This is a genomic window from Mucilaginibacter gilvus (assembly GCF_004054195.1).
GTDB lineage: Bacteria > Bacteroidota > Bacteroidia > Sphingobacteriales > Sphingobacteriaceae > Mucilaginibacter > Mucilaginibacter gilvus.
The window spans coordinates 634,229-691,899 of record NZ_SBIW01000001.1; the positions used below are offsets into that span (position 1 = coordinate 634,229).

The window sequence follows — 57,671 nt, forward strand, 5'->3', positions numbered from 1 at the left end:
TTTCCTCGTGCAACAGGCGACTGCCCAATTCATCAAGCTGCCGGTTTAAAAACCTGGAAGTACGCTGAATAATGGTGATGGTAATACCTATCTCGCGAAGCGACGCGGCCATTTCCAGCCCTAACAAGCCGCCGCCAACAATAACCACATGCCCGCCTTTGGGCACGTGTCTTTTAAAATTATCGGCATCGTTACGGTTACGCATGGTGAAGATGCCGGAAAGCGATGGGACATTTTTTGGGACAGATGCGCGGCTGCCGGTAGCCAGCAGCAATACATCGTAATAAGTTTTTACGCCACGGCTATCTATCACAAATTTGTTTACGCGGTCTATCTTTTCCACGCTCACACCGCGCAGCAAACGGATGTTGTAGCCGGGTTCTTCCTCATCGGTCATTTTAACCAACTGTTCCCAACGCTGCTCGCCGCTAATATAATCCGGCAGCATTACCCGGTTGTAGAACGGAAAATCCTCCTTACTAAAAATGGTGATCTCATCATCTTTATTCAGTTCCCGGTATGATTTAACGAAACCATAAGCCCCCGCCCCGGCCCCAACCACCACGATTCGCTGGAACGGCTTTTTATATTTTTGAACGCTTACCGCGCAATACTTAAAATCGGGTTCTTTTGAAATGGGGTCTACCGCATCGTTAGTTAAGTTGTTTACACGGTTAAGATCGTTGCCCAATATTTTGCCCCAATGCATCGGCATAAAAACTACGCCTTGTTTTATTTCTGCGGATAGCTTTGCCTTTACCCTTACCTCGCCCCTGCGGGATGTGATAACCGTTACTTCCCCCTCTTTGATGCCCAATTGCGCAGCATCCCTCGGGTGAATCTCTATAAAAGCCTGCTTAATATGCTGGTTCAGCTTATTAACCTTACCTGTTTTACTCATGGTGTGCCATTGGTCACGGATGCGGCCAGTGGTGAGGATAAAAGGATAAGAGTTGTCTGGCAGTTCGCTGGTCAGAGTATCGGGCACCGCGCTAATAACGGCGTTTTTATTTTCGGTAAAAAAGCGTTTATCGGTGAATAAACGCGGGGTGCCTGTTCCTTTTTTTGCTTTGTAGGGCCATTGTACAGTGCCTTGTTGTTTCAATATCTCATAACTCAATCCGCTGATATCAATGGTGGTTTTTGCGGTGAGTTTGGCATGTTCGGCATAAATTTCGGTAGCATTTTTAAAATCGAATCCTTTATACCCCATTTTTTGCGCAAAGCGACAAATGATCTCGCTATCGGGCAAAGCCTCGCCGGGTGCGTCTAAAATCTTTTCCAGGTAGCTAATGCGCCTTTCAGAATTGGTCATGGTGCCTTCCTTTTCGGCCCAGGCGGCGGCGGGAAGTATCACATCGGCGTAAGCCAAGCTTTCGGGTTTGTTGCTCACCTCCTGTACCACTACAAACTTCGCTTTTTTAAGGGCCTCTTCTGCCAAACGCACATTGGGCAAACTGGTGAGCGGGTTGGTACACATTATCCAGATGGCTTTTAAACGGCCATCGTTCAGCGCTTCAAACATCTCGGTAGCGGTAAGTCCCGGTTTGGCGGCTATTTCTGTTCCGCCCCAAAACTTTTGTACCTCCGCCCGGTGCAGCGGATTGGCCAGGTTGCGATGAGCGGGCAGCAGGTTGGCTAACCCGCCAACTTCGCGCCCGCCCATTGCATTTGGCTGCCCGGTTAATGATAGCGGGCCCGAGCCCGGCTTACCAATGTGCCCGGTTATTAAATTTAGGTTTATAAGGCTTAAATTTTTGTTTACCCCAATGCTGCTCTGGTTTAGCCCCATCGTCCACATAGAGATAAAGCCTTTGGCCTGCCCTATGTATTGGGCGGCAAGGCGAATATCGCGTTCGGATATGCCGCAGATCTGTGCTGCTTCGGCCACGCTGCGTTCAAATACCAAGCGACTGTATTGCTCAAAGCCATCGGCATGGTTGGTGATAAAATTCACATCGATATCGCCATTTTCTATCAGCACACGGCCAATAGCATGGTTAAGCGTAATATCAGTGCCGGGGTTTAGCTGCAGATGAAGGTCGGCAATGCCGCAGGTATCCGTAGTACGCGGGTCTACCACAATGATCTTTACGCCCGGGTTGGCTGCCTTATGTGCTTCCACCCTTCTCCATAAAATAGGGTGGCACCAGGCCGGGTTGGCACCTGTTACATAAAAGCAATCGGCAAGCTCAATATCATCATAGCAAACCGGTACGCTATCCTCACCCAAAGCTATTTTATAGGCGGCCACCGCGCTGCTCATACACAGGCGCGAATTGGTATCGATATTATTACTGCCGATGAAGCCCTTCATCAGTTTATTTACCACGTAATATTCCTCGGTAAGGCATTGCCCCGAGGCATAGAACGCTACCGATTCGGGTCCGTATTTTTGGATGAAAGTTTTAAAAACGGCTGCCGTACGCGCCAGGGCATCATCCCAGCTTACCCTTTGTATGGGCATACTTTTGCTGTAACGCATTTGCGGGTACAGCAGCCTGTCGGTTTTATCGTTAACGGTGTAGTGCAGGTTTAGCCCTTTGCTGCAAAGCATCCCCTTGTTTACCGGGTGGGTTTTATCACCTTCCAGCGTTATACTGCCGTTTTTTTGCTTATTGATAACAACGCCGCAACCCACCCCGCAATAGCAGCAGGTACTTTTTTGAGTATGAGCGGATAGTTTTGCTTTAGACATTGTTATCAAATAGTTTTTATTAAGCGATGCTCGCCTCTAAAACAGGCTCTTCGACTTGTTTTTGTAAGGGTTGTTTTTGAAAACGGGTGATGAGCACAATTACAGATACCGCTATAACCGCGTACCCGATATAGGTAAAAGCCTGCACGTAAGTAATAGATTCCGACTTGAATAAAAAGCCGAACATCATACCGCCAAGGTTCCCGCCGGCACCCACAATACCACTTACCAGTCCTACATTTTTAGCGTTTACAAAGGGCACAATGCCATAAGTGGCCCCATTAGACATTTTGAGGAACAGCGCGAACGTAAGCATCGTAACAATAGCCATCACCAGTGAACCAGAATGAGCGAACAATACCAGCCCGGCACCTTCCAGCAGCAACACACCGGCCAGTAACAAGCCCTTGCCGCGCATACCGAATTTGCCGCCTACTTTGTCTGATACGATACCGCCCAGCGCACGGGCAAAAATATTCATGAAACCAAAGATACCGGCCCAAAAACCAGCCGAACTTTGCGAGAGTTTAAAGGTATCTACAAAGTGCAGCGATGCTACATTATCAAAGGTGATCTCCATGCCAAAGCACATGGCGTAAGCCAGGGTAAGTGCCCAGATGCGCCAGTCGCCAAGGATAGACCAATCGGTTTTTGCGGAGTTTGCTTTGGTGTAGCCAATTTCATCGTAATTACCATTGGGGGTGTCCTTGGTGTATCTCCAATACAAAAAAGCCATCACCAGCATCATCACCCCGGGCACTATCATGGCGTAGCGCCAGGCTTCTGCTTTGGTATATCCAAACCCAACAATGGCGGCAAATATTACCGGCATCAGCATATTGGTTACGCCGCCGCCCAGGTTACCCCAGCCACCGGTTACCGCGTTTGCCGTGCCTTTTATGTTCGGCGCAAACATCATAGAGGTATGAAACTGCGTAATAACAAACGATGCCCCAATAACCCCAATAGCCAGCCTGAACAGCAGGAAAGAAGTATAATCGTGTGCCAGGCCTACTAAAAACACCGGCAGGCAGCCAACCAGTAAAAGCCTTACCGCTGTTTTGCGGGGGCCCCAGGTATCGCAAAGCTTGCCAATAATCAGGCGGGCGATAATGGTAGCAGCCACCGATGCGATAATAGTATTACCCACCTGCCCTTTTGTTAAATGTAGTTCGGCGCGGATGGTAGGCATCAGCGGTGCCAGGCCAAACCAGCCAAAAAAGCACACAAAGAACATGAGCCAGGTGGTGTGGAAGGTGCGCATCTGCACGCCTTTAAGCGAAAATATATTGAGTTTGGTAAGTTGTTTTTCCATGATCGTTTTTAATTTAAAAGCAGGTCATTTAATTTATGATATTCAGCGTTGAGCCTTAAGCACGCGGCGCTATTCTATTTATTCAAAAATTCGGGTTTGATATTCAATTGCAGGTAGGCCCAAACCGGGTGCAGTTTGCTGCTGCCGGGTGTTAATGCCTTCGCGTATTCCATGCTGCGGGTGGCTGCCATGTAGGATAAGCCCAGATCTACATTGGTGAATTTATTGAGCTTATACACCGTGGTGAGATCAAATTCGGTACCCAGGTATTTGTGAATTGCCTGCCCATCGGTACCTTTTTGATCATTAGCCAGCAGGAAACCATGCCCGGCCAGTTCTGTGCTGAAACGTTTGTTGTTGGATACGTATTTCAGCTTTAAATATGGATTGCTTAGGCCGCCAGTTGGCGAGCCGCTGCCTGCATAAAAATAATCCATATAGCCCCAAAACTTATGCGGCGTACCGTAAAGCGGATCGAACCGGTGGTTGGTTTTGGATGCCGAAAAAGCATCGTTGCCTGATAGGTAATCCAAACCCGCGGTATAACTTACATTACTGCCTTTATATAGCAGGGCTATAGTATAAGTGTAGGCATTAAGTGCCAGCCCGTCCTTGTCATGCCCGCCCTGGTAGTAAAAGCCGGCGTTGATACCCCATTTATCTTTTGCGCCAAATACAGGGTTTATTAATAACCCGGTTGTGTACCTGCCATTTACGCCCGCTTGGTTAAACCTTTTGCCGTAAACGTAACCTTCTTCGGTACCGCTAATATTTTTTACAGAATCGAGTTTGTATTTGCCAAACTGGTCGGCCAAAAACAATCCTGATACTTTTGTTTTATTGAATTTTCTGGAGAAATAAACATACTCCAGCGCTTTGTAATTTTGGTTGAGCGCGTTGGTTCCGGGCGGGTTTAAAAATGCCGGTGTACCTGTTTTTGAGCTCAACCCGGCGGCGTTTAACAGCGGAATAAAACCTGCAGGTGTATTGGCCATATTGCCATTACTATCCTTTACGGTAGCGGGTACATTGGCGGGGGTATAATAAGTACCGTTGTAATTAATGGCGTCGCTACTTTGGTTAAAGGCGCCGCCCAGATCTACCTGCCAACCTTTTTGGATCAGCTTTAACACTACCGCGTCGTGGCGGCGGGCCTGCTGTAGCCAGTCGGACCCGCCCATCAATCGCTCATCATCATACACCAGCTCTTGCCGGCCTATTTTAACCGCGAAGTAATCTACCGGAGATACTTTAAAAGCAGTTTCTTTTTTGTTGGATAATATCAGTTCTGCCCAGGCTTCGTGTAAACTTAAACGGCTGCCATCATTAATGGTAATAGTTGATGCATCCTGCCCCCAAAGCCTTACATCCTGAACAGATGTTTGAAAAATAAGCTTGCTGCTTTTATAGTTAAAGGTAAGCCTCGTTCGTTGCGACACTAAGGCGGCATTACTACTACCAATAGGCTTTAAAGTTCCGTAACCGTCTCGTAATTCACCTCTTGTTTTTAGCTGACCGGTTAAGGTTAACTGTGCCGAAGCTGTATAAGAAGCGAAACATGATACAATTAATAGAATTTTGCCTAAAGTGTATTGGTTTAATACATTTTTGTACATTTGGTTTGGTTTTTTATTTGTTAAAGCGATTAAAAACTGTTTAACCCTGTCTGGGAATGCGACCTCCCGGCAGGGCTTTTTTGTTACTTTTCTATTTTCATCATAGGCAGGGACTATTGCGTTTTTTAAGTGATTTATTATTATAAATATATCATAATTAATAAATAAAAGCAATTTTTATGGTTTTAAAATCAATTTTTATGATTAAAATCATACAATAAGTCATTTTTTATCAAAAACATAAATAACTATCAGTAAAAATTACTCAAAATATAGTTTTGATAATTTTAAAGTGATATAAAAATGTATTTTGGATTTAAATTTTATGATGTAATTAATATTTTACACGCATTTAACACTGAAAACACTAATAAAACACCTAATTTTTATAATTTAGCTCACAAAAAGCGCGAAAACAGCAAAACAAATGAAAAAAAACACCCAGTGCGATAATCAATCATGCTTTTTGTGCCGAAGCTGCGTAAAAGAGTGGCTGCCAGCGGTCGCCGCTAATAAAAAAAACTTTGTTGCTAAGAAAGGGCAGGTGATTTTCAGTGAGGGAGATCCGGTTACGGGGATTTATTTTGTTTACGAGGGCAATGTAAAAGTGCATAAAAAATGGGGCGCCGATAAAGAGCTTATAATTCGCTTTGCTAATAAGGGTGCCATCTTTGGGCACAGAATATTGGGTAAGCAAGCCAGCAATTACCCCATCTCGGCCACTGCTTTAGAAGAAAGCCTGATATGCTACGTGGATATGGAGTTTTTTGATGCCACCTTAAAAGTAAACCCAGGCTTTACTTATGATCTGATGCTGTTTTTTGCCGAGGAATTAAAAGAGGCGGAACGGAAAATGCGGAACCTGGCGCACATGCCGGTAAAAGGCCGGGTAGCCCAGGCGCTGATCTCCCTGAAAGAGCAATTTGGCACCAATGAGGAGGGGCACGTAAATATAGAACTTACCCGACAGGATTTGGCCTCATACGCAGGCGCTACCTACGAAACCGTTTTTAGGGTGGTAAATGAGATGATACAGGAAACTACCATTATTGCCAACGGTAAAAAAATAAGCATTACCAATACCGACAAGCTATTTGCCCTAACACAGGATACCAACCTATAATTAATCCACCCCGATAAACACCTTACCGTTCTCCACCTTTATCGGGTAGGTTTTAATAGCCATATCATCTTCGCCAAGGCATTCGCCCGTAAGCAATGAAAATGTCTTTTTGTGAAAGGGGCAAGCCACTTTGGGCTCGCAGCTGTCGCCGGCACTGCCAATCATCCCGCGCGAAAGCGCCATCTGCTGTTTATGCGGACAAAGATTTTGGGTGGCGTACCATTCGCCGCGGCGACTAAAATTAAAGATAGCAATTTGCTCATCGCCATGCTTAATGCACGATCCGCCATTATCCGGCACATCATCCACATAGCAGGCCAGTATCCAGTTGGTTGTTAATGTTGTATCCATGATTTTTTATATTTATCAGGCGTCAAAGTATGTTAACCCTTAATTATTAACTTATTGATTATCAAATATTTAAAAGTTAACACTTGAAATTGTGTTAACTTTTGTAAACTTTTTCACCTCGCCAATTACCTTTTTTTTGAATTTTCACTTTTGAGTTTTGACTTAAAACCCTACCACTCTTTGGCCCGCACCTGTTCGCGCATGGGTTCAAATTGGGCGTGCGGGTCTTTTTCGTCGGGAGCATTTATAAAATGTGAAAAGCGTTTGCGCGCAGTTGGGCTTTCTATCACTTCCTTCCATTCGCAATGGTAGGTGTTCACCAGCGCCTGCATTTCTTCTTCCAATTGCTCCGCCAAACCCAGGCTATCATTAATAACCACATTTTTAAGGTAACTCATCCCTCCATCCAGTTTATTTAACCAGGTTGCGGTGCGGGTAAGCTGGTCGGCGGTTTTGATATAGAACATCAAAAAGCGATCGAGGTATTTGATAACGGTTTGGTTATCTATATCGGTAGCCAGCAATTGTGCGTGCTGCGGTTTAGAGCCGCCGTTACCGCATACATATAAGTTCCAGCCTTTTTCGGTGGCGATGATGCCAAAATCTTTAGATTGCGCTTCGGCACATTCGCGTACGCAGCCGCTTACGCCGCCCTTTATTTTGTGCGGGGCACGGATGCCCTTGTACCTATCTTCAATTTCGATGGCGAAGGTTACGCTATCGTGTAGCCCAAAACGACACCAGGTACTGCCCACGCAACTTTTTACCGTACGCAAGGCCTTGCCATAGGCGTGACCACTTTCAAAACCGGCGTCAATGAGTTCTTCCCAAATTGCCGGCAGATCATTCAAATGCGCACCAAACATATCTATACGCTGGCCGCCGGTTATTTTGGTGTACAACCCATACTTTTTGGCCACCTGGCCAATCACTATCAGTTTATCGGGCGTTATCTCGCCGCCGGGGATACGCGGCACAACAGAGTACGTACCACCTTTTTGAATGTTGGCCAAAAAGCGGTCGTTACTATCCTGTATTACTTCCTGCTTTACAATTACATCGTTCCATAAGCTGGAGAGAATACTGGCAACAACAGGCTTACAAACTTCGCAGCCATCACCTTTGCCGTAATGATCCAGCACCAGGTCGTAATTCTTCAGTCCGTTTATTTTCACCAGGTCAAAAAGCTCCTGGCGCGAATAATCAAAATGCTCGCACACCACATTCTTAATGTATTGGCCATTGGCCTTCATGGTTCCTGCTATCAGGTCTTTCACCAGTGGCACGCAACCACCGCAACCTGTACCGGCTTTAGTGCATTTTTTTATGCCATCCATATTGGTAATGCCCTGCTCATTCACCGCGCCGCAAATTGCCGCTTTGGTAACCGCCTCGCATGAACAAATAAGCGCGTCATCCGGCAGATTCATTACACCCGCGCCATCGCTGGCCGCACCACCGCGCGAACCCAGGATCAAGTCCTCCGGATCGGGCGGCAACACAATTTTATTATTTACGGTTTGCAGCAGCATGTTGTAAGCTTCTGCTTCACCAATTAATATACCTCCCAAAAGTTGCTTACCATCGTTACTGATGTTAATGCGTTTGTAAATGCCTTTATGCGTATCCTCAAACAATATGGTACGGCAATCGGGCTCGGTGATAAAGGCATCGCCAAAGCTGGCCACATCAACACCTATCAGCTTTAGCTTGGTGCTCATATCGTACCCGTAAAAAGACTTATCGCCTTTGGTTAAATGCGCGGCAACAATGTCTGCCATTTCGTACCCAGGGGCAACCAGCCCGTATATCACACCTTCGTAAAGGGCGCATTCGCCAATGGCGTAAATATGCTCGTCGCTGGTTTGCATTTTTTCGTTCACTATAACACCACCACGGGTACCTACATGCAAGCCGGCAAGTTTTGCGAGCTCATCGCGCGGGCGGATCCCCGCCGAAATCACCAGCATATCTACCACCAGCAGACTATCATCGTTAAAACGCAGGGCATCTATCTTTTTATCACCCAATATAGCGGCGGTACTTTTATTTAAATGAATATGTAGGCCCAATTGGTTAAGTTTCAACTGCAGCATATTACTCCCTGCCGAATCTATCTGCCGCGGCATCAGCCTTGGCGCAAACTCAATTACGTGCGGCTCGGCTATACCCAGATCCATCAATGCCTTGGCAGCCTCCAGCCCAAGTAAACCGCCACCCATTACCGCGCCCGACTTTGCCGTAGCGGCGCAGGCTTTGATCAGTTCCAGGTCCTCTATAGTACGGTAAACAAATACACCTTCTTTTTCTATTCCCGGGATATCGGGCACAAATGCAGAGGAGCCGGTCGCTAAGATGAGGTAATCGTAATGCAGGGTTACGCCCTGTAAAGAATGAATGGTTTTTTGAGCGCGGTTAATTTCCTGGATAGGATCGCCAAGATGCAGTGTAATACCGTTATCGGCATACCAGGAGTGGGTGGAAAGCGAAAGATCGTCGGCGGTTTTACCGTTGAAGTATTCGCTGAGATGCACCCTATCATAAGCATGGCGGGGCTCTTCGCCAAAAACAATGATTTGGAACTGTAATGACCGGGCCAGAAGTTTTTCGCAAAACTTGTAGCCTACCATGCCGTTGCCTGCAACAATAATGGTTGGTTTTGACATTGTGATATTTTTTAAATGTTAAAGCAATTTTTTAGAACCAAATACATCAAACTGCGACCTTAAATGCATTTACATCACAATTATAATTTAAAAAAACATCAAAAAGAAATAAAAAATCGTTTTTTTATTAAATAAATCATATAAATTATCTTTTTTATTCATAGTTTAGAACAATTAATATAATATAAATCATTTTTAGTTGTCTTTTAATTACATTTTCACATAAAAAAGTCCGCTAAATGATAACTAGATTGATAAAATTCATTTTTTGACGCTAATTTTTTACGAAATGCAAAATAAATCAACAAAACCAGAATTATTTGTGATGGGAGCCGGCCCCGGCGATCCGGACCTGATAACCGTAAAAGGATATAAAATACTACAGCAAGCCAATGTAGTATTATATGATAACCTGGCCAATACCGAATTACTGGCCCTTTGCCGCGAAGATTGCGAAAAGGTATACGTTGGTAAACGCCCGTATGGCGATTACACCCCGCAGGAAAACATACACGAGCTGATACGCCACTACGCTTTCACCAAAGGCATGGTAGTAAGGCTTAAGGGCGGCGACCCCTTTATCTTCGGGCGTGGTTTCGAGGAGATCATCTATGCGAGACAGCATGGCATTAAAACACATTTTATCCCGGGTATTACCAGCATGCAGGCATGCGGTTTTGAGGATATCCCCCTCACCCACCGTTCGGTAAGCGAAAGCGTTTGGATGATAACCGGTACCAAAAAAGATGGCAGGCTGTCCGCCGATTTGAAACTGGCCATGCAAAGCAATGCTACAGTAGTGATATATATGGGTATGAAGAAACTGGCGGAGATATCTAAAAGCTATGTAGATGCAGGTTTCGGAAACACGCCGGCTGCTATTATTCAACATGCATCGTTACCAAGCCAGCGCAGCGCTGTTGGCATGGCCCGCAACCTGGAGTGGCTGGCAGAGCAACATCAACTAAGCTACCCCGCTATTATTATAATAGGCGATGTGGTAACCGTTCAATCACAAGAAATATTATGTTATGAAGATAAGGATAAAGGGCAATTCGCTGCGGTACCGGCTTACTAAAAGCGATGTGGCAACGCTTGCTACCAATGGCTTTATAGAAGAGACCACCCATTTTGGCACACAGGTGTTGAGGTATGCTTTGCGCCGTGGCATGGTCAGTTCTCTATCCGCCACTTTTGAGGATAACACGATAACCATCCACATGCCCGACCAAATGATAGAGGAATGGGTGCATACCGACCGCATTGGCTTTGAAAACAGCAACAGCGCCATGTATTTATTAGTGGAGAAAGATTTTGTTTGCCTGGATAACGTAGCGGAGGACCAAAGCGATAACTACCCAAACCCGTTACTTTGCTGAAAAGGTAATTGCCAGCGAGGTACTTGGCTACTATTTAGTAGCACCGGTTATTTTTGTTCGTTTTCTGCAGCTTTTTTAAACATGGATTTCCCTCGCAACAGCACTTTCATTCGCTGGCGCTTTAACGATATATGGGTCACTGCCGTTTCGTTGTCCTCAAAGTTTTGTTTGTAAGTGGATATAACATCGCGATAGTTTAAAACACCAATCAATTTATGGTTCTTTACAACCGGCAGTAGCTCAACTTCCTGTTGTGCCATTAATTCTACGGCGTTTCGCAGGCTTTCATTTGATTTGATAGCGGCGATACCAATTTTGGCAATCCGCTCAACCGCAGAAAGGTCATTATTTTTCACATCGTATATATCTGCCAGTTCTACAACGCCCTTAAATTCCGCCCGCTCACTTACAACCGCAAAGCAATTCTCTTTAGCCGGATTATTGGCTAAGCGATCCTTCACCTGCGCAATGCTCATGGCAGCATTTAATTTAATATTGTCTGCCCTCATTACCTGCCCCACGCTGATCTTTTGAAGCGCGTCCGGCTCATAAGAATCAGGTGTGACAACTCCCCGCCGCGCTATCTTTTCGGTCATGATGGTGTTCTCCATCAGGAAAAAGGAAACAATATAAGATGCTGTACAAGCACCCAACAAAGGCAACAGCGCGTGCGACTGCATAGTAGCCTCTAACGCGAAGGTGATACTTGTTAAATAAGCCCGGGACGCGCCCGCAAACATCGCCGACATGCCAATTAAAACCCCCATAGGTATGCTGATGCCGACGTTTGGAAATAGGCTTAATATAACCGAGCTGATAATGGCGCCCGCCGCCCCGCCGATAGTAAGCAATGGGGCAAGTGTACCACCGGATGTTCCACTACCCAGAGCGATAGCCCAGGACAAAAACTTAAACAGGCACAAACTTAAAATTAAGGCTAAAGGCACTTTACCGGAAAGCAAACTGGTAATATTATCGTAGCCTACACCTAAAGTATGCGGGTAAAAATAACCGATAAGCCCTACCACCAAACCGCCCATGGCCGGCCACCACATCCAGTGCACGGGTAATTTTTCAAAAAGGTCCTCAATCACATATACAGCCTTTGTGAGAAACAATGAAAGGAAGCCAATGAGTATCCCAATAAAACTGTAAACCGCCAATGCTAAATTGGACGGTGTTTCCAGATCGGGCATGGGGAATACGGGCCCTGCTTCAAACAATAAATGATGCCCTGCTGCACCGGTAATGCACGCTAAAGCAACCGGCAGGATAGCCTTGGGAGAAAATTCAAACAACAAAAGTTCGATAGCTAAAAAAACCGCCGCAATGGGTGTACCAAATATTGCCGACATACCCGCTGTAGCCCCCGCCGCCAATATTACCTTGCGCTCGCTCGATGTAATTTTTAATAATTGCCCCAGCGTTGAACCAAGCGCGCCACCGGTGGCTATAATTGGCCCTTCCGCACCGAACGGCCCGCCGGTACCAATGGCAATGGCCGATGATATGGGCTTTAAAAAAGTAATAGAGGGTTTAATTTTACTTTGATTAACTAAAATTTGTTCCATGGCTTCGGGTATGCCATGGCCTCTTATTGCTTTAGAGCCGTACAAGGCCATTAGCCCAACCAAAATACCACCAACGGCCGGTATAGCTATTACCCATGCGCCAAGGTGGTTGCCTGCCGGGCTTTGAAAGCCTAAATTAAACGAGCCGTAAAAAGAGATATTAGTTACCAGGTTGATAAGCAGCACCAGGAATTTGGCTATAAAACTAATGGCGACAGCTACCAGCACGGCGTAAATAGAAATTCTTATAAGGCGGCTTTTTTTGAAGCTTACATATTTTACGTCTTCCTCAAGTGATTTTAAGATGGGAGAAATAGGAATACTATCGTTCTTTTTATTTTTTTGCATCTTTATATATTGTATTAACAATATTAATTAATTAATTTTATAACAAAAATAGCTATTTAGTGTTGCATAAACAATAAAAATAACACAACCAGGCTTACAACCAATGGCCTGTACCTATTTTACAGCTTAACCATTGCCAATAAATATGAAAGCTATCCATTATGTTGAAGATTGGGGCAACCGGCATCACCCGGCCGCAATTGATGTTTTGCGGATATTGCTGGGGGCATTTTTATTAGCTAAAGGGTACGCCTTCCTCCAAAACATGGCCTATTTAAAATGGATCCTTTCCAATCATGATTTAGCAGGCTTACCTTCAGAAACCATGTCTTTCCTGATGTTTTATGTGATCTTTGTGCACATGACGGGCGGGGCATTAATTATGCTGGGAATCTCCACCAGAGTTGCCTCCTTATTACAATTACCCATCATCGTTGCCGCCATATTTGTTATCAATAATTTTAAATCTCCGTTAAATACAGAGCTTTGGCTCTCGGTTTTAAGCGGTATATTATTATTGGTGTTTTTAGTGATCGGCTCCGGGCCATTTTCTCTTGATCATTATCTAACCGAATTAAAAGAGGACTGAGGCTGATGCAAACATCGCAGGCCTGCGCCACAGTTATTTTTTGCAACTTCGTATAAATGAAAGAAACAAAAAACGGGTGCGATCTAACCAACTGCTACCTGTGTACGCATTGTATTAACGATTGGAAACCCGCTATAACTGCTCATAAAACCAATTTTACGGTGAAAAAAGGGCAGCGGATCTTTAATGAAGGCGATGCGGTTACGGGGATATACTTTATTTTTTCGGGAAAAGTAAAGGTGCATAAAAGATGGGACGACGAAAAAGAGATCATCATTCGTTTTGCGCAGGCCGGCGACATTTTGGGGCATTTAGGGTTAGGGAACGACTCAACCTACCCGGTATCAACAACGGCCATCGAGCCAACCATTGTTTGCTACATCGATCTGCCTTTTTTTGAATCGTCCCTGCAGGTTAACACCAGGCTCACCTATTCGCTGATGAAGTTATTTGCGAATGAGCTGCAGGAATCAGAAAAAAGGATGCGGAACCTGGTACACATGCCGGTAAAAAAAAGAATAGCATTGGCCTTACTTACCTTACAAAAGCAATTTGGTGTAACCGCAACCGGTACAATAAATATTGAATTAACGAAGCAGGATATGTCTTCCTTCGCTGCCGTATCTTATGAAACCCTTTTTAAGGTGACTAACGATTTTATCCAAAATAATTGGATCGCCTCAAACGGAAAGTCGATAAAGATAATTAACGAAGCTTTATTAACGGCGATAACGCTGGACCTTAAAAACGATTAACCCCGGCCATCACGACGCCCTCCGGGCGAGCTCCCATTGCAGATATCACACATTAGCTATTCGTTGCTAATTTTGCGCGTTTACCCGATCTGATATGAGCGAAATCTTCCTTTTGGGTGAAATATTCAAGGCCTAAAATTAATAATGTTGAACTTATAAAATTCACCTTTTGCGTAACGGGCAGCAAACTCCAATTACTTGTACCCCATAGGTATACACTGTAATAAAAAAACAAAAGGCAAACTATACAAACGAATTTAAATAAGTGAAGCCTTGTCTTCAGGATAAAAACCGTGATAACAATTAAACACGTCCAAAACAACTGGTTGATATGATCAACATAATGTCGTGCAAAGAGGTGACAGTTAAAAACGTAAAAAAGATGTTAACTATCCCTCCGTATTTTAAAATATAGGCTGCATTTCTTTCAGGTATCTTTTTCGACATATTAACGAAAAATATGGCATAAGTAATTGGGAGGAAAATCATTCCCGCGTATGCCCAAATCCTGGAGGGGTTTTCAGTACCGTTCAGCGCTTTTGTTCCAAACAGGTTGCTCATGAAATTTTTTGACCAGTCAAATCCAACAGAATATTCATTGAACATTGTCCCGCCCGGATAAACGTAAATGGCTATCAATATTAAAATTACCGAAATTGCTATCCCTGTTAAAACTGAATATTTCTTAAGTATTTGCATAAAGCATCGGTTTATAAAACTGGCAATTAGAGTAAACCGCACCTCTATTGTTACGAATTGCGTTTTATTTCAAAATAAAAAAACGCTAAGCTAAATCAGGTATCAGCCCTCGCAACCCAACTCCTTTTCGTTCGCCAAAAAATATTTTCAAAAAATCTTGCGCAGTTGATTGACTGCATATATATTTGCAGTCAATCAACTGCAAGTAATTATGAGACGAGATATTTTCCAAGCCATTGCCGACCCTACCCGCAGAGCCATTTTGACTTTGCTGGCATTAGGCGCCATGACACCTAATGCTGTAGCAGAGCACTTTGATAGTACCCGGCAAACGATATCTAAACATATCCAGATCCTGACTGAGTGTGAGGTACTGATACAGAAAAAGAACGGCAGAGAAATTTATTACCACTTTAACCCCGAGAAAATGAAGGAAATAGATATTTGGCTGGAACGTTTCCGCAAGATGTGGGAGGACAGCTTTAACCAATTAGATGACCTATTAAAAGACTTATAAACCAAAAAACATGACAAACAATTTTGTGTTCGAAACAGACATGGCTGCCAAGACGATTCATATAGCACGCGAATTTAACGCGCCGGTTGAAAAAGTTTGGAGGGCCTGGACAGAGGCTGACCTGCTTGAAAAGTGGATAGCGCCAAAACCGTGGACGGCCAAAACCAAAATTATGGATTTTACCGTTGGTGGAATATGGCTTTACGCTATGGTTGGTACCGAGGGCCAGAAACATTGGGTGTACGCCAAATTTACCGCGATAGAAAATGGCAGTGCCTTTTCATCAACGGGTATGTTTTGTGATGGAGAGGGAAACCCGGTTGTTGATGGGCCAAAATCTTACCGGGATACTAAATTCACAACTGTTGACGGTAACAGAACCAGGGTAGATTCGGTGATCACCTTCGAAGAAGAATCAACCATAAAAATGTTCGCTCAAGGTGGCTTTAAAGAAGGCACCACAATGACCTTTAGCCAACTGGACGAGTTTTTGACCATAAAATAAGAATACTAAACAAGAGTTTGGAACCAATCAGACTAAATAATAAACGATTTAAAACTTTAAAGATGAAAAGCAACATGGTATTTGAGAAAGACATTGCGAGTAAAAAAATTCACATCGTACGCGAATTTAATGCGCCAATTGAAAAAGTATGGAAAGCCTGGACAGAATCAAGCCTGCTGGAAAAATGGTGGGGACCAAAACCATGGTTCGTAAAAACCAAATCGATGGATTTTACAGTGGGCGGTGCCTGGCTGTATGCCATGGTGGGCCCGGAAGGTCAAAAGCACTGGAGCTACGTAAAGTTTACCGATATCGAAGATGGAAGCAGATTTGCGGCCGATTCCATTTTCTGCGATGAGGACGGCAACACATTGCCAGACGCGCCGGCAGCGCATTGGGATAACAAATTTGTAGCCGAAGGCGATAAAACCAAAGTGGTAGTAGACCTAACCTTTGATCAGGAAGCCGATATAAAAATGTTAGTGGAAATGGGCTTTGAAGGCGGCTTTACTATGGGCCTTAACCAACTGGATGAATTGCTTGCTTCGGAATAGGCTCATCTCCGTTTTAAATGCTACAAAAAACTAAACTAATAACAAACAAAATGAGAAAGATCCGAATTTTTGAACACATCTCGCTGGACGGCGTAAGTGAACACAATGAAGGTTACGAGTATGGCGGATGGACAGCACCATATAGAACCCCGGCAGGGTTAGCCTCCCTCCTCGAGGCATACGGCACAAGTTTCGATCTCCTGCTTGGCCGCGGCACCTACAATGCTTGGTCGGGCTTTTGGCCTAAGGCAGGGGGCAACCCCATGGCAGACGCTCTGAACACGGCGACCAAATACGTAGCAACCCACAGGCCCGACGGCCTTGAATGGGGCCCGGTACAGTACCTTGGGGCAGATGCCATAGAGGGTATTCGCGCGCTCAAGGCAACAGATGGGCCGGATCTCATCGTTTCAGGAAGTTTAACACTGACTTCGGAGTTGCTGGACCAAGGGTTGGCAGATGAGGTTGTGATGATTGTTTATCCGGTATTGCTGGGCAGGGGTAAACGCCTCGTTTCAGACAGCTTTAACGCGTGCGAACTCGCATTTGTTAGCAGCGTGGCCACGCCAACGGGCGTGCTTCTCAACACTTATAAACACCTGGGAGCATTGAAAAAATAACCGGATTGCACCAGTCAAAAAAAACAGTGTCATAAATGCAAAGTCAGCAGACGTGTGGGGCTTTGCTATTAATTGAGCTTTTCAAATACCCTTTCACTTAATTAAAGGATATAATCATCGCGGCGGTTGCTGTAAGCTAATTACAATCAATAGAAATCACTTCCTAATTATTGCAAATAGCTCATTCAGCCTTTTTTTTTATACGCTTCCTGATCCGGCTTAGGGAGGATCATCAGCGGTGGCCAGTCTAATCATAGGCGGCACTTCTTTCATCATCCTGGCTTACGACCCTACAAAGGGAATTGCAAGCTCAGCGGGGTATGCCGCTTTCGGCGCCTTTTATTACCTGCTTGCAGCATTTCGGCTGTCAAAAACAGTTAACCAGGTTGCTTCGGTGTAATCAGGATAAAAAATATAAGCGCAATAATTCATCCAAACAAAAAAGCCTCACATTGCTGTGAGGCTTTTGAATTATTATTCGACGTTCGTAGTTTTCTTCGGTTAAATTTGCCTGCTATCAGTTGGGTCAAATTCCACAATCCATTCTATGCCGTATTTGTCTCTAAACATTCCGGCGTATGTACCCCAGGGAGTGTCGCCGATTGGCCCTTCAACATCTCCGCCTGCAGATAATCCGTTAAATACATTGTCTGCTTCTTCACGGCTTTCGGCACTAACTGATATTTTAGACCTGTTTTCATTTTCGTTTGTCGGTCCCATAAATTCGGGGACATCATTGGCTATTAGCACATTGTGTTTGCCAAGTGGCAAACCAATATACATTATTTTATTTGCTTCATTTTCGGCTACCTGAAATTCGGGGCCCGATAGATCTTTAAAACGGATGATCTTTGTGAACTCTCCGCCAAAAACTGATTTGTAAAAAGTGAATGCTTCTTCGGTGTTTCCGTTGAAGTTGATCCAGGGATTAATTGTTCTCATAATTTTATTTTTAATTTGTTAGTTTTTTTCTTCTTATTCTCCGGGTTATCTGCCCGTTGCTAAAGTGGTTGATGATTTCCCTCTTATAATTTCTGCGATAAGGCCGTCAACAGATTCTCCAGGTTTCCTAATGTTATGGCAAACCCTATTTTGAAGCCCTCCAGTAATTTTTCCAACCGCTCAAACGATTCATTATAAATGGTAATGTCCACTTTAGTTATACCGTTTTGTTCGCTAAAATTGTAATCCCAGTCAGAACCCGGCAGTTCGCGATTTTCGTCCTTATCTGCAAAAGCGTTGTACATCTTAAAATTGGTTTTCGGCGTAATGGAGGTAAATTCCTGAACCGCCCAACGCTCCTGCCCGTCGGGGCTTATCATCGCGTAAAACCTTCGCCCGCCAACTTTGAAATCCATATACTTGGTTTTGGCGCGCATAGGTGCAGGAGCGCCCCACTGGTCCAATAATTCGGGTTTAGTAAATGCGTCCCACACCAAATATAACCCGGCATTAAATTCCCTGGTTATATATACAGTTTTGGCCGGTTTATCAACTGTAAAATCAAATAGTAAGTGGTTGTTCATTTTTTCTGTTCTTTAAGTGTTGATAAAACTTCGTCGAGTTGATTAAATTGAGTTTCCCAGTTTTGCCTGAATTGTGCTAACCAATTATCAAACTCCTGCATTTTTTTCGCATTAAAGTGATAATAAATTTCCCTGCCAGCCTGCGCAGGTTTAATCAATTGGCATTCGTGTAATACTTTAATATGTTTGGATACTGCCTGCCGGCTCATATCAAATTTTTCTGCCATAGCATTTGGTGTTAACGCCTGTATAGCAATTAAAGTTAAAATAGCCCTGCGTGTTGGGTCGGCTATGGCCTGGAATATATCTTGTTTCATTTTACAAACGTTCAATTAAGCAACCTACGGGTTGCAAATATATACGCAACTTTTGAGTTGCGCAAATTTATTTTCAATTCAGTTTACGGTTTTGTTTTACCGCCGTAGCCCTATATCTGTAAAGTTTATTCCTATCAAATAAAATGACAACATGTAATAATCTCTTGCCCTACATATAGGTGTATTATCCAAAAGCAATAGTTCCTAAATAGACGCGATAGTAGACTTACTAAACGCTCGTTTTGCTGTCTTCTCAGTTTTGATGGCGATGTCGCTGAATGGATAATATTTCTTATCTACAATCTTCAATTTAATAGTCTTATTATAAATCGCCCCTATTGTACATAGGCAGTTGCTAACAGTATTTACTTTGCAGCCTATCTAATGAGAATACCGCTTCGTCTTCTAACTCATGACTGCTTTCTGCAATTCAAAGCAACACTTACTAATTGAGGTGTTAATAGTCTGCGCATGGGATTAGACTTCTTAACTTGGTTCTTAGTATCATCCCATTGGGTGGGTACAATAGAAACCCAGTATAGATGTAAGCTACTTTCTTTTTTTCTGTTATCCAATAGTAAATAGGGCAAGTGCCGTTGGTCTTTGGCTTCCTCCTATCTAAGATTACTTTTAATTGTATCATTGATGTGGTGATTAACCACATGTATGATATATACTCAAACTATATTCAAACCAAACATTGCATAAAGGCTCACCATCACACTATTTCTTACTGGGCGTAAAGCCCTAAAAGAGAAAAGCACCTACATCGGAAATGATGTAAGTGCTTTGTTTTGCTCCCCAGACTGGGCATAATTCGAACCATTTGATGGCGCAATTGAAACTTTTAAATGAATTGCCGGTTGCTGAGGCGGGTTTCGATTTCGTAACCCATTTATTAGATCAATTCTGTTAAAGGGTACTGGTAGGGGGCTTGCCAACTTACCTTTTAAATTACATTATATTAAAATCAACTATTGAGAACGAAAGCGAAGGTTTTCCAAATTCATTCAGTTGTACATATGTTGATTTGCTAATTTTTCAACTTAAAATAACAGAACAATGGCCAGGTATGCGGATGAGAACAATATCCCTGAAAGGCTCTTTTACGGTCAGGTGAGGGTACCCAGAAGGCATATAGACCCTCCCTGGATAAAGTTGAGTTCATTTCATCGGGTGCGGTCCATTGCCCTACCCAGTAGTTGGGGTATTGTTTAGCGAAGTTGTCGAAAGAAAATTTCAATAACAAACGCCGGGCTTCCACTTTATCAAAAGTAGCGACACCCAATAGAACAGGGTATTCAAGCGAATACCATATGCCACCGTCTTCCCCGTCAGGGTTACCACCCCAAAGTGGTTTCTCCCGCGTTCTTATACCAATCTTTTCCGGTGTTAGTAATTTGCTTTTTACATATTCGTAAATCTGTTTTTTCCGTTCTACAGGTAAACCTGGTATCTGAAGCAAATAACCTTGCGGTTCTATACATACATTGTCCAGGCCAAATTTCAAATCTTTGCTCAGGTAAGCTCTCGCTGCAAATTTCCGGTCACCCAGATCCTCCATAAAGGCATCGCTTATAGATACCCGGTACTTTTCCATAGCGATGATCAAATCCTTTGCCGCCGGGTTCCCTGAAAGCTTCAGTGCTTCGGTTAGTTTAGGAAATACTGCTAATAGCATCGCACTGTTAAGGTGCGATTCGGCAGACCCACCGTATACATTTGGCGAATATTTATGAAAAAAGCTATCGCTCCAATCTGAATTCAACATTCTAACCAACCCGTTGGGCCCTTGGCCTATCTCGTCCCTTAAATAAATGAAGTATTTCTTTACAACATTAAGCACTACTTCTTTATGGCCGGTCTCAGCTGGATATAGCGTTACCCGCTCATTTAAAAATGAATAGTTTTTGGTTATAAGCAGATATTCGGCCAGGGTATTAAAAAAGTATAGCTGCTCGTCGCTTTCTTTAAAAAAAGATGGTTGTGAATAGCCGTAGCCTGTATTACCACGCTTGAGTTCGCCATCCGATTCAGTGTGCGCCATTACATACCGTATAGCTGAACGCGCCAGTTCGGGGTTGGTATAACAGAGAGGCAATATTGCCGCCAAATGATCCCTGTTAGAAATATTATCGCCGAAGTAGTAACTATATACCGTCCCCTGTGGTATAAAAGTTTCTTTGTAATAGCTGCTGTATTTAGCCGAAGCTTCCATCATGTGGGCATTCCAAAGCATCTCACGCTTTAAAATTTCGTTTTTTTCTAAGGATAAATCAGGCAACCGGCTTTTCCATTGATTTGCGTATAATCCATTTTCCGGATTTTTTTGGTCAGTGCCAAGCAGCAATTCATTTACTTGTTTACTTATATCCGCGTAGGATTTGCCATCGGCTAACCCAATTACTACCTGGAATATTTTGCTTTCCCCGGGTTTGAGGGATGTAGTTACCACCGAAGATAAGGTGTCTTTCGAGACTCTTACTTCAGAATGATATGAACTGTTGAAATTTCTGGCATACATGAAAACTGCCGGTGGTGCTACGTCATAAATAAAACGCTCATTTTTGCCGGGTGTAGGCAAAAAGCTGTTCTTTTTGGCAGTTATTACGGCCAAGCCAATCTGTCCTGCCTGGTCAACCCTCATATCAGTCGGGTAAACAATCGGCCGTTTTCCCGGGTCGGTATATTGTAACGAGTTCATCACGTAATTTACCCGCATTCGCTCCCGATAAATCAAGTGCTTGACTGCTTTACCACCATTTTTTATGGTGACGGTTATTACGAACGAAGGGTTGCCGGTATTGATATGTTGAGACGGTTTAACGGATAAGACACGTGTACAAGCCACGCCATCATCCAGTTGATAAGTGTAACGAGCGAACCCGACACCAAAATATTTATGGGTAAGCACACTGTCCGATGCAATAGAGTTGATGCCGGTTAACCGAATCCTTTTTGCTCCTCCGGAATTACTGATAGTTACATCAGCCTCGTTAGCACCGTAATTGGTTTGGCTTGCGCTATTGACCCTGGCCCAGGCACGTTCTGCCGTGAAAAACTGGTATACACCGCTGGCATGAGTGATCAGGGCCATTCTATAATTTCCGAGCAAAAAGAACGGATCTTCGGGCTGGTCGGCATCTTTTCCGTTCTTGTCAGCAACTATGAAAGGTAATCTGCCTGTATATTCATAGCACGGCAACCCAGCTTTAGTAAATGACCAGGAACCTATACCCTGTGCAAAAAGTGCATTGCCGGGTAACAACGAGGCAACAAAAACTAAAAGGAATAAGATGTTTTTTCTAAGCATTTTCTGCGGTTTATGTAGTTATGCAAACCGCTAAAGCAAGTAAGCGCCTGATCAAATATTGTTTCTTTTTAATTCTGCTACCGCATAATCAACCGCCCGCGCGGTTAAAGCCATATAGGTTAAGGAGGGGTTTTGGCAGGCAGTTGATGTCATGCAAGCACCATCTGTCACAAAAACATTTGGCGCTCCCCAAACCTGGTTATGCTCATTTAGCACAGAGGTGTTTAAGTCTTTGCCCATGCGGGCCGTTCCCATCTCGTGGATGCCTAAACCGGGTGCCTGCTCAGAATCTTTTATAGTTATATTCTTGAAACCTGCGGTTGCCAGCATCTCCTGCCCATTGTTTAGGATATCCTGAAGCATTTTAAGCTCGTTTTCTTTATAAGAGCAGTCTATTTCCAATAAGGGCATGCCCCATGAATCTTGCTTGTCTTTGCTAAGCGTTACTTTATTATCATGATAGGGCAAACATTCGCCCATGCCCACCATGTGCATCTGCCAGTTTCCCGGTTCTGTGAGCGCGTCTTTATAGCCCGCCCCGATGCTTTGCTCTTGCACGTTCCCGGTTGCCCTGAAACCGCTGCCAGCAAAGGCAAACCCACGGATATATTCCGCGTGCTTATCACCGTTTAGGTTGGTAAAGCGCGGTACGTATATACCGGTAGGCCTTCTGCCATAAGTATATTTATCTTGCAAGCCTTCATATTCGGCGGTTACACTACCGCGGTAATTATGATCCATCAGGAAGTGACCCAATACCCCGCTATAGTTCCCCAATCCGTTTGGAAATGAAGCTGATATTGAATTTTTCAAGATCAGGGTTGTATTCAATGTTCCTGCATTTACGAATATGATCTTCGCAAAATACTCGGACATTTGGTGCGTATTTGCGTCAATTACTCTTACGCCTGTCGCTTTTTGCTTCTTCTCATCGTAAATGATGGAGTGCACTACTGAGAACGGCCGTAAAACCAAATTGCCACTGGCTTTCGCTGCGGGCAGGGTAGCCGAAACGCTGCTGAAATAGCCCGCAAACGGGCATCCCCTAAAACACATGTCCCGGTACTGGCAGGGTCCTCTTCCTTTTAATCCCTTTGTAAGGTTGGCCGTTCTTGAGATAATAACATGCCGCTCCGGGTAGCTCTTTTCCACAGCTTGCTTAAAGTGTTTTTCTACACTATTCATTTCCATCGGCGGCTGAAACTCTCCGTCGGGCAAATGAGGGATGCCATCGCGGTTGCCGCTGATGCCTACAAATTTTTCAACGTAAGAGTACCAGGGTGCTATATCTTTGTACCTGATGGGCCAGTCAATCGCTATGCCTTCTTTCAAATTAGCTTCAAAGTCCAGGTCGCTCCAGCGTTGGGTCCACCTGCCCCACAACAATGATTTGCCTCCTACCTGGTAGGCTTTTATCCAGTCGAAAGGTTTTATTTGAATGTAGGGGTGCTCCTTGTCTTTTACAAAAAAATGCCTGGTTGCTTCGGTATAAGCGTAGCACCTGGAAACAATGGGGTTTTCTTCTTTATCCTTTAGCGTAAGATTGTTGTGATGCTCAAATTCCCAAGGTGTCATGGTGGCGGTAGGATAGTCTTTGATGTGTTCGATATTCCTGCCACGCTCTAAAACCAGCGTTTTAAGGCCTTTTTCGCAAAGTTCCTTTGCAGCCCATCCGCCACTCATGCCGGATCCTACAACTATGGCGTCAAAGGTGTGTTGTTCGGTGCCTTTTGTATTAATGTTTGGCATACTATTATTGACCAATTTCTTTTAATGATTATACCAGTTACCAACTAAAAGTGTCTCTTACATACATTCTGCTTTTCTTCCAGTCGTCCTTTATTGGGTTAACGGGTGGCGCGTCGAAAGCAAGTTCAATAGCGGCCCTGCCTTTGAAATTCACCTTTTTTAACGCATCGGCGATGGCTGTAAAATTAATCACTCCATCCCCAACCGCCTCAGTCCACTTACCATCAGCTTTCTGATCGCGGATGTGCATATACACCATTTGATGGCCGTAGGTCTGAATAAAAGTAACCGGGTCGATGCCCGCTCTCACCAGCCAGTTAAGGTCTGGTCCCAGTGCTATACCCGGAATACGTGCTATGGTGCCTTTTAGGTCGTGCATATTATTTTCAACCTCGTAGGTGTGGTTATGCAGGTTGGGTTGGATTTTGTTTTTCTTACAAACCTTCCATACGTCTTTTAGAAGCGCAGCCTGTGCATCCAGTTCATCTTCAGTTTTTACGCGGCCGGCGTTACCTACCGATATGCCAAATGTTTTACCGCCTGCCTGGTGCAATCTTTGGGTAATCAGATCTACATCGTCCAGTATTTGGGTATGCTTGCTTTTATTCCACATATCTGCGCCGTAGCTGCTGCCGGTTACCGGCACGCTGTATTTGCCGCTTAGGTCGAGCAATTTTTGTACTGCGTCATCGTGCCTTAAAATGGCCTCCATCAATTCCAAGCCATCTATACCGGCATATTTGAAATCGCCGAAAATTGTTTCGAGTACCGGGGTGCAATCATAGCCGCTTTCGGGCGAATATTTGCTGGCATAAATCCATAGGTGGCCGCTAACAGGCACAGATGTTTTAAAGTTGCCGGCGAAGGTAGTGTGTGTTAATGCCGCACCAGCAAGCAGGGCGGATGAGTTTTTTATAAAGCGGCGGCGTGATTGATTCATATAACTTTGTTAATAATTTGATGAAAGGCTTAAAGCCATTCGCTAAAGGAGTTAAACTTCTGAGGTAACGATGCTGATCTTACTGACAACACCCGTAGTCTTATCTTTGAGGATACGGCTGATGTTTCCATCCGGCAATATCTCTTCCTTGATGAGGTAATGATGCTCGTCATAGTCATGGTAGCTTATCGAATGTGCTTCTGCTTCCGTACCACGCCACACGGGCAAATCAACAGGCTCCCAGCTACCCGATGCTGCAGATTTGTAGGCTGCATCAATGAGGCAGTTAACGACGTATCCGTCATAAAAAGTTTCTGAAGGTTCACGGTGGTGCTCAATGGCTTCAAACATGTCTGTAAACATGTGGCTGTACCCTAATTCATGCACTTCATCGCCAACCGGGAAAAGCCAGCCGCTATTAGACTCCGTTTTTTCGGCTACATATCCTGTTCCCTTGCCGGTGCTGAACATTTCGAAACCGGTGCGTAAAAAGCTATTTAACCAAATGGTTCCTTCTGTTCCCATCACTTCGTCCCTCAAATCCATCCCGCCGCGAAAGCACCAGCTTACTTCAAACTGACCTATTGCGCCATTAGCGTATTTTACTAATCCGATAGCATGATCTTCGGCGGCTATGGGGTGCACCTGGGTTGCGGCCCAGCACATTACCTCAACCGGTTTAATGCCTTTTCCAATAAAATTCCTGGCAATCTCTATACAATGGCAACCCAGATCGATAATAGCGCCACCGCCCGATTTTTCCTTATCCCAAAACCAGTCGCTGTGAGGCCCCGGATGGGCTTCTCTTGATTTTGCCCACAGCACCCGGCCAATGCTGTTGTTTTTTACACTTTCCAGCGATTTTAAAAACTTAGGGGTATAGCAGAGGTCCTCCAGATAGCCACCCATAATGCCGGCTTTTTCCACCAATTCCATCATTAGCCTGGCTTCCTCGCCCGTGCGGCCCAATGGTTTGGTGCATAAAACATGCTTATGGGCTTGAGCACAAATCTCAATCGCTGCCAGGTGCAGGTGATTGGCAAGCGCGATTATTACTACATCAACTTCGGGATGGTTAACCGCTTGCGCCATATCCGTAAAAAAATGTGGCACTTGGTAGTCCGTCGCAAATTTTTCGGCATTGGCTTCAGTGCGTGAGTAAACAACGTGCAGCGTGTCTTTTCTACGCTGGCCAGCGAGTGTATCCGCATAAAACCGGGCAATAAATCCCGATCCAAGTATTGCTATTTTCATAAAATTTCAGAATAATTCAGGTCAATCATTTTGCCTCCCCACAACTTGCCAGTTTTGCCCGGCAAGTTGAACTCGGGAAACAATGAGAGAGATTTAGTTGATTTAACAACTCAAAATACCTGCATTTAGTTGATGTAAACTACCTTGTAGCTGTTCTGAAATGATACTTTTCTAACATTAACGTTCATCAATAGTAGAATACCGTTTTCTTAAAATTTCCATCATGTGCACATTAATATCCCACTGGCTGGCAATAGGCTGATGCGAACCAGGCAAAAGCGTTGTATAGGGAGGTGCGCCGAATTCCGGAGTGACCGTAAAAACAGAGGACCCTTGTTGGCGCTTCAGTTTAATCACGCGATCCCACCACTCCAAATGGTGTTGCAGGGCATCCGCCCAAAGGGAGTCTCTCGGATCGGGCACTTGCGGCCCTTCGGTGTGCCCGATACGAACATGGAGATGATCCGTATGGTTTATGGCCAGTTCGACGGCCTCCGGCTGGTCTTCCAGATAGGTTTCCGCCACATTGCACCAATGTGAAATATCCAGGGTGATCCTGATTCCCGGGTGTTGCTCGAGGTAGGCTTTTGTAATATGCGCTGCAAAACTCCATTTACCGCGATGCGTTTCGTGTATGATATGGATGCCGGCTTTGCTGCTAATTTCATCGGCGAGTTTAATTAATTGCAGATTTTGATCCATTGTAAAATGATCTTTACCTGTTTGCGAGTTAATAAACAGCGGACTGCCGGAAACAAGACTGAGTAGATTTTCTTCGTAAACCCTGAGATGCGTATGGAAATCCTGATCGACTGTTTGCCAGTGCTGCCCTATGAATGACAAGTTATATTGTTTAAGACCCTTCATAATGATCGACCTTTCTTCGGATGTCAACGTGGGCGGGAAGCCCATTTCAACACCATCGTAACCAGCATCCTTTACTTTCTTAAAAAAGATATCCCAGGGCAGGTTTTCCGAGCCCCACCTCGGGCAAAAAAACAGAATTTTCATATATAGATCGTTTATTTGTAGATTAGAAAAGTTAGTTGAATTAAGGGCACCTTTGTTGCTTTGTGTTAGATTATGCCTTAACGATGTATTGGTTTCTGTATGCTAAAGGGCTTAATCCATATAAGCTTTTAAATTGCCTGTTAAAGTTGGACAGATTATTAAACCCTGATGCAAAGCAGATTTCCGAAACGCTTTTGTCGGTATCAGCCAGCAACCTGGAGGAGTGGCTAAGCCTTATTTCGTTCACGAAGGCTGAGAACGTTTTGCGGGTACGCTGGCTAAAATACCGTGAAAACGAATTTTCTGCCATATGCACCAGGCCGGCAACATCTGTAATACTGATCTCCGACAGGAAATTTTTCATAACGTATTCAAATACCTTGTTCAACCTTTCAGATTCCCTATCATTCTCGCCTTTTACCAGCTGATTAGAGATGTGCCTTTTGTCCTTTGTTTCTGCGAGTGTGTTCAAAATGTCAAGCAGTTTCAATAGCCGCGGAACGCCTTTTAGTTCCAATAATTGATGCATTTGTTCAGCCACCATAATATTTGCTTTGCCTTTAATGTCAAGCCCCATCGCCGATTTACTTAAAAGTTCCCTTATCTTTCTACAGGCAGGCAAAGCCAAAAAATCGTCGCCTATTGAACTCGCCAGGAAATGTATAACAATAGATTTTGCCCTTACGCCCGATTGGGGTTGATAATAGGGCGGGTCGTTACGGTATAAATGCGGCACATTCGGGCCGATCAGCGCAAGATCGCCCGGGCTAAAGCTTTTGATATTATCCCCTATAAAACGCTTGCCGGTACTTTCGGTTACCAGCACAAGCTCATATTCGGGGTGATAATGCCAGGGCGTAGGATAATAATCATAATCGAAATATTTTACTACGAATGATTCTTCCTCCTCCCTTGGTAAATATTCAAGTACGGGTTTCATTTTAAATTTTTTGTAATGATAGGGAAAAATACAATGTTAGGAAAGTATCATTTTCAGCATGCCTTGTTGTGGATGTTTTTTGCCATTGCAAGTAAATTTGTTTAACAATAAATCCAATTATGTCAAATACCCAATTATCCACCAACCAAATAGCGGCCTATAATAAAGATGGCTATATCGTAATAAAAGGTTTTTGCAGCCGGCCGGAAGCAGAAAAGTTGTACCAGACAGCATTACAGGATGATGCCATGAAAAAAAACGCGCTTGACCTGAACGACCAGACCGGCAAGAAGACAAAGCTTTCGTTATGGTTTACGCCCGGCGATAATGTATTTGGATATTTAACGCGAAGCGAAAAAATGGTGACATCGGTTGCGTCTCTATTGGATAGCACAGCCCCGGTATGTCACTTTCATTCCAAATTGATGCAAAAAGAACCTAAAGTTGGCGGAGCGTGGGAGTGGCACCAGGATTATGGCTATTGGTATAAAAACCAATTTATGTTCCCGGACCAGTTGATCAGTGTGATGATCGCGCTCACTCCGGCTAATAGGGCAAATGGCGGTTTACAAGTAATTAAAGGGTCTCACAAATTAGGCAGGGTTAACCACGGTTTTTCGGGCGAACAGGTGGGTGCAGATATGGTGATGGTGGAGAACGCTTTGAAAACCATGGAATTGGTTTATTGCGAATTGGAGCCGGGTGACGCGCTTATATTTCATAGTAATCTGCTTCACCGCTCTGAGGCAAATCTTTCGGACCATCCACGCTGGTCCATCATTTCCTGCTACAGTTCGCAATCCAACCTCGCTTATAGCGAAAACTCTACATCATGGAAAACGCCGGTAAAAATAGTTCCTGATAATGCAATTTTGGAATGGGAAACTTCTGACGCCGCTGCAGTTGATTTTTTAGTAAAAGAAAATGACCCGGCATTGAAAGAAACTGGTTGGGAGAATAAAGTTAAAACTGTTTAGCACACGTCCGTTTTCATCTTGTGTAAAACATCCTCCGTAAAACCCCGATTAATTTGATGTACTTCAATTAAATATTAGTTTAGTCACCATTTACCAATGACGTTTACTAATGAAAAAACAAATCCTTTTGGTGTTTAATTTAATTTTTATTACTGTGTCTGCGTTTTGCCAAACGCCTTCAGGGCAGCTGAGTGATTGTAAAGCAACACTTAAAGATGGAACACTTACGCTGGAGAATAGCAAGCTCTGCCGCAGTTATAAATGGAATGAGGGAGCTATAAAAAGCATTTCTTTAACGGATAAAACCACGGGGCGAAAGTGGGAGTTGGCTGGCGGCAATGCCGATAATGCTTTCCCCGGTGCAGGTAAACCGGCTAACGGTAGCTTTAAAGTTGAAAGTATACCGGCAAACAGCATATCCCCCGCATTTTTAAAAGCAGAGGTTTATGTAAAATTAGGCACCCTGGAAGTTAAGAGAGTATTCAAGATCTATGAAAATTGCCCTGCTATCGCTTGTGATTACTATCTACGGGGCAATGTTACCGGTAAATGGTCTAATGAGATGGTTAATAATGGTGAATTGCATAATATTGAAACCAACGACGAACAAATCACGAAAGAAGAAAAGGTACCGGTTATGGAAACTCTCGCTTTGCCGGGGACGCACTGGAATTTACATACCGTAAAATTTTTTGATATTACAGATCGTAACAATACGTTTGTTCAGGAAAATGAACAATTAATTTATCGCGCGGAAAGCCGGATGGCAGGTAACTTGCTTTTTGCTGATGAATTAACAGGCGATCAGGGCCTGTTTATTTTAAAAGAAGCTCCCTCATCGGATGTACAGTTAGCTTATCCGGGCTTTGATTTCAGGGCCCGCACGGGTAGCATAGAGGCTGTTGGTTTTGGCGTTAGTCCTAATGATATAACCCCTGATAAGTGGACGCGCTGTTATGGCATAGTAACCGGTGTTACAAGCGGCGGTGCGTTAGGGCGTTTACAAGCACTGCGATCTTACCAGGAAAAGGTTCGTGTTCATCAACCCGGGCGGGATGAAATGATCATGATGAATACCTGGGGAGACCGCAGCCAGGATAAACATATCGGCGAAGCATTTACTATAAAAGAGCTGCATGCGGCACATCGCTTGCACATTACCCACTTCCAGGTTGATGACGGATGGCAATCGGGCCGCTCATCAAATTCTGCTTTTAAGGGAGGTACGCTAACCAATATTTGGGATAATCCCAATTACTGGAAGCCGGATCCAATAAAATTCCCAAATGGATTGGCACCGCTTGTAGATCTGGGCAAAAAACTGGGTATAGAAATTTGTCTATGGTTTAATCCAAGCAAAGATAGTAGCTATATCCACTGGAAAAATGATGCGGAAGCGCTAATCAGTTTGTACAAAACTTATGGTATTCGCACCTTCAAAATTGACGGTGTGCAGATCATCGACAAAAAAGGAGAAGTGAATCTTCGTAAGATGTTTGACACGGTAATGGCCGTGACAAACAATCAGGCAGTTTTCAATCTCGATGTAACCACAGGGCGACGAAATGGCTATCATTATTTTAATACGTATGGTAACATATTTTTGGAAAATAGATATACCGACTGGGGTAATTATTATCCTTATACTACCCTGAGAAATTTATGGATGCTTTCCAAATATGTTCCTGCTCAAAATCTCCAAATCGAGTTTCTGAATAATTACCGTAATACGGATAAATATGCAGCAGATGATTCGCTTGCCCCTTATAAAAATAGCCTGGAATATGAATTTGCGATAACAATGATGGCACAGCCTTTAGCCTGGATGGAAGCTACGGGGCTGCCTGAAAAAGCGTTTGCCGTTGCTCTGGTGATAAATAAGTATCGTAGTTTACAAGCCGATATACATGCCGGGCAGATATTTCCAATTGGGAACCAGCCCTCGGGAACCTCTTGGACAGGGTTTCAATCCATAAAAAAAACAGACGGTTATTTGTTATTGATTAGGGAGCGGAATGAGTTGAGCCAGGCGTTGATAAAAACCTGGTTGCCGGTTGGAAAAAAAATCTTACTGAAACCTGTTATGGGCATCGGAGACAATAAGATCATAACAACTAATTCGCGTGGCGAATTGAATGTTACTTTACCAAAGCCGAATAGTTATGTGCTATATTATTACTGCATTCAAAAAGGAACTCGGCAATTGAGAAAATAATTCCAGATTAAACGTAACACTCGAGTTACATTCTGAAAATAAAAATGGGTAATATTATCTACTTAATTAACAGCAAAATATTCGGCAAAAAAGAAGGGCAAGCGACCGTTTTACCGTGCTTGCCCATTGTGGCTCCCCAGGCTGGGCTCGACCGTCTAAAAACTTTCAGCGATACGCTTTAAATTTTCCATCAAATGGTTCGAAAAAAGTCCAATAGGGATCACAAGCAAAGCCCCTCCTATCAATAGGAGGGGCTTTGCTGTTTTATAATGAGCGTTTCTTGAGCGGAATTATTCAACCCTAACAAAAGAAGCCCTGTGGCAAAAATGATAGTATGGTTGCCGCGCAGCCTGTTTAAACTTTGTTATTGTACTTATAGCACCGTCGACGATACAAAAGACAATATTTTATATCAGATTTTTTCAGGATATTAGAAAATTAAATCTAAATCATGAAAAAATTAATAGTCCTGATTTGCCTGCTATTACCCGTGTTTAGTAAGGCTACTTGTATAATTATTTACCTGAAAGGGAATGATATTTATATTGCAGCCGACAGCCGGAGAAACTACAGTATTTTTAAAAACGGGAAGTTAACATCAAATATTTTTCAAACTGTTTGTAAAATACACAATGTAGGTAATGTTTTTTATGCAATAGCTGGGCACGATGATGGCGGCCTGATGAGTGTATCTACAAAAAGCTTAAAAAAGTTTGTGGCCGTCGATAGCGATTAACGATTTTAAAAAAAATATGGCCCTGTATTACACATTTATTATGAAACAGGCTAAAAGAACAAAAGAAGCCGATTTTAATTACTGGGTACACAATCGTTTAGGTGATGTTGCATTTTGCTATTATCTTAATGGAAAGGCATATGTTAAAATTGCCAGTTTTTCTATGGTGATCGTGGGTGAAAATATTGCAATAAAACCTTACTCTTATGAATTAAAGGTATTAAACCCAATGTACACACTGGGTATAAGCGATCATTTAAATTCTGGTAACTTCACGAAGGCGGAATCAGCAACGTTTAACATCCCACCAGATCATACGGAACTATTATTACAGCAATTCATAAGAGTAGAAGCTAAATATCATCCAAAAGAAATAGCAGAACCTATCGATTTGCTTAAATTAACTAATGGAAATGTGTTCTGGCTGCAGAAAAACAAAAATATAGTTAATTATTAGTACAGGCAGTATATTTTGCCTTATCAATAACAAATGGTATCAGAGCAACTTAAATCATACTTGTTGACCAAATATAAAATTATCCTTTGCGATAGTTTCAAAGGAATCGTAAGTATCGCTCGCTTTTACCATCTCGATGATCTTCTTAATTTTTAATTCGGATGTTTCATTGGTATCAAAGGCTGAGCTTGTCTCGATTAGCATGCTATTGGAAAAGGTCTCTGCGGTTCCCTATTGCAAGCCAACATCAATAAACAAACGATAGACCAGAGATGAATTTTTGTATTTTTCATTTGGATTTTATTAGTGTTGATCATTTGAAAATGCGTTTCCAGTAGCTTACATGACGATACCGTGCCAGCAAAGAAAAACCGCCAGAGCACCAAGTATTACCAGCCCCGCAACCCATGACCATGCCCCGAATGATGACTTCGAATCAACGGTTTTTAATTTCTTTTCCACCCGGGTACTATTGCGCGCGGTGGCGATGCTTTCGTTCAATCTACTATCGCTTACACCTTTCAATTCGCCTGCTGTCTCCTGTAGGTTGCTATTGAGTGTGGTGGTGCTACATTAGGCAGCGCAAATGTTTGTTTGCCGGATGAATACTCGAGAGAAGCGCCCAGGTCAAGGTTGTTAGCCAAAAAGTAACTGTATGACGGCCCAATGCTAAAGCTGTGCGTTTTGTCGTTAAACACATCCGGAGCGCTCCCTGGTACCGAGCTATATTCGGTGTTGGTGCCACTCGCAGTACTTAATGATAAGGAGCCACCTAATAGCTGATTGCCCTTTTGCGTTTGCGCACGGCCCGCTAACGAAATAACTGATAAAGTTAATAACAGGTAAAATTTTTTACTCATAAATCAAATTTTTTAATGTGCGCAAAGCAAATACTAAAAGCTTGAAACCAAATTAATTAAGTAGAAATGCATGCTTATTGGAAGTTTGTGCTATATCTTACATGTTTATCAGAGTTTCAGCACAAATCAGAAGGATGCAGTTTTTTAGTGTCCCCCGCAGGTGTCAGTTACAGCAAACAAGATTATGGCTACCTGTTTGTACTAACTATGTACTATCAAAGTACTATCTGAGGCTTGAATTAAACAAAAAAAGCCTCTACACTTGGAGCACCTGATAAAGCCGCGTATGCAGATATAAGGCTGAAGAGGTAAACAAAGTATTTAATGAGGTGATAGAGGAGTTTACCATCGAAGAGAATTATGCAGAACTATTTACAGAAGTTATCGCTGATACTTACAAAGCCAAAACACTACGCAATTGATCTCCCGCTCGGAACTGCTTAAAGAGATCAACGACCTGAACAGCCGCATTGCCAAAGCAAGGGAGTTACTTTTGAACGGCGACATAGACGGCGCGGATTACAAAACCATTAAGTCTGAAAATGAATATAAGATAAACGTACTGGAAGCGAAGTTGGCAGAGGCGGCAGCAGTGAACTCTAAGGCTGAAAACATAGAACCGATACTTAGGAGAGCAATTACCAAATTGACACAGTTGAACACAATCTATTCAAAATCAAATACTTCTGCAAAGCGTGAATTAATTGGTTCGATGTACCCCCAAAAATTCACTTTCGAGGAATTGCAACATCGAACCGCTTTACAAGTAAATTATTCTTGTATCTACTTGATAAACAGAAAAATAGCGGGTAAAAAAGAAGGGCAAGCGACCGATTTTTCGTGCTTGCCCATTCTGGCTCCTGAGCCTGGACTCGAACCAGGGACCCTCTGATTAACAGTCATATTTTACACATTATTGGTATTTTGTAATTCATTGTTATGTATTGATAATCAACAATTTATGAATATTTCATTATTGGGTAATTTGTGATATTTTGCGATTTGTTGTCCATTTTTCTGCAAATTTTCTGCAAATAATTCAATCGTTTTTCTTATATTTGTATTAGTAAATCGCACTATAAATCAGCATTTTATTTCATTTATTGCGATGCTTACATTTTGTTTGTTTCTGCAAATTTATACATTTAATTATTAAAATCATGAAAGCAGAAGTTTCTTTATATCTGGACACAAGGCGGGCATTGAAAGATGGCACTTACCCTTTAAAACTACACGTTTATTTTACCGCAAAAATGGAACGGTGGTATAAAACTGATTACAAATTGAGCAATGAACAGTTTGAACAATCTTATTTGGCTGCCAAGCCAAGAGGAGAACTTAAGGAACTTAAAATTGAGTTGGATGCTATTATACAAAAAGCGGCAGAACTGGCTAAGGATTTAGGTGATAGCTTTACTTTTGAAAAATTTGAACGCAAGATGTTCCGTACCAAAGCAAGCGCGAATAATGTTATTGACCATTTTGCTGCTTATGTAAAGGTACTGGACAAAAATGAGCAGATCGGCACAGCTTCCAGTTACAATTGCAGCATTAATTCTATTACGGCTTATTTGAGTGAGGGTAAAAAAAATCCGGTTACGTATATTCCTTTTACCGCACTTTCAGCCGAAGTTTTAAATAAATATGAACAATGGATGATTTCCAAAAATAGTTCCAAAACAACAGTTGGCATTTATATGCGTAATTTAAGGGCGATCTTTAATAAAGCAATTGCAGCCGGGGACATTTCCCCTGAACTTTATCCCTTTAAAACCTATAAAATCCCTAACGGTAAAAATGTAAAAAAGGCGTTGGAAACGCCTGATCTTAACGCTTTGTATATTGCAGATGCCACAGATAGCTTTATGCTAAAGGCCAGGGATTTCTGGTTTTTCAGTTACCAGTGCAACGGAATGAATTTCAGGGATATTGCTGAATTAAGGTTTAAAGATATTCATGACACCTATTTTTCATTTTTAAGGCACAAGACGAAAAATACTACAAAGGAAGACCCGACACCTATTGTTGTTCCCTTGACCAGCTATATTAAAGATTTTATTAAAAAGTATGCCAACGAAAAAGGTAAGCCTAATGAATACTTGTTTCCTATATTCCAGACAGGCATGTCAGCAAAAGAGCGGCATCGAGTCAACCAAAATTTTATCCGGTTTGTAAACCAGCACATGCAAAAATTGGTCGATCAGTTAGGCTTATCATTTAAATTGGGCACGATGGTAGCCCGCCATTCATTCACTACCCAGGCAACCCGTACAATGGGTCTGGAATTTGCACAGGAAGCTTTGGGGCATACAACCATGAACACAACACAGAACTACTGGAAAGGCTTTGAAAATGATGCTAAAAAGAGCATGGCAGAAAAGCTTATGGAATTTACAGTAGCAAAACCAACAGTAATTCAAGAGGCCGTTTGAAACGGCCTCTTATCAATACCAACCTACTTGCGGCATATCGAAAACAAACAGGGAAGGACGCTTTTGACCCGCTGTGCAATACGCCATGCAAGTCAAGAACACACCATTCCATTTTCACCATGTAAGCAACCAAAAGCGGGAGCCGGGTAAATAGTCAAGGCCGGGCCACCGCTAAAAAACAAAACAAAATGGCCCGCTCTGCATGGCCTTTACTTTTTACCCGGCGGTGGCTATCTTCGCGGTACTGGTGAATATGGGATTTGGGAATTTTTACTACACCCAGTTTATCGTACCATCCATAAGAACTCAAAACTCAAACCCCTCAACAAAAAAATCATACTTTGCATAGGAAAGCCGAAGAGTTGGCTTTGGACAATCAAAGTCAATATCCGACTCATTATAATCTTCTGCTATTTCTTTAGAATTTAGCACCTATAAATGATCCTAAAAATGGCCAGAATAGAATTTGCAACTATCTCACAATTAGCTACATTCAAAAAGCAATAAATAAATAACACTGCAATAAAAAATTTATTGCGCGGATTCAAAAATGGAGAATTAAATTTTAATTCGATACTATGACATTCCTGCTTATTTTTACAAGATGCCATTACACGTCAATATTGAAGATTTATTAAACGCTCGTTCTGTTGAATCGGAACGGCTCGAATTTAAAGAGGGGTGGAATCCTGATGCTATATACCGTTCAATTTGTGCTTTTGCGAATGATTTTGAAAATGTGGGTGGTGGCTATATTCTGATTGGCGTGGAAGAAGAAAGCGGGATTGCCAAGCGGCCCGTTGTAGGTTTAAGTGCCTCCAAGATTGCCTCTATTCAAAAAGAGATGATCGGGTATAATAACCTGATTAACCCCGTTTACCATCCTAAACTCTTTATTGAAACTGTGGATGGCCAGCAAATTTTAGTTATTTGGGTGCCCGGTGGCTCTAACCGCCCTTATGAAGTGCCTGAACAAATTACGGCCAAACAAAAACGATATTCTTATTATGTTCGTAGGTATGCCAGTTCTGCTGTTGCAGATATGGAAACTCAGCAAGAACTGATTAGTCTGGCCAACCAAATTCCTTTTGATGACCGCTCTAATCAATATGCCAGCATAGATGATATTTCAATGGTACTCATTCAGGATCATTTGCGCCTGATAGGCAGTAAATTGATGGAAACTTCCGATCAGCATACCAAAACGGTAATATTAGAACAGATGCTCCTGGTTGATGGCCCGCCCGAACACCGCTTTCCCCGGAATGTGGCATTGATGATGTTTAATGAACACCCGGAAAAATTCTTTCCTGCCACCTGGGTGGATGTCGTGTATTTTCCAAGGGGTGAAGGAGAATCGGAATTTCTTGAATACCCGCGTATTACAGGCCCCGTACCTACTTTAATCAGAAAGACACTGGACTTATTAAAAACAAACTTTTTAAAGGAAAAAGTCATTAAGCAAGCTGACAAGGCCGAAGCAATCCGTATTTGGAATTACCCTTACGCTGCACTGGAAGAAGCTGTGGCGAATGCATTATTTCATCGTGATTATCAACTGAGGGAGCAGGTTGAAATCCGGGTTTCACCGGAATCCATCGTGCTGCTTAATTATGGTGGCCCTGATCGCTCTATCCGTCAAGAAGATTTTATCAGCGGCAGGATAAGGCCGCGCCGTTACCGCAACCGCCGTTTAGGAGATTTTTTAAAGGAACTCGATTTAACGGAAGGCCGTGCTACAGGTATTCCCACTATTAAACGTGTTTTGGAACGTAATGGCTCTCCTGAACCATCTTTTCGCACAGATGATGAACGTACCTTTTTCGAAGTAGAAATATTTTGTCATCCTGCTTTTAAAAACGATGTTATTCTTATAGATGATGCCCAAAAGGAAGTGGCAAGTAATAAGGAAGGTAATAGAGATGGTAATAGGGATGGTAATAGAGATGGTATTTTGTTATCCCCGAAACAAAAGGAAATATTAAACTTTTGTCAAAACCCCCAAAGCCGGGCAGATATATTCGATCACCTCGGCATTTCGAACCAGCCCAAAAATTACCGCCTGCATATTTTACCACTAATACAAGCTGGTTATATCACTCTTACCGAACCTGATAAACTTTCCAGTAAATATCAAAAGTATCAAACCAGCAATACGGCCCCCGCTACCTGAAATCCTTGCAATAAAATTTATTGGCCGTGAGTTAAAGGGATTTACAGTAGTGCCGTTACATGCTAAAGTTCAATACACTTATCGGTATGGTAGAGCGAATGCTCGTTACGCTGAACGTAGCCAAGCTGATTGGTCAGCAATTTTGTATGACCTATTTTAAACTCAGGAATATTTTGATGGTGATGCCCGTAAATCCAATAATCCGGCGTGGTATCTAAAATCAAATCATCCAATATCGTTGCAAAAGCCTCGTTCAGGTAGTCTCCTTTATATTCTGGAGGATAGTTTTTAAAAGTAGGAACATGATGTGTGATCACTACTTTTTTGCCAGTTGTATCTGCTTCTAAAGAGGAACGTAGAAACGTAAGGCTGTTTGCATGAAAATCATTATAGTCAGGAATTTGAAAGCGCTTCCCATCATAACTAATTTGATAAAAATCATTCAGGCTACGTTCTATCCGCCAGCCATTTAACAAGCTGATGGACGACCACAATGTCGAAAATAGCAACTGATGCGCGCCAATTTCTTTAACCACATTATTTATTAGTGACACATTACTTTTAATCTTTTCTTCAAATGACCCCGATCTGTTTGAAATATCACTTTGATAGTATTCGTGATTCCCTGGTATCCAATAGGTTGCTTCAAAGTGATCGCTGATATAATCAAAAAAGTCCTTTTGTCTGTCTATCCTGGTAAACAAAGTAATATCGCCAGCCAATATCAAAATGTCGCCTATGGGCTTAATGGGGTTAGCTTTTATATAGGCTTCATTTTGGGGGAACTCTAAATGAAGATCGGAGCAGTACTGTAAAATCATGGCGTTTCAAAATTAGAAAAAGGGCGCTTTAAAATCAATATTCAAGACAATTATCTGACTTAGCCTTTTAAATTCACTTATTTGTATTGCTTTTAAATTGGAACGATATTAAAATAAGTTGACATAAAAATTACCATTACAGCAATACCTAAGCATTTCTATTGATTGAATTTATTATATTTGCAATATAATTTGCTGCCCGCAAGATGGCAAACTTTTGTAAAGTTTGTTTTGGGCCCTACAGAAAAGACCGGTTATCATGATGCCGGCATTTTGTCTTCTGTATTGTTTCGTGACTTGACACCGAAGCAATTTTTTCAATATTTTGCCTCAATTACCCCCTTGATTTTTGTTGTGGAGATTCTGATGAATGTGACCACTCCATTCCGGCGCAAGCTGACCACCCATTCCGGGCGAAACTGACCAGGGCATTCCGGGGGAAATTGACCACCCCAAACGCGTAGCAAATGCTGTAGAAGTAACCATCTTTTTGAGGGCAAAGACACCTTCGTAAAGCATGGCCAACTTAACAATCAGCATGAGTAAGATTAGAAAGATACTAAAGATGTACAGCCAGCAGCGGGCGATAATGACCATAGCTGCCCAAGCCGATGCATCGAGAAACACCGTAAAGAAGTACATAGCAGCTTTTAATGACAGCGGCTTTACCTTTGAAGAGGTTAACGCACTGAACGACAAAGAGCTGGAAGATTTGTTCGGTAAAAGCAGGGAACACCCGCCTAACGCACGTATGCAGTCCATGCTGCGCTGCTTTCCCCACGTCGATAAAGAACTCAAACGAACTGGCGTTAACCGGCAGATGCTATGGGAAGCCTACTATAAAGAGTTTCCTGACGGCTACCAATACAGCCAGTTTTGTTTTTATTATAACCAATGGAAGGCCAGAGTAAACCCGACCATGCACATGGATCACAAGGTCGGTGACAAGCTGTACGTTGACTTTGCCGGTGAAAAGATGAGCTATACGGACAAGGAAACCGGGGAGATCATACCTGTAGAGGTTTTTGTAGCTATTCTGGGTGCCAGTCAGTTAACCTATGTAGAGGCTGTTATGAGCCAGCAAAAGGAAGACTTTATAGCGGCCTGCGAGAATACCCTGCACTTTATCGGCGGCGTTCCCGCCGCCATTGTACCGGATAACCTGAAAGCTGCAGTAACCAAAAGCAGCCGCTATGAACCTACCCTGAACGAAACGTTTGAAGACTTCGCCGACCATTACGGTACAACCATTCTACCAGCGCGGGCGTACCGCCCGCGCGATAAGGCATTGGTAGAAGGTGCCGTTAAGATCATTTATACCAAGATCTACGCCCCTTTAAACAAACATGTCTACCATTCTTTAACAGAACTCAATACAGCGATCTGGCAGGCCCTGGAAGTCCATAACAGCCAATTGCTTAAAGGTCGCAACTACAGCAGAAAGCTACAGTTTGAAGAGATAGAGCGCCAAACTCTGGCACCACTGCCTGTTCTGCGCTACCAGTTCAAAAAGCAATTCCAGGCCAGGGTGATCAAGAACGGCCACGTTAACCTCGGCCCGGACAAGCACTATTACAGCGTTCCTTACCGCTATATCGGCAAACGGGTCAAGCTGTTATACTCGCGCACCATTGTAGAGATCTACTCCAACTATGAGCGTATCGCATTGCACCCTCGCAATAAAAACCCTTATGGCTATACCACTGACAAAGAGCATATGGCCAGTACCCACCGCTTTAAAAGTGACTGGACACCAGATATGTTTTTGGATTGGGCAGCCTCCATTCATGAGGATGTCAGGCTGTATATCCTTCAGATACTGGAACGTAAACAACACCCGGAACAGGCTTACAAGTCCTGCCTGGGGGTACTTGGCTTTGCTAAAAAAGCAGGGAATGAACGGTTAACAGTGGCTTGCCAGCGGGCATTGAGTTACGGCGTCTATAACTATAAAACGATACAAACCATACTGGAAAACAAGATGGATAACTATGAGGAAAGCTTATTTGCCGATGAGTTGCCTATGCCTGATCATGGTAATATCCGGGGAGAAGACTATTACAAATAACCATTTAAAACAACAATAACATGAACACAAGCACCTTAGACAAACTGCGGAAGATGAAGTTCTTCGGCATGTTCCATGCCTTTAAAAGCAGCATGGAAACCGGTAAAACAAATGAGTATACAGCGGATGAACTACTGGCCCACCTGGTGGAAGCTGAATGGGATGACCGGCAAAACAGGCGTATTGAACGCACCATCCTTTATGCCAAGTTCCGCTATAAAGCTGCTATAGAGGACGTTCATTACCATGCTGACAGAAGTATCGACCGCAACCAAATCATGCGCCTGGCGGACTGTACGTTTATTGACCGCTTCGAGAACCTGCTGATCACCGGAAGCACCGGTATCGGTAAAAGCTATGTGGCTTCTGCTATAGGCTACCAGGCCTGCATATTGGGCTACCGTGTATTATACACCAGTACGCCCAAGCTATTCGCTAAACTGAAGATGGCAAAGGCAGACGGCTCCTATATCAAGGAGATCGCCAAGCTTGAACGGCAGCAACTGCTGATACTGGATGACTTCGGCATCCAACCTTTTGACGCACAAAGCAGGGCCGCCCTGATGGAGATCATTGAGGACCGGCATGGAAAGACCTCGCTGATCATTACCTCACAACTGCCGGTTAGTAAATGGTTTGAAGTAATTGGTGAAAAAACGATTGCTGATGCTATCCTTGATCGGATCGTTCATGATGCACACCGTATAGAACTGAAGGGGGAATCTATGAGAAGAAAACGTAGTGTTGAACCGGAAAACAACCACTAATGAAATTACCTTTTAAATAACTATTTTTGTACATGCTTTTATAGCATTTGCTGCAACCCAAAAGTCAGCTAACCCAGTGGTCAATTTGGCCCGGAACAGGGTGGTCAACATCTCCATAATATACACCACCTAAAATTACGATTTTTGCCCTCAAAAAAAATAAAAATCCACAAACATCTTTACGTTACCTAACAAATAATCCATATATTTCTGTATTATTCTTGAAATTATTGGAGAAATTATGGCTTTTTCTTAATTATGTCGCGTAGCCTATCGGTTACTATTTGTTTTGCTATCAATTTTTTTTCTAAATCTTCTGCCTTCTTTTTTAAATCATCAATAGTTATTTTATTTAAGTCTTTAATATTAATATTTTTCAGTTTCTCGATAGCCACAATAGTATTGGTAAGTTCCTTCTCAAACTCAGGCTTTTCTAAATCATAATGGCTAAAAGGGTTCATTACAGTACTACGATGTGTTTCAATCTCCTTTACCAGTGCGGGATCTAAATCAGTCTGCTTTGTAATGGCTTCCCAAAAGTCCTCTGTTTTGAAATCCTTTTGTCTAATTTTATAGCTAACCTGTAGCACTTTCTTCTCACATATATTCATCACAATACGTTCAAATTCTGTACGAATATAAACGGCTGATGCTTTATTATCCTTTTCTAATAGATAATATTTGGCCTTCTCAATATAACCGAGCGTGTTTTTAATAATAGGGAACTCGAAATCTTCATCTATTAATTTTTTAGAATAAATTTCAATGTAGTTCCATTTTTCACTTCCAAAGTAATTGCTAACTAAATCGAACCATACTTTATCATAAGTGGTCATTACTATTTGAAACTGTTCACTTTGCTTTATATCAATAAAATGATTTTTTAAAATAGAAAGGAGTGGCAACCTATTACTCATGTCTAAACCTATCAATAAGTCATCAAGGACTAAAATTTTAAGTGCTCCTGTTAAAGGATTTACCTTGATTGATGCCAAGTAGACACTAATTGCAAGTGCTGATAACCTTGCTTCATTTAAAAAAAATTGGTGTTTTGGTATATGTTTTTTTACGAATTCAATCTCTAAATCGATATTGTTGCCTATGATCCCTCTTCTCCCTGTGTACTCAACTTTATCAAAATTTAACTTGATAATAATATTATTCCCGAAATAAGACATAAATGTATTTACATCCTTCTCTATATCCGCAAGAAGTATTTTAAGACCGGGGTTGAATTTATTTTTTAAATAATCTCTTATTGCGTTTTGCTGCTTTTTGGTTTGTTTCTTATTATAAATGTCATTGTAAATATTATCCCATTCTCGCCCAATTTCCTCGGTAGAAAAACGATTAATCGAGTGGTACAAAATTTCTTTAACTAAGATTTTAAATAAATTGACGTTTGAATCGTGATCAATGTGAGTTTTCAACAAACTCCTATAATCGAAAAAACCTTTTACTTTATTTGCATTAGCTATAAGCGACTTATCGCCGCTAATAATTTCCTTATTAACGGTGTCAACTTCAAATTCCTGCGTTACGGTCGCGTCTGCATTTTCCCTGATTTTTATGCGTATGCTTGCTGTGTTTTTCTGAGAGACTGGAATAAAAATATTCTCTTCTACTTCGACTTTTCCTATTGATGCTTTAAAGAAACTTTGCAATGCTGTAAACAAAGAACTTTTACCACTGCCGTTTTCTCCATATACCATTAGATTCTTTCCACCCTTATCTAAAGTTATATGGTATTCACCATAGAATGCACGGTAATTTTTAATGTATATGTCCGTGATTCTCATTGTTTACCCTCAATTATAGCAATTTCTAGTATAGAGCTCATATAAAATAAATTTACACGCACGGGATGTTCCTTATCATTCATTCTATCAAATACGCTAACGATGCGATTTAATTTTTCCTCATCATCAAGATTATTTAGTGATGGCAACGTTCCAATATTTTTTATTATTTCACGTCTGTTTTTGGCAATTAATTCCGGAAAGTATAGCTCGTAGACAATGCCGTTTATGACTTGTTCAAAGTAAACTGGCATAAGTTGTTCATTTACACTTAGCAGCGCCTGTGATTTTAAGAAAATTATAGATTGAACAAAAAAAGATAGTTCCTCAACGTTCGATATTTTGCAAATTGGTATTTCAGATAAGGGTGTATAATATAACTCTAACGTTTCACCCTTTCTTTTTCCTCTATTATATAGCCAAAAATATACAAGCTTACTATTGAGTATAGCCACAAGGGCTTCTATAGTTAAATTAGATATGTTATTTTCTAAAAGTGATATGTAAAACACATCTCTGCTCGAATACACTGGATCTTTAGCGAGTGCAAACGTATTTGAGTTTGATCGATAAGGAGCTATTATTTTGGCTGAACTTTCAAAAATTTTAGCTTCGCGAGGTCGATGAAGTGAATACCAGGGCCAATTTGGCTCATCGTATCTTAAAATCTGGTCATCTAATATTGGTTTATAGGGTTTTAAATATTGAATTAGGTTAGGGATTTTACTCTCCGGAATATTCCACCCTATATATAAAAGAAAATCTTCTGAAAATGAGTGGTCATACTTATGAATATTGGAGTTTTTAATATAAGGCTTGACAAGTCGTAATTCATAGTCAGTTAATTGCGACTTCAAAATGTCAATTTCTTTTTTACTAAGCACAAACACACCTTTACCTTTGACGTAATTATTTGTTGGGAATTGCTCAATGTGTTTATCAGTAATTCTACTTATAGTAATGTCACAACCGGAATTTATGGAAGCCAGTTTTTCTAAAGTGTCTGAATTTGATGATATTTGTTTAAAGATGCCTTCGTAATTGTCGGGGCCTATATGACCAATTCGTAAATAAAGTTTGGGCCCGTCAAACAACTGATCTAACTCAAAATCAGCATAATTGGATTTACTATCGGTTCCGTTAAGTATATTCCTTAATATTTCCGCGCCGGTCTCATTTTTACGATTAACATTGGTGATTCTTGTCGGATTTTTTGATACCTGTTTTTTTAAAAAAGTAATCATATTATGCTGCCCCAATGCAGAATCGAAAACTTTAAATTCATTGAAATTTATAACACTTAAAACTGTTGTATCATTTTTAATTTGCTCCCTAAGTTTAAATGCTCCATCTGCTGTTGGAAAATAATTTGTCGTTATGAAATTGGTAGTTCCGCCTGCTTTGCATAATTTAATAGCTAAATGAAAGAAAAAATAAAATAAGTCCATTTTAGCTAGGTAAAAGTCTTTCATAAATCCCAGCTTTATTTGGTGAAACTTTTCTTTATTCCCTTTTTCACCAACATATGGCGGGTTACCGATCACGATGTCAAAGCCCACATGTTGGGTAATCTTCTCATTGAGGACTTCCGGAAAATTTAACTTCCAATCAAAAAAATCTAAGGGTTCTTCTCCAGTGAAATTAGACAATATCTTTATTGAATTGCTTAGGTTATTCTCAACTATTAGGTTATCAAGATTCTTTTTTAAGTCTTTTGCGGTCGGTGCGAATCCGCCCAATTTTGGATTACTCTGCTCAAATGAAATCTTTGTGAGATTTAATTGATTTAGAAGAACAGTTGCCTTTAATTTTTCAATATCTTTTTTTAGTTGATTTTTTTGTCCACTTGCCTTAAAATAATTGGCTTGCTTGGTCTCTAATAATTTAAGTTTGGATTGTTGATCTGCAATAATTTTTTCTACCGCCGAAACATTCTTGCTCTTAATATTCCAATCTATATCAATTACTTCATCATTGAACTTGCTAACTAAGCTATTTCCAACGACAATCTTATAATCTAAATTTGGGAGCGCTTTAGGTTTTGGTTCATCTACAATTAAACTTAGCCAAAAACGCAATCTCGCAATATCTACGGCTCCCTTCTCAATGTCCACGCCATATATACTATTTTGGATAATATCACCTTTAACATCCGCCGGGTTCCATTTTTTTTGAGTTTCGTAAGCTATAAGCTCCTTTATTGCAAATATTTCCTGTAATAAGCCCATAGGAAAGGCACCGCTGCCTATTGCTGGATCACAAATTTTAACTACATCCAATAATTTATCAATGTTTTGTATTTGTTGGTTTGAACAAGCATGGACATTTTTATTTTTTACGATTGCTGATATTTTAGCAAGATCCAACGGTTCGTAGTTTAAGGTCGATTTAGTGCTGAGATGTGTTGAAAGATATTCAATTATGCTTTCTTGACACATATAATGAACTATTTCCTTTGGCGTATAAAAAGCGCCGGTGTCTTTGTTATATTCCAGCAGGTTTTCAAAAATGTGCCCAAGCATTTCTGGATCAACTGCAACAGTGTGGTCGTCTGGGCTATCTTCAAATACAGTAAAGTTAAATGAATTTAGAAAGTCAAGAAAGCCCCGGTGCTTAGGATCATCTTCATTGTCAGGATTATGAAACAATAGGGGTTTGAAAGTAAGTGTATAGTTATCATGGGCCTCTTTATCAAATAAGCCTCCGTTTAAGAATGGAATTTTAACAAATGTGCCATCCGGCATTTCAAAATCATCGTTTTTCCTTTTTCTATTTTGGGTTTCATTTTGGTTGAGAGTTTCGAAAAATAAAACAGACAGCCAATTAGGATAAAACGTTTCATCCCCCCCGCTTTTAGCAAATAATGAAAAAATAAAATTTTTGTCTCCATCATAGTATTCTTTACTGCTTGCACCCAGCCAGCCTTTTTTTTGTACAAAGTATAGGAATACAATACGCCCTAATAATTTCTTTGTAAAATCTCTTACCGCTTTATCGTCATTTTTAAAATATGATTTTATAAAGTTTGTTTCTTTACTTAAGTAATTAATAAAATTTGAATAGTGTAGAGTATATTCATCAAAAAAAGCCTTGCTTAGTTTTTCGACAGAAAAAGCCTTAATTAATGCTCCAAATTCGATGCTTCTTTCTGTACTTAAAATTTCAAATCGCTCAGCTGCCGTCTTACATGTTTCGTTGGGCCCCAGTAAATAGGTGTATCTTTTGGAATTAGTAGTTTTTTCTTTAATTCCCGAATCAGTTAACACGCTATCTTTTGCGATAAGAGTTAATCGCCAAACATCCTTATTAATGGGGGCAATAAAATTAACTAAAGCCGCTTGTCCTGCGGTAAGTAATTTTCGTACATATTGTTGTATGGCTACTTTACTATGTTCTAAACGGACGGTCGGCTGTAATACAATTTCATAGCAGATAATTTCAGTATTATCATCCAGTCTGATGTTGCCAAAAATTGAAACTTTATCAATAACAATAGATTCAGCCTGGTTAAGTATTGTAGGTGCAATAATTTCATTTGCATACAATGAAAACCCATTGCCAAACACCGGACTTAATATTTCCTTTGCGAACAGCAGCCTATCATATGGTTTATGTAAGGCGTTTTGTAATTGTAAGCGGTTTGCTGGCATGTTAACTAAAGCTTTGAGTTAATACAATTTTGGGATTTATGATACCTATTGTTGTTTTGCTATTTTTTTTATTTTCGTCGGTGTTAAGACTTAAGTCATACCTATCCAAAACCTCAATAAATAGTTGCTCGACTAATAATACTGGTTGTTTTACCAACTTCATATTCACAATAAAAAAATCATTAATTGATTTGGGTAACCCTTTGCTCGCAAAAGTTCCTTTCTTAATTAATTCAATAACCCGCTGTAAAGCCATCCTCTTTTGTTCGGTCGGGGCAACCTTTATAATAGCATTAATATTAATAATAGCTTTGTTTTCAGCCGGGCTTAAATTCTTTTTCGATACCGATTGTATATTTTCTTGGTTCTTTTCAGCTCTAAAATAGTTTAATCCAGCTAAAGTTTGCTCATGATGTTGGCTATGTAAAGTAATCGGAATTTCTTCTGGAGTTGCTTTATATATTTTTACTGCTTGCAAAAAGTTAAGTTCTATTGTATTGAGTTCGGGTGTTACAAGACAAAAAATGCCGGGATGGTTTTTACTTTTAAGGTATGCAATAGATGTATTGGCCAGCGGATAGTTGATTTCTATCGCTTCCGTATCTATCAATGTTATTTGTTTTCCAGGCAATGCCTTTCGACCACACCGCGCTTTATTCGGTATTTGCTCTATTTCTGCGAAACGCTTTGTGTTTTTCTTTTTAAAATCTCTTAATTCGTTTAAATAAGTTAAGATCTCGCTTTCTTCTTTTTGAATTTTATTTCCAAATAGGCCGTTGCCATCTTCGTTCATCTCCTCTAATAAAGAAAATATCTTATTATCTTCTCCAAATGCCGTATGAAAAGCTTGTAATTTTCGAAGTGCGTTATTAACTAAGTTAATTTTAGCATCGCCATGCGTGGAAGGGTAGAAATTATATACATAAATTCTTTTGGCTCTACTTCCTATTCTATTTACACGTCCAATTCGTTGCATTAGTCGAGTAGAATTCCAGGGTACATCGTAGTTAACAATGATGTTACTTCTATGCAAGTTAATACCTTCCGCCAATACCTCAGTGGTTATTATGATTTCATAATCATTTTTCCAGTATTGATCTTCTAAATTTGCGTCAAAATTCTCTCTAAGAATATTTTCGACGGCTTTCCTGTTATCTGCACTTACAGTTAATATCCGGTGTTTTGTAGTAGAAGATAATTTTTTCGATAAATCAATAGCTGTTTCTTTACTTTCAGTAAAAATCACCAATTTTCCACTTGGGTTCTTTTTAATATTAAAAAACTCGTTATCAACTTGATCCGCAAACTGTATAAGCTTCGGGTCTTTTTTAACATCCGCCCACCTTGAAACCAAGTCATCAATTCGATTTTTATCCTCCTGTAATAATTTGATGAATTTTTTATTGAAAGACTCTTTTTTGAATTCCTTATTATTTCCTCCTCGTTCATTGATCTTAGCTTCAATTTGATCGAAACTGAACCCTTCTTCCATAAGTTTGTTTATATCCAAATCAGGGGCAATAAAAATTCTGTCTTCTTCAAACATTCCAATCATATTGTCAATTGCCTTTTGCAATCTGCCTATTGATTGTTTGAAAGCAAAAAAGCTACTTTCTAACCGTTTTATCAGTAATGTCTTCATTATAGCAGAAAGTCTACCGGAAATTGATTTTACGTTTCCATATATTTCTTGATCTTCTTTATTTAATAAAAACTCTATTGCACGATAACGATAATATCCAAATCCATCTGATTCATTTCCAAATTCGTCAAGGCCCGTAATTAACGATACTGTTTCATAAAAGAGTGTACTTAAATTTTGATCCAATTCATAGAAAAGAGGGATTGGGTCACCAATTTTCGGGAAAATGATATTTTGTTCTTTCATATCTTCCAAGTACTCTTGGTTGTTCTCAATATCTGTTCTCGTTCTCCTGATAACTAAGGGTTCAACAACATCATCTCTTAACTTCTGAAACAATGATTTTAACTTATTTACATTAAGTTTCTTTTCACTCGCTAATTTTTTATACTGTTCGTTTAAGGGTTTAAAATATTCCTGGAGATTTCTAATATTTTCAAGCGTGCCATTGCGCCTGTCTTGAAATAAATATAATTGATTTTCAATATCTTGCGGACGATTGTTTAGTGGTGTTGCTGAGATTAATATAACTTTCTTACGAATATCACCTGTTTCTGATGGTCTTGAACGTGGCATTTTACAAATCTCTTGTAAGTCTATATACATCTCGGTGTAGTCATTTCTAAACTTATGCGATTCATCAACAATAATTAAATCAAACTTATCAGCATTTGAATAAGTGTAATTCCTCTCATCAATTACTTTCTTAAGACTTCCCAGCGTTATAAATTCGAAATGATTTTTTATTTGAAATTCTTCTGTTGTTCTTCTCCAATTGGCTTCTAATGCAGGTGGTACAACCACCAAAACTTTTGAATGAGTACCGTTTTCGTAGATAAACTTTTTAATCACCATGCAGGCAATTATTGTTTTTCCCAAACCTACAACGTCGGCTAAAATAAAACCATTATGTTTCATCATAATTGCGTACCCTTGATTGGCAGCATCAGATTGGTACTTTAAGCGCATAAATTTATCCGGCAATAACAATTCAATGTTATAAGGGTCATATTCAACTCTTTTACCAAAATACTCTATGAGCATTTTTATATAAAGTTCAAATGGCGTAAAATCATCTCTTAAATAGGTGCCTTTCTTTATTTTTTCAATTTCTGCATGAAGAATAGGAACTGATTGGTTCCATAATTTTTCAAATTCATCCGTCGCAAATTTTACATCATCATAATCTCTGAGGCTGACATTAAATTCGTAATTAGAATCAGGATTGGCACCAAGCCCGGAGTCCGTTAAATTTGAAGAGCCGGTTATAACCTCGCAAGGCGCATGTTCATTAAAAGTTACCGGACGAAATATATAGACCTTGGCATGTATTTTTTTTGATGGATGTGCTCGTAATTCAATTTTACCATCAGTTAAATCTGTTATAAATTGAATGATGCCCCGCTCAGTAATTTCATCATATTCGGCATCTTGGATGTTCTTGATTGTATCATTAATAAAATCTGCTTTTGTGTCTTCTGGATTATCAAGATAAAGCTGCCCTCTGTCATGATGCTTTTTTATTAATTGATCAACGTTAATTCCAACTAATATTCTAATTTTTGGAATCTTGTCCAAAAAGGCTCGAACTTTAAAATAGCCAGACGTTCTAAAATAACCGACTAAAGCATCAAAATGCCTGATACTTTCAATATTAGAAAAAACTCCCTCAAATTTCTTTAAGAGGCTGTTGTCATCCTGATTTGTAAAAAACTTTGTGGACATTGATAGTAATAAAGTAACATTCCTTTTAAATAAAACTGTCTTGTTTTGACTTTAATAGCCAAGTAAGGAATAGCATCAAATATAGTTATCTCGAAATAATAAAAGTATTAATAACCAACTACGTCGGAAATTATGTGCATTGGGCGAAAGCAGGTGTGTTATGAGCAATAGCGAATTTCACTCCTGCCAGCGGCTGCGAGGCTGACGGCGCAATGAAACCCGGCGCGACAGCGCGAGGTGCAATGAAGCCGCCTGCCGTAGCTGCATTGTTCCAACAGGTGTACATGTCGTTTTTCTTTCAGCAGCAAAGCCGGACGATTGATCAACCGTCCGACATGCTACTTTGGGTGCTTAGCAGTTCCATCTTAACGGTTAACAGTTTTTAGATGCAAAGCGAGCGTATGCCCGCCTGCCAATACCACTGAGGCTGTCAACTCTTAATATCCTCTATATATTGCTTGTAAATACTTTCTGCAACCTTATTGAATTTTGTTACCTGCTTTGATAGTATTCTCACCGAATCTCCGTCAGGATCAAATGAACTATTATATCGTGATTGTGAATAGGCGTTTTGTAGCAATTGATATAGTTGCCCCCCCTCGGTGGTAGTAAGTTCAAAGACTTCCTTTAATTCATCAGTAAACAACAAGGTTAGTTTTAACAACCTTGATAAGTTATGCATTTGTACCCGGTAGCCTATAACGGCTTGTATAATAGCTTTTAAAACACTTTCAACAGATTGATGCAAAAGAAATGCGGCAAGCCTGAAATTGTTATCTGCCCTGTATAATTCTGCACCCTTCAAAAATTCGCTGCCCTGTTTACCCCACCTTTCCCAATTGAACTTAGCTCTTTCTAATAATACCTCCTTAGTTATTCCTTGATGCTCTGGCAATATTAATTCATGCGACTGATATAAAGCAAATCCTTTTTCCATAACAGTTGACCAAAACCGCCTGCCGATATTTAATGCTTCTTTTGCACTGTTTGCTTTATGGACGATGGCGTGTACATGAGCAAGGTACTGGCAATTATCTTCAATCTTATTGCTGATTTCATGCTCTGGCGTTTTTTCATCATCGCTAACAAGGATAAGCAGATAAAATGTAAACGGCTTGGGGTGCGTTCCCAAATGAATAATCATTTGAACCTTTGGACAACGGTTCACAATCAGGCTTTTGATTTCTTCTAAAGCCAATTTTTCGGCTGCTGTTGGTTTGGGACTTATTGTTCTTATCTCAATTGGTTCGGTGGATGTTTCGTTTAAACTATTTTCAAGCTCGTTCCGCTTTAGTTGTGGGCGACCACCCTCTCGTTGGTAGATTAACCATGCTGCCGAATACAGCTTAATTAAATTCTCGTAAACATTAATAACCTCACCTGCATATAAGGACTCGACATCTGCATTATTGTAAAGGGCTACATGGGACCACTCATGTAATTGATCCCTATATTCCTGTGGTGAGATTTTTTTAAAGACTTTCTTAACGGCCTTGTAGGGTTCAAGTTGTTCTTTTAAGGATAGGTTTTTAGGATAGTATGCCCATTGTTCTTTTTCTTCCACCAATTGTTCCTCGGTAACCTTATCTTGTTGGTAGGAGAACCTTTTGTAATTGATAAATAGCAGGTACATAGCTTCCAAAATCCTTAAATTCAGGTCATATATAAAAAGCAGTGTACCTGGGCCATGACGTTTTTCATTGTAATGCTCATCATTAACGACATAATAACGCCATTCCTTTAATCGCCTGCCGTGACCGTTTACGGAATCCGCACTAAAGAAATCAACGACTACTGACATTGGATTTTCAATTTCGTAATGACGAAGTGTTTTAGGGTAATGTTCCCAGGGTGCATAAGGTTCGTTGTTCATAATGCTCTTCTTACACCGGCCTCCATTAACCGGCAAAACAAAAGAATAGTGAAACGTCACTGTACCGAACCATAAGCGATTGTACTTTACAATAAAGCCGTTGTATTCTAGGGATCGCATATATCCAAATCGGTTGTTAAAAACATTCTTTTAGGCTGCTTTTTGATAGTTTTCAACATACATTTCCTGCCTTTTAATTAAAGAGAACATGCGTAAGATCAGTTTAAACTTTATGTTGTTTAGTACCAACTGCCAGCATTTGGTTTCCAGTTTACGGTTTGCATATCCGCGAATCTCGGGATCATGAGCTATAGCCACTTTGGCAGCTTGGTTCAGCTCTTGCTTGAGTTCCCTGTTTGCCAGAACGCTTACACGCATTCTTCCTTTGATACTGGTTCCTGAACTATTCTCGAATGGCACCACCCCCACGTAAACTGCATATTTTCTTGCGTCAGTGAAACTTGTAAAGTTTTCTGTATATGCTATCGTCATCCAGGCATTGATAGGTCCGATACCCTTAATGCTTGTTAGAATTCTATAGTTTTGGAGAAAAGCTGCATCTAATCTAATTAGCAAAATAATTTCTTCTTGTAACTGAAGGATATGTTTACGGTTGGTCTTGATCTTATCCTTAGAGATCCGAACTATAGCATCTTTGCTGTGAACGTCATACATGTGATTACGCTCTTTGATCGTTGCTGCCAATCCAGCACTCTCTCTCACAAGCCGCTTACGATAGGATAGTAATTGCCTGAGCAATAGTATATTCTTATTCAATGGCTTATCAGGTTTCAAGCGCTTGATCTTTTCCTCGCCATACTGACTTATCCTAAAAGAATCAACTTTGTCATTTTTACCCCTGGCCATACCCAATGATTTTTTGATTTCCAATGGAGATAATCTGCAATAATCGATTGCTGCAGATTCACAGAATTGGATGAACCGGTATTCGTACCCGCCTGTATGTTCCATCACGATAAATGTGCTTAATAAGCTAATCTTATTCAGTTTACACCACTTTTTTAAATCGTTAAAGCCAACACTATCATTACTGATCTTCACATGTAAATGCCTGTCTGCACAACTGATGTCAAGGGTTAGTTTTGAAACGTCTACACCTAAAATTACTTCGTACTTCTTCATGTTTTTTTATTTAATGAAATAATTGCCATTTGCCAAAAACCTTTGATGTATCAAGGATAATATTCTAGCTGGGCCTTGGGCAATTATAAAAGGTAGGGGACTAATACAACTTGAAGTTCTATTTAACTATTTTGTACAAAAGTGCACCCCTACCATTTATATTAACGTAATCCACATTCTTATTAGTTCTTAACACCCCCCTGCACCCCCCATTACAATAACAGTAAAATACAACTACGTTGCTTTCAGGAAGAACAAAGGTTTTGTACATTTACATTTTAACAATACATTTGACTTATGGCAGAACCAACCTTACATATCGGCAGAAAAATCAGTAAGGTCCGTGAATTAAAAGGAATGAAGCAGGAAACGCTGGCTTCGGAATTAGGTATAAGCCAGCAAGCTGTTTCTAAAATTGAACAGAGTGCGGATGTTGATGGTGAAGCATTAGAAAAAATCGCGAAAATCTTAGGGCTATCGTCTGAAGCTATTAAGAATTTCAGTGAGGAAGCTGTATTTAATATTATTGGTAATACATACCATGATAATTCGGCTTCGTTGAATTATCAGTGTTCATTCAATCCAATTGATAAGATCGTTGATCTTTACAATGAAAAGGTTGCATTATTGGAGCGTCTTTTACAAGCTGAAAAAGAGAAAAATGAACTTATAAAGTCAAAATAGTACCTTTCAATCTAATTTTTTTGGTATTATTTCTATCCCTGCAAACGATTTAAACTATCGACTACAAAAGCAACAATGCAAGCAAACTAACCGCCAAAAAATGTTTCGAACAGCTAAATAAGTTTCGATTCAAGAGGAATTGAATAGTAGTTAATCCTTTAACAACTTCAATTGCACTGGCAAATTATAAAGTTTGGTATATTTCAATTCAAAATCGTACCAGTCCTTAGAAACATTCATTACATCGTTTGCATCTTGTATAATGCCCGCAAGCATCTCAATACCCTCATCAGTAAAGAACTGGAATAATTTGAATTTTTTAATATGACCACTTAGGATTGGATTTTCAATGGCTAATAGCGTCGGCACTGCATCAGAACCATACCTACTATAAATGTATCTTTTTATATCTAATGCGACTACTGGCGGCTTTATAAAAGAATTTGGGTCCAATTTATCCCACTTTCGAAGCTTGTACATCCTTTTAAAAAATGGATTAGTGTTAGGAAACATGGCTTCGTATTCTCTTGCCTGACTTTTAACCAAATCTTTTATTTCTTTTATAGTGAACTTTAAGCCGCTTCTTAGTTGATGCTGTTCGAGTTCTATATCAAAATTTTTCTTTGGTAATAATTCATTCGATTTAAACAACAAGTCTTGTTGCTCTTGCCTATCAAAAATCTTTTTTAACTCCTTGTCGACCTGGCCGTTTTGCAGGTTTTTGTCTTTCTTTTTCGCCATCTCAGTTAATATTGTAATTGTAAATTTCTTTTATTAGTAATGTCCTTTATTGGTTTGAATGCCTTGAAATCCCCAAATTCATAAAAGTTAAATGGCTCTAATGAAAGATCAAATTGAGGTGTCATTTGCTTGTGGAACCGCGAGTAATTCTTATTATCTCTACTGTAAAAAGTATAGATAATACTTGGGTGAACATGGTTCTGTTCTGCAAAGATCTTTACATATCGCGGTTCGCTTATATGAGGCAATATTTTTTCCATTTTATCGTCTGAAAAAAGATACTGGCGGGCAAAATTATCAGCCTCCGCCTCATTGATATTTATTGAATCAGTTTCGCCAGTAATATGATATTTTTCTTTCCGAATTTCATCCCAATCGTACAGTACATGGAAAATTTCGTGGATTAATGTAAACCAAATTGTTGCGTAATAATCTGTGTATTTTGTGAGGACGATACAAGGCTTATCCCTATACGCCAATGTTGCACCTTTTATATGCAAGTCAGTATTGAATTTTGGCACCACTATTAACGTAACGCCAAATTTATATAATGCTTTAGCCACTAATTGCAATCCATTTTCCAAGTTCATGGAGTGCCATCTTATTTGGGGAAAGTAATCTATTAGTCCTTCTCTATCATACTCATATGGATTTGGAGTTCTCTCTAAACTTTGCCCAGCCGTTGCATACCAAAACATTAGACTTGATTTACCAGTCAATCTTTTTCCACTGCTGAAAGCCGCCGTAATTTTATATTTAGCATGTTCAAAGACGCTTTTATAGCCAAAAAATGTATTAATCCTTTCCTCAATATGTTCAAAATCATTAATGCCATCTATGAAACCAATTTTTTTCAGTCGAGGTAGGTCGAAGTTGTTAACTATAAAACTCCTTTTCTTAGCTAATAATATGCTTTCGTTATGTGTGTCTGAGATTAGTTTGAAATATTTATTCATCAATTCCTCATATGGAATCTCTAAAAAATTCGATAACTTCAATATCGTTACAAAATCGATTTTTCTTGCTTCACCGGCGAGAATTGAATCGATGGTTTTTTGATCTGCATCTAAAATGTTAGACGCTTGATTTTTTGTTATTTCTAAATAAGAAAGACGCTGATCGAATAATTCCCGTAGCGGGAAAAAATTTACTTTTTCATTTTCAGATAAAATCCTATTTAAAAGAGCATCAATGTCCTTATGCTTATCGTTTTCTTCCATTCGGCAGTAAAAGTTAGATTTTTTTCTAAACAAAGATAGGAATAAGCATTACAGTAATCAATATTTTTATAAAAAGTTTAGATTTTTTTCTAAACTTTTTATAAAAAAGACTATTTGATTAGTATATGAAAGACCTGTTGTAAAGCCACGGGAAATATTTATACATGAGAGGCTTTATTTTTAAATCCCTATTAAATGATTGCATTATTTATCCCTTGTCTTGCTATAAGCGGTGTCCATAGCTATTTGGGTCTTCTTTAATCCCATCTGTCTTAAATAATTCCAAGCTCTTTGATAATGTGATGCCTGTATGTATTTCTGATGCGCACTATAGGCATCAATGGCCTTGCCACTCAAAGAATATAAATAAGTTATAACCACCAAACATATACCCCAGGGAATAAGCCTGCCAAATACTATTTTATAATACTGGCCCTGATTGGTTTCGGGGAACAATAATATCCGTATTTGTTTAGTGATGGATGTTGACCCCTTGCTCAATTTATCATAAATCTGTTTAAGCAAGGTTAATTCGTCATTCTGTTTGATGTTCTGCTTAATTTCCCTTACTTCGGTAAGTATAGTATTTATCGCAATTGAATAGTCAGGGACTGAATTATCGGTAATTTTTGTTACCTGCTTTTCCATCTCTGTATTCTTTTTTACAAGGCTATCAACAATCTCGTCGTTGCTATCCATTCTTTGGTTTAGTTCATCTATTTCTTTCATCTTGATATTCCTCTGCTTTGTTGTTGTTCATTTTTCTTTCGACGCTTTCTTTCCGGGCTATCATCATCGTCTGCAATATTACCAAGTAAGTCACCTAATAAATCCGCTCCTGCTGATAGCGATTGCCTTAAATAGTGGGTTTCCGGCTCCGACTTTAGATAAGTAACCTGTTCGGTAGTTTGCCGACTTTCTCTTTCCTGCTTAGCGTTTTCCAATACTTCCCTTAACTGATTTGCCAAGCTCTTTTCCGGTTTAACCTGCTGTTGCTTTATCGCCTGGCTTAGCTTTGCATAACTTAAACTACGATCTATCTCTGATCCTTTAAATTTATACTCGCCTTTGCTAAAACTGATACCCTGTACCTCGGTGGTACCGCTTCTATATTTCAAGTGGGTAACAATACCCTGCTTAGCCAATACCTGCTTTAGCTCATTGATATTTTTTACTTTTTTGCTGGCTGACCTGATGGCATCAAATAATTCATATTTGATTTTGTCCTCACCTCTAAGCTGCTGGCGGTTGACCCGCTCTTTACCCGGTGAGATATAAAGGCCATGCTTTAGGGTCAACTCTTTTGCTACCTGTACATTCCGTTGTTTTTGA

49 protein-coding genes (2 of these 49 running past the window's edge) are annotated in these 57,671 nt (G+C 40.8%); 20 read left to right on the forward strand and 29 right to left on the reverse strand.

Features of this window, described 5'->3' with window-relative positions; all coding sequences use genetic code 11:
• The 3 genes from EPL05_RS02920 to EPL05_RS02930 form a co-directional block, all read right to left on the reverse strand.
• Positions 1-2,698 carry the 5' portion of a nitrate reductase gene (locus tag EPL05_RS02920; protein ID WP_128532001.1) on the reverse strand. The gene continues 812 nt to the left of window position 1, outside the view, so only the first 2,698 of its 3,510 coding nucleotides appear in the window; it begins with the start codon at positions 2,696-2,698; its stop codon lies beyond the left edge, outside the window.
• A 19-nt stretch (positions 2,699-2,717) separates the two neighbouring features.
• On the reverse strand, positions 2,718-4,013 hold the full coding sequence (locus EPL05_RS02925; RefSeq protein ID WP_128532002.1) for an MFS transporter: 1,296 nt from the start codon (positions 4,011-4,013) through the stop codon (positions 2,718-2,720).
• A 74-nt stretch (positions 4,014-4,087) separates the two neighbouring features.
• The gene (locus EPL05_RS02930; protein ID WP_128532003.1) at positions 4,088-5,629 is read right to left on the reverse strand and encodes an alginate export family protein; all 1,542 of its coding nucleotides are present in this window, start codon (positions 5,627-5,629) and stop codon (positions 4,088-4,090) included.
• Between the two features lie 427 nt (positions 5,630-6,056).
• On the opposite strand from EPL05_RS02930, the gene EPL05_RS02935 reads away from it, so the two are divergent.
• The gene (locus EPL05_RS02935; protein ID WP_128532004.1) at positions 6,057-6,752 is read left to right on the forward strand and encodes a Crp/Fnr family transcriptional regulator; all 696 of its coding nucleotides are present in this window, start codon (positions 6,057-6,059) and stop codon (positions 6,750-6,752) included.
• Here EPL05_RS02935 and nirD read toward each other — a convergent pair whose 3' ends face one another.
• Together nirD and nirB are read right to left on the reverse strand one after the other, a co-directional pair.
• Entirely contained in the window at positions 6,753-7,103 is a 351-nt protein-coding gene (gene nirD / locus EPL05_RS02940) for a nitrite reductase small subunit NirD (protein WP_128532005.1), read from the reverse strand.
• A gap of 170 nt (positions 7,104-7,273) precedes the next feature.
• Entirely contained in the window at positions 7,274-9,769 is a 2,496-nt protein-coding gene (gene nirB / locus EPL05_RS02945; protein WP_128532006.1) for a nitrite reductase large subunit NirB, read from the reverse strand.
• A 289-nt stretch (positions 9,770-10,058) separates the two neighbouring features.
• On the opposite strand from nirB, the gene cobA reads away from it, so the two are divergent.
• Positions 10,059-10,847 carry a uroporphyrinogen-III C-methyltransferase gene (gene cobA / locus EPL05_RS02950; protein WP_128532007.1) on the forward strand — a complete coding sequence of 263 codons (789 nt, stop codon included), beginning with the start codon at positions 10,059-10,061 and terminating at the stop codon, positions 10,845-10,847.
• Positions 10,801-11,148: a DUF7009 family protein gene (locus tag EPL05_RS02955; RefSeq protein ID WP_128532008.1), complete on the forward strand. Its 348-nt coding sequence runs from the start codon at positions 10,801-10,803 to the stop codon at positions 11,146-11,148. Before cobA ends, EPL05_RS02955 begins: the two co-directional genes overlap by 47 nt.
• Before the next feature lie 47 nt (positions 11,149-11,195).
• On the opposite strand, the gene EPL05_RS02960 is transcribed toward EPL05_RS02955, so the two are convergent.
• Positions 11,196-13,067: a chloride channel protein gene (locus EPL05_RS02960; RefSeq protein ID WP_128532009.1), complete on the reverse strand. Its 1,872-nt coding sequence runs from the start codon at positions 13,065-13,067 to the stop codon at positions 11,196-11,198.
• 145 nt (positions 13,068-13,212) lie between these two features.
• On the opposite strand from EPL05_RS02960, the gene EPL05_RS02965 reads away from it, so the two are divergent.
• Both EPL05_RS02965 and EPL05_RS02970 read left to right on the forward strand, forming a co-directional pair.
• Positions 13,213-13,656, forward strand: coding sequence for a DoxX family protein (locus EPL05_RS02965; RefSeq protein WP_128532010.1), 444 nt, complete (start codon positions 13,213-13,215; stop codon positions 13,654-13,656).
• 56 nt (positions 13,657-13,712) lie between these two features.
• Complete coding sequence (locus EPL05_RS02970) at positions 13,713-14,411, forward strand: Crp/Fnr family transcriptional regulator (RefSeq protein WP_128532011.1); 699 nt, start codon at positions 13,713-13,715, stop codon at positions 14,409-14,411.
• A gap of 303 nt (positions 14,412-14,714) precedes the next feature.
• On the opposite strand, the gene EPL05_RS02975 is transcribed toward EPL05_RS02970, so the two are convergent.
• On the reverse strand, positions 14,715-15,110 hold the full coding sequence (locus EPL05_RS02975) for a hypothetical protein (protein WP_128532012.1): 396 nt from the start codon (positions 15,108-15,110) through the stop codon (positions 14,715-14,717).
• A gap of 211 nt (positions 15,111-15,321) precedes the next feature.
• Between EPL05_RS02975 and EPL05_RS02980 the strand changes: the two genes are divergently transcribed.
• The 5 genes from EPL05_RS02980 (at position 15,322) to EPL05_RS23860 (ending at position 17,706) form a co-directional block, all read left to right on the forward strand.
• Positions 15,322-15,627, forward strand: a complete 306-nt coding sequence (locus EPL05_RS02980; RefSeq protein ID WP_128532013.1) for an ArsR/SmtB family transcription factor — start codon at positions 15,322-15,324, stop codon at positions 15,625-15,627.
• A 10-nt stretch (positions 15,628-15,637) separates the two neighbouring features.
• Positions 15,638-16,132, forward strand: coding sequence for an SRPBCC family protein (locus EPL05_RS02985; RefSeq protein ID WP_128532014.1), 495 nt, complete (start codon positions 15,638-15,640; stop codon positions 16,130-16,132).
• A gap of 62 nt (positions 16,133-16,194) precedes the next feature.
• Positions 16,195-16,686, forward strand: coding sequence for an SRPBCC family protein (locus EPL05_RS02990; protein ID WP_128532015.1), 492 nt, complete (start codon positions 16,195-16,197; stop codon positions 16,684-16,686).
• A 50-nt stretch (positions 16,687-16,736) separates the two neighbouring features.
• Positions 16,737-17,306, forward strand: coding sequence for a dihydrofolate reductase family protein (locus EPL05_RS02995; RefSeq protein WP_128532016.1), 570 nt, complete (start codon positions 16,737-16,739; stop codon positions 17,304-17,306).
• 238 nt (positions 17,307-17,544) lie between these two features.
• Positions 17,545-17,706 carry a hypothetical protein gene (locus EPL05_RS23860; protein WP_166727592.1) on the forward strand — a complete coding sequence of 54 codons (162 nt, stop codon included), beginning with the start codon at positions 17,545-17,547 and terminating at the stop codon, positions 17,704-17,706.
• 101 nt (positions 17,707-17,807) lie between these two features.
• On the opposite strand, the gene EPL05_RS03000 is transcribed toward EPL05_RS23860, so the two are convergent.
• The 10 genes from EPL05_RS03000 to EPL05_RS03045 all read right to left on the reverse strand — a co-directional run bounded on the left by EPL05_RS03000 (position 17,808) and on the right by EPL05_RS03045 (position 28,356).
• Positions 17,808-18,248 carry a VOC family protein gene (locus EPL05_RS03000; RefSeq protein WP_128532017.1) on the reverse strand — a complete coding sequence of 147 codons (441 nt, stop codon included), beginning with the start codon at positions 18,246-18,248 and terminating at the stop codon, positions 17,808-17,810.
• A gap of 83 nt (positions 18,249-18,331) precedes the next feature.
• Complete coding sequence (locus EPL05_RS03005; RefSeq protein WP_128532018.1) at positions 18,332-18,832, reverse strand: SRPBCC family protein; 501 nt, start codon at positions 18,830-18,832, stop codon at positions 18,332-18,334.
• On the reverse strand, positions 18,829-19,149 hold the full coding sequence (locus EPL05_RS03010; protein ID WP_128532019.1) for an ArsR/SmtB family transcription factor: 321 nt from the start codon (positions 19,147-19,149) through the stop codon (positions 18,829-18,831). The genes EPL05_RS03005 and EPL05_RS03010 overlap by 4 nt, the downstream gene beginning before the upstream one ends.
• 457 nt (positions 19,150-19,606) lie before the next feature.
• The gene (locus EPL05_RS24580) at positions 19,607-19,813 is read right to left on the reverse strand and encodes an Arm DNA-binding domain-containing protein (protein ID WP_128532020.1); all 207 of its coding nucleotides are present in this window, start codon (positions 19,811-19,813) and stop codon (positions 19,607-19,609) included.
• A gap of 369 nt (positions 19,814-20,182) precedes the next feature.
• Complete coding sequence (locus tag EPL05_RS03020) at positions 20,183-22,462, reverse strand: glucosidase family protein (protein WP_128532021.1); 2,280 nt, start codon at positions 22,460-22,462, stop codon at positions 20,183-20,185.
• A 51-nt stretch (positions 22,463-22,513) separates the two neighbouring features.
• A complete protein-coding gene (locus EPL05_RS03025) occupies positions 22,514-24,211 on the reverse strand; it encodes a GMC oxidoreductase (RefSeq protein WP_128532022.1) in 1,698 nt (565 codons plus the stop codon).
• A 37-nt stretch (positions 24,212-24,248) separates the two neighbouring features.
• Positions 24,249-25,151 (reverse strand): sugar phosphate isomerase/epimerase family protein, encoded by a 903-nt coding sequence (locus EPL05_RS03030; RefSeq protein WP_128532023.1) that lies wholly within the window; start codon positions 25,149-25,151, stop codon positions 24,249-24,251.
• 51 nt (positions 25,152-25,202) lie between these two features.
• The gene (locus EPL05_RS03035; protein WP_128532024.1) at positions 25,203-26,405 is read right to left on the reverse strand and encodes a Gfo/Idh/MocA family protein; all 1,203 of its coding nucleotides are present in this window, start codon (positions 26,403-26,405) and stop codon (positions 25,203-25,205) included.
• A 177-nt stretch (positions 26,406-26,582) separates the two neighbouring features.
• Positions 26,583-27,416, reverse strand: coding sequence for a sugar phosphate isomerase/epimerase family protein (locus tag EPL05_RS03040; RefSeq protein ID WP_128532025.1), 834 nt, complete (start codon positions 27,414-27,416; stop codon positions 26,583-26,585).
• 70 nt (positions 27,417-27,486) lie between these two features.
• Entirely contained in the window at positions 27,487-28,356 is an 870-nt protein-coding gene (locus EPL05_RS03045; protein WP_128532026.1) for an AraC family transcriptional regulator, read from the reverse strand.
• Positions 28,357-28,475: 119 nt separating this feature from the next.
• Between EPL05_RS03045 and EPL05_RS03050 the strand changes: the two genes are divergently transcribed.
• The 4 genes from EPL05_RS03050 to EPL05_RS03065 all read left to right on the forward strand — a co-directional run bounded on the left by EPL05_RS03050 (position 28,476) and on the right by EPL05_RS03065 (position 32,741).
• On the forward strand, positions 28,476-29,333 hold the full coding sequence (locus tag EPL05_RS03050; RefSeq protein ID WP_128532027.1) for a phytanoyl-CoA dioxygenase family protein: 858 nt from the start codon (positions 28,476-28,478) through the stop codon (positions 29,331-29,333).
• 109 nt (positions 29,334-29,442) lie between these two features.
• Positions 29,443-31,548 (forward strand): alpha-galactosidase, encoded by a 2,106-nt coding sequence (locus tag EPL05_RS03055; protein ID WP_128532028.1) that lies wholly within the window; start codon positions 29,443-29,445, stop codon positions 31,546-31,548.
• A 451-nt stretch (positions 31,549-31,999) separates the two neighbouring features.
• Complete coding sequence (locus EPL05_RS03060) at positions 32,000-32,284, forward strand: hypothetical protein (protein WP_128532029.1); 285 nt, start codon at positions 32,000-32,002, stop codon at positions 32,282-32,284.
• A 40-nt stretch (positions 32,285-32,324) separates the two neighbouring features.
• Positions 32,325-32,741: a hypothetical protein gene (locus EPL05_RS03065; protein ID WP_128532030.1), complete on the forward strand. Its 417-nt coding sequence runs from the start codon at positions 32,325-32,327 to the stop codon at positions 32,739-32,741.
• 54 nt (positions 32,742-32,795) lie between these two features.
• Here the strand turns inward: EPL05_RS03065 and EPL05_RS23865 are convergent, their stop codons facing one another.
• On the reverse strand, positions 32,796-32,945 hold the full coding sequence (locus EPL05_RS23865; protein WP_166727615.1) for a hypothetical protein: 150 nt from the start codon (positions 32,943-32,945) through the stop codon (positions 32,796-32,798).
• A gap of 317 nt (positions 32,946-33,262) precedes the next feature.
• The gene (locus EPL05_RS03070; protein WP_128532031.1) at positions 33,263-33,601 is read right to left on the reverse strand and encodes a hypothetical protein; all 339 of its coding nucleotides are present in this window, start codon (positions 33,599-33,601) and stop codon (positions 33,263-33,265) included.
• Positions 33,602-34,019: 418 nt separating this feature from the next.
• Here EPL05_RS03070 and EPL05_RS03075 point away from each other — a divergent pair, with 418 nt between their 5' ends.
• The 3 genes from EPL05_RS03075 to EPL05_RS03085 all read left to right on the forward strand — a co-directional run bounded on the left by EPL05_RS03075 (position 34,020) and on the right by EPL05_RS03085 (position 38,206).
• Positions 34,020-34,493 carry a hypothetical protein gene (locus EPL05_RS03075; RefSeq protein WP_128532032.1) on the forward strand — a complete coding sequence of 158 codons (474 nt, stop codon included), beginning with the start codon at positions 34,020-34,022 and terminating at the stop codon, positions 34,491-34,493.
• A gap of 268 nt (positions 34,494-34,761) precedes the next feature.
• Positions 34,762-36,033 carry a tyrosine-type recombinase/integrase gene (locus tag EPL05_RS03080; protein WP_128532033.1) on the forward strand — a complete coding sequence of 424 codons (1,272 nt, stop codon included), beginning with the start codon at positions 34,762-34,764 and terminating at the stop codon, positions 36,031-36,033.
• Positions 36,034-36,637: 604 nt separating this feature from the next.
• On the forward strand, positions 36,638-38,206 hold the full coding sequence (locus EPL05_RS03085; protein WP_128532034.1) for an RNA-binding domain-containing protein: 1,569 nt from the start codon (positions 36,638-36,640) through the stop codon (positions 38,204-38,206).
• Between the two features lie 62 nt (positions 38,207-38,268).
• Here the strand turns inward: EPL05_RS03085 and EPL05_RS03090 are convergent, their stop codons facing one another.
• Positions 38,269-39,027, reverse strand: a complete 759-nt coding sequence (locus EPL05_RS03090; protein WP_128532035.1) for a metallophosphoesterase — start codon at positions 39,025-39,027, stop codon at positions 38,269-38,271.
• Positions 39,028-39,565: 538 nt separating this feature from the next.
• Between EPL05_RS03090 and istA the strand changes: the two genes are divergently transcribed.
• Positions 39,566-41,095 carry an IS21 family transposase gene (gene istA, locus EPL05_RS03095; protein WP_243837201.1) on the forward strand — a complete coding sequence of 510 codons (1,530 nt, stop codon included), beginning with the start codon at positions 39,566-39,568 and terminating at the stop codon, positions 41,093-41,095.
• Between the two features lie 20 nt (positions 41,096-41,115).
• Positions 41,116-41,862 carry an IS21-like element helper ATPase IstB gene (gene istB, locus EPL05_RS03100; protein ID WP_128532037.1) on the forward strand — a complete coding sequence of 249 codons (747 nt, stop codon included), beginning with the start codon at positions 41,116-41,118 and terminating at the stop codon, positions 41,860-41,862.
• Between the two features lie 239 nt (positions 41,863-42,101).
• On the opposite strand, the gene EPL05_RS03105 is transcribed toward istB, so the two are convergent.
• From EPL05_RS03105 to EPL05_RS03125, 5 genes are all read right to left on the reverse strand, one after another.
• Complete coding sequence (locus EPL05_RS03105) at positions 42,102-43,661, reverse strand: AAA family ATPase (protein WP_128532038.1); 1,560 nt, start codon at positions 43,659-43,661, stop codon at positions 42,102-42,104.
• Positions 43,658-47,311 (reverse strand): Eco57I restriction-modification methylase domain-containing protein, encoded by a 3,654-nt coding sequence (locus EPL05_RS03110; protein WP_128532039.1) that lies wholly within the window; start codon positions 47,309-47,311, stop codon positions 43,658-43,660. The genes EPL05_RS03105 and EPL05_RS03110 overlap by 4 nt, the downstream gene beginning before the upstream one ends.
• 1 nt (position 47,312) lies before the next feature.
• On the reverse strand, positions 47,313-50,678 hold the full coding sequence (locus tag EPL05_RS03115; RefSeq protein ID WP_128532040.1) for a helicase-related protein: 3,366 nt from the start codon (positions 50,676-50,678) through the stop codon (positions 47,313-47,315).
• Positions 50,679-51,108: 430 nt separating this feature from the next.
• Complete coding sequence (locus tag EPL05_RS03120) at positions 51,109-52,551, reverse strand: HEPN domain-containing protein (protein WP_166727616.1); 1,443 nt, start codon at positions 52,549-52,551, stop codon at positions 51,109-51,111.
• A 150-nt stretch (positions 52,552-52,701) separates the two neighbouring features.
• Positions 52,702-53,694: a transposase gene (locus EPL05_RS03125; protein ID WP_128532042.1), complete on the reverse strand. Its 993-nt coding sequence runs from the start codon at positions 53,692-53,694 to the stop codon at positions 52,702-52,704.
• A 297-nt stretch (positions 53,695-53,991) separates the two neighbouring features.
• Here EPL05_RS03125 and EPL05_RS03130 point away from each other — a divergent pair, with 297 nt between their 5' ends.
• Positions 53,992-54,378 carry a helix-turn-helix domain-containing protein gene (locus tag EPL05_RS03130; protein WP_128532043.1) on the forward strand — a complete coding sequence of 129 codons (387 nt, stop codon included), beginning with the start codon at positions 53,992-53,994 and terminating at the stop codon, positions 54,376-54,378.
• Positions 54,379-54,528: 150 nt separating this feature from the next.
• Here EPL05_RS03130 and EPL05_RS03135 read toward each other — a convergent pair whose 3' ends face one another.
• From EPL05_RS03135 to EPL05_RS03150, 4 genes are all read right to left on the reverse strand, one after another.
• The gene (locus tag EPL05_RS03135) at positions 54,529-55,119 is read right to left on the reverse strand and encodes a P63C domain-containing protein (RefSeq protein WP_128532044.1); all 591 of its coding nucleotides are present in this window, start codon (positions 55,117-55,119) and stop codon (positions 54,529-54,531) included.
• 5 nt (positions 55,120-55,124) lie between these two features.
• The gene (locus EPL05_RS03140; protein ID WP_128532045.1) at positions 55,125-56,339 is read right to left on the reverse strand and encodes an ImmA/IrrE family metallo-endopeptidase; all 1,215 of its coding nucleotides are present in this window, start codon (positions 56,337-56,339) and stop codon (positions 55,125-55,127) included.
• A gap of 204 nt (positions 56,340-56,543) precedes the next feature.
• Positions 56,544-57,068 (reverse strand): hypothetical protein, encoded by a 525-nt coding sequence (locus tag EPL05_RS03145; protein WP_128532046.1) that lies wholly within the window; start codon positions 57,066-57,068, stop codon positions 56,544-56,546.
• Positions 57,065-57,671, reverse strand: the 3' portion of a protein-coding gene (locus EPL05_RS03150; RefSeq protein ID WP_243837202.1) for a relaxase/mobilization nuclease domain-containing protein. 329 nt of this gene lie beyond the right edge of the window; the window shows 607 of its 936 coding nt (coding positions 330-936); the start codon falls outside the window, past its right edge; the stop codon is at positions 57,065-57,067. The genes EPL05_RS03145 and EPL05_RS03150 overlap by 4 nt, the downstream gene beginning before the upstream one ends.

Excerpts from the sequence above, each read along its gene's own strand:
- EPL05_RS02925 (WP_128532002.1), bottom strand. The coding sequence starts at position 4,013 with ATGGAAAAACAACTTACCAAACTCAATATATTTTCGCTTAAAGGCGTG.
- EPL05_RS02930 (WP_128532003.1), bottom strand. The coding sequence starts at position 5,629 with ATGTACAAAAATGTATTAAACCAATACACTTTAGGCAAAATTCTATTA.
- EPL05_RS02935 (WP_128532004.1), top strand. The coding sequence starts at position 6,057 with ATGAAAAAAAACACCCAGTGCGATAATCAATCATGCTTTTTGTGCCGA.
- nirD (WP_128532005.1), bottom strand. The coding sequence starts at position 7,103 with ATGGATACAACATTAACAACCAACTGGATACTGGCCTGCTATGTGGAT.
- nirB (WP_128532006.1), bottom strand. The coding sequence starts at position 9,769 with ATGTCAAAACCAACCATTATTGTTGCAGGCAACGGCATGGTAGGCTAC.
- cobA (WP_128532007.1), top strand. The coding sequence starts at position 10,059 with ATGCAAAATAAATCAACAAAACCAGAATTATTTGTGATGGGAGCCGGC.
- EPL05_RS02955 (WP_128532008.1), top strand. The coding sequence starts at position 10,801 with ATGAAGATAAGGATAAAGGGCAATTCGCTGCGGTACCGGCTTACTAAA.
- EPL05_RS02960 (WP_128532009.1), bottom strand. The coding sequence starts at position 13,067 with ATGCAAAAAAATAAAAAGAACGATAGTATTCCTATTTCTCCCATCTTA.
- EPL05_RS02965 (WP_128532010.1), top strand. The coding sequence starts at position 13,213 with ATGAAAGCTATCCATTATGTTGAAGATTGGGGCAACCGGCATCACCCG.
- EPL05_RS02970 (WP_128532011.1), top strand. The coding sequence starts at position 13,713 with ATGAAAGAAACAAAAAACGGGTGCGATCTAACCAACTGCTACCTGTGT.
- EPL05_RS02975 (WP_128532012.1), bottom strand. The coding sequence starts at position 15,110 with ATGCAAATACTTAAGAAATATTCAGTTTTAACAGGGATAGCAATTTCG.
- EPL05_RS02980 (WP_128532013.1), top strand. The coding sequence starts at position 15,322 with ATGAGACGAGATATTTTCCAAGCCATTGCCGACCCTACCCGCAGAGCC.
- EPL05_RS02985 (WP_128532014.1), top strand. The coding sequence starts at position 15,638 with ATGACAAACAATTTTGTGTTCGAAACAGACATGGCTGCCAAGACGATT.
- EPL05_RS02990 (WP_128532015.1), top strand. The coding sequence starts at position 16,195 with ATGAAAAGCAACATGGTATTTGAGAAAGACATTGCGAGTAAAAAAATT.
- EPL05_RS02995 (WP_128532016.1), top strand. The coding sequence starts at position 16,737 with ATGAGAAAGATCCGAATTTTTGAACACATCTCGCTGGACGGCGTAAGT.
- EPL05_RS03000 (WP_128532017.1), bottom strand. The coding sequence starts at position 18,248 with ATGAGAACAATTAATCCCTGGATCAACTTCAACGGAAACACCGAAGAA.
- EPL05_RS03005 (WP_128532018.1), bottom strand. The coding sequence starts at position 18,832 with ATGAACAACCACTTACTATTTGATTTTACAGTTGATAAACCGGCCAAA.
- EPL05_RS03010 (WP_128532019.1), bottom strand. The coding sequence starts at position 19,149 with ATGAAACAAGATATATTCCAGGCCATAGCCGACCCAACACGCAGGGCT.
- EPL05_RS24580 (WP_128532020.1), bottom strand. The coding sequence starts at position 19,813 with ATGTGGTTAATCACCACATCAATGATACAATTAAAAGTAATCTTAGAT.
- EPL05_RS03020 (WP_128532021.1), bottom strand. The coding sequence starts at position 22,462 with ATGCTTAGAAAAAACATCTTATTCCTTTTAGTTTTTGTTGCCTCGTTG.
- EPL05_RS03025 (WP_128532022.1), bottom strand. The coding sequence starts at position 24,211 with ATGCCAAACATTAATACAAAAGGCACCGAACAACACACCTTTGACGCC.
- EPL05_RS03030 (WP_128532023.1), bottom strand. The coding sequence starts at position 25,151 with ATGAATCAATCACGCCGCCGCTTTATAAAAAACTCATCCGCCCTGCTT.
- EPL05_RS03035 (WP_128532024.1), bottom strand. The coding sequence starts at position 26,405 with ATGAAAATAGCAATACTTGGATCGGGATTTATTGCCCGGTTTTATGCG.
- EPL05_RS03040 (WP_128532025.1), bottom strand. The coding sequence starts at position 27,416 with ATGAAAATTCTGTTTTTTTGCCCGAGGTGGGGCTCGGAAAACCTGCCC.
- EPL05_RS03045 (WP_128532026.1), bottom strand. The coding sequence starts at position 28,356 with ATGAAACCCGTACTTGAATATTTACCAAGGGAGGAGGAAGAATCATTC.
- EPL05_RS03050 (WP_128532027.1), top strand. The coding sequence starts at position 28,476 with ATGTCAAATACCCAATTATCCACCAACCAAATAGCGGCCTATAATAAA.
- EPL05_RS03055 (WP_128532028.1), top strand. The coding sequence starts at position 29,443 with ATGAAAAAACAAATCCTTTTGGTGTTTAATTTAATTTTTATTACTGTG.
- EPL05_RS03060 (WP_128532029.1), top strand. The coding sequence starts at position 32,000 with ATGAAAAAATTAATAGTCCTGATTTGCCTGCTATTACCCGTGTTTAGT.
- EPL05_RS03065 (WP_128532030.1), top strand. The coding sequence starts at position 32,325 with ATGAAACAGGCTAAAAGAACAAAAGAAGCCGATTTTAATTACTGGGTA.
- EPL05_RS23865 (WP_166727615.1), bottom strand. The coding sequence starts at position 32,945 with ATGCTAATCGAGACAAGCTCAGCCTTTGATACCAATGAAACATCCGAA.
- EPL05_RS03070 (WP_128532031.1), bottom strand. The coding sequence starts at position 33,601 with ATGAGTAAAAAATTTTACCTGTTATTAACTTTATCAGTTATTTCGTTA.
- EPL05_RS03080 (WP_128532033.1), top strand. The coding sequence starts at position 34,762 with ATGAAAGCAGAAGTTTCTTTATATCTGGACACAAGGCGGGCATTGAAA.
- EPL05_RS03085 (WP_128532034.1), top strand. The coding sequence starts at position 36,638 with ATGCCATTACACGTCAATATTGAAGATTTATTAAACGCTCGTTCTGTT.
- EPL05_RS03090 (WP_128532035.1), bottom strand. The coding sequence starts at position 39,027 with ATGATTTTACAGTACTGCTCCGATCTTCATTTAGAGTTCCCCCAAAAT.
- istA (WP_243837201.1), top strand. The coding sequence starts at position 39,566 with ATGAGTAAGATTAGAAAGATACTAAAGATGTACAGCCAGCAGCGGGCG.
- istB (WP_128532037.1), top strand. The coding sequence starts at position 41,116 with ATGAACACAAGCACCTTAGACAAACTGCGGAAGATGAAGTTCTTCGGC.
- EPL05_RS03105 (WP_128532038.1), bottom strand. The coding sequence starts at position 43,661 with ATGAGAATCACGGACATATACATTAAAAATTACCGTGCATTCTATGGT.
- EPL05_RS03110 (WP_128532039.1), bottom strand. The coding sequence starts at position 47,311 with ATGCCAGCAAACCGCTTACAATTACAAAACGCCTTACATAAACCATAT.
- EPL05_RS03115 (WP_128532040.1), bottom strand. The coding sequence starts at position 50,678 with ATGTCCACAAAGTTTTTTACAAATCAGGATGACAACAGCCTCTTAAAG.
- EPL05_RS03120 (WP_166727616.1), bottom strand. The coding sequence starts at position 52,551 with ATGAACAACGAACCTTATGCACCCTGGGAACATTACCCTAAAACACTT.
- EPL05_RS03125 (WP_128532042.1), bottom strand. The coding sequence starts at position 53,694 with ATGAAGAAGTACGAAGTAATTTTAGGTGTAGACGTTTCAAAACTAACC.
- EPL05_RS03130 (WP_128532043.1), top strand. The coding sequence starts at position 53,992 with ATGGCAGAACCAACCTTACATATCGGCAGAAAAATCAGTAAGGTCCGT.
- EPL05_RS03135 (WP_128532044.1), bottom strand. The coding sequence starts at position 55,119 with ATGGCGAAAAAGAAAGACAAAAACCTGCAAAACGGCCAGGTCGACAAG.
- EPL05_RS03140 (WP_128532045.1), bottom strand. The coding sequence starts at position 56,339 with ATGGAAGAAAACGATAAGCATAAGGACATTGATGCTCTTTTAAATAGG.
- EPL05_RS03145 (WP_128532046.1), bottom strand. The coding sequence starts at position 57,068 with ATGAAAGAAATAGATGAACTAAACCAAAGAATGGATAGCAACGACGAG.